This is a genomic window from Shewanella sp. Choline-02u-19, assembly GCF_002836205.1.
In the GTDB taxonomy this organism is placed as follows: domain Bacteria; phylum Pseudomonadota; class Gammaproteobacteria; order Enterobacterales; family Shewanellaceae; genus Shewanella.
This window is the reverse complement of the sequence record NZ_PJBE01000012.1, coordinates 1,038,088-1,080,734: the sequence shown is the minus strand read 5'-3', so window position 1 is coordinate 1,080,734 and position 42,647 is coordinate 1,038,088. Positions and strand designations below refer to the sequence as shown.

Here is a 42,647-nt window from a genome sequence, read left to right as displayed (position 1 = left end):
ATCAAATCTCCGAAGAGTTTTAACTCTCTAACACTGCTGCAAGTCCCGTACTACCTAAGTAGTTGGCCTGCTGTGCCGTGTCAGTGGATGCGCATTATAGGGGAATACTGATGGAGCACAAGAGGCTTTCTGAATAAAAAGTAATTAAACGCGCTGCCTGCGCATAAACCACTCACAATGAATATATATCATGCAAGACAGGCCGCTGATTGCCATTTGTTCTAATACTCAGCCTTATTATTCTGATTGTTTTACGTCTTCATAGCGTATTTTAATGGGCAAATAGAGTAAGAGCGTTTTGTTTCACCTATATAGAGGTAAAACTTTCTCAGTTGCTATTAATCTCGTTATCACGCTAGCATGAGTGATGTTAGTTGCATCTTCGAAACTAATCATAGATAAAGCTATGGAAGGTAATAAATGATATTAGAACCAACAAATGACCTTACTAGAAGCGGACATAGTCAAGGTGTATTAGCTCAATCGCTTTGGATAAAGCTTTGTGGCGTTTTACTGTTCGCGAGTCTATTTAGCACTCATTCATATGCTAGCGAAATTTATACATGGGTTGATGAACAAGGCGTAACTCACTTTAGTCAGGAACCTCCCGCGCAAAAAGAAGCTAAAAAAATCTATAGCGAAGACATTCAGCCGGCTAAAATAGGCAGTGTAGCGCCAACAGTCTCGGCCCCATTAGTAAAAGTCCCTACGGAGTTAGAGAAGTCGGCACTCGCAATAAAGAAATCAGATAAAGCACAAGCTAAAACAATTTGCGAAAGTGCTAAGCACAGCCTGAATGTATTAAGCAGTCATTCAAAACTTAATAAAAAGAGTGCAGATACAGGCAAAACCGTAGCAATGACAGAAGAGCAGCGACAAGCTGCTATTACCGAACAAAAAGAGCGTGTCTCTTTATTTTGCGAGAACTAACGAACATTGAACGAGCAAATATAGAAACAGACTCCGTTTGAGTCTGTTTCAAGCCCACGAGCTACTTGCTAGCCGTAAGGTTATACATTGAACGCGTCACACCATCTTCACATGCTTTAAGACCCGCTTTCCAACCATCATCAAATTTATCAAGCCCATCAAGGGCTGTATCCTTCGCTACTGAGTCATAAAGCTCTGCTTGTTGTTTCTTCATTACATAAGCATTTTTACAACCACGATAATATCCATAATGATACAAGCTTTCATATTCTTGATTACCCTCACCAATATAGGGCGCCGATGTTTGCTCTTTGTCACGGTTTGAGTCTGCACAACCTACGATTGTCATTGACGCTAAAACGATAATTGTTAACTGACGTTTCATACTATTGCCTCCCTGTAATTAAGTTAAATGCCCCCAATAGCCGTGGTACTTGAACACTGCTACTGACCGCTATCTATATTATTTTAATAACATTAAGTATTGTTGAATAATTGGATAATACAAACATATGGTCAATATGATGCAGAAGTCGTTCTATTCGGTAGGCTTGACACTACAAGGGAAGTAAAGCTGTACTAGCAATAGAATATAAATTGCTAGTGATACATCAAAAAGTGACATCAACTTTCGTTGATGCCACTATAAAACGAACAGAGTTACCGACTAAACGACGGTGTTACTGCGTAAAGTTGAGTTGTCCCGCGACAACCGAGACTTGTATCGGCGTTCCAGGTTGAAGTTGTCCGCTTAAGATCTTTTGAGCTAGTGGATTTTCAACCTCTTGCTGTAGAGCTCGTTTTAGCGGTCTCGCCCCATAAATAGGATCGTATCCCGCATCCGCAATAACGGCTAATGCTTCAGCACTGATCTCAAGCTCGTAGTCTTTTTCAGCCAACCTAAGCTGTAGCGCCTCTATTTGAATCGCAGCAATATGGGCAATATTAGCTTTATCCAGCGGATGGAAAACCACGGATTCGTCAATACGGTTTAAAAACTCCGGTCTAAAGTGCTGCGTCACGACCTGCATCACATTGGACTTCATCTCTTCGTAGCTTTGTGCACCAAAGCCTGCTTGAATAACATCAGAACCGAGATTTGACGTCATGATCACTACCGTATTACGAAAATCGACAGTTCGACCTTGGCCATCAGTTAAACGACCATCATCTAATACCTGTAATAAGATATTAAACACATCAGGATGTGCCTTTTCGACCTCATCAAGCAAAATAACAGAATAAGGTTTACGTCTTACCGCTTCAGTTAAATAGCCGCCCTCTTCATAACCTACATATCCAGGAGGCGCTCCGACCAAACGTGATACAGAATGCTTCTCCATAAACTCAGACATATCAATTCGTACTAGTGCAGATTCAGTATCAAATAGAAACTTGGCCAGTGACTTACAAAGCTCTGTTTTCCCCACTCCCGTCGGACCTAAAAATAGAAAAGAACCGATAGGACGACTCGGATCGGAAAGGCCTGCTCTACTGCGACGAATCGCATTAGATACAGAATCAACCGCTTCGTTCTGACCGATGACGCGTTCATGTAACGCATCTTCCATCTGCAATAACTTTTCCCGCTCGCCTTCAAGCATCTTTGACACTGGGATCCCGGTCGCTTTAGATAACACTTCAGCGATCTCAACGTCTGTCACTTTATTACGCAGTAAGGTCATATCTTGCATTTCAGCTTGGGCTGCCAAGTCGAGCTGTTTTTCAAGCGCGGGGATACGGCCATACTGTAACTCTGACATCCGCGTTAAATCACCGGCACGTCTCGCGACCTCTAAATCCATTCTAGCCTGCTCTAAATCAGCCTTGATATGCTGGGTCCCAGCAAGCGCGGCTTTTTCGGTGTGCCAAATCTCATTTAGCTCAGCCGCTTTTGCCTCAACCTCTTTTAGCTCAGTGCGAAGTACCTCTAAACGTCGTAAACTCGCTTCATCTTCCTCTTTCCTTACCGCTTGCTCTTCAAGTTTTAACTGAATAGCACGACGTTCGAGTCGATCGAGAGATTCGGGCTTCGAATCTATCTGGATTCTGATGCTCGATGCAGCTTCATCAATCAGGTCGATCGCTTTGTCAGGTAGCTTTCTGTCTGAAATATAGCGATTAGACATGGTCGCAGCCGCAACAATTGCAGGGTCAGTAATTTCAACATGATGATGCAGCTCATAACGCTCTTTGAGACCACGTAAAATAGCAATGGTATCTTCAACGTTAGGCTCATCCACCAGCACTTTTTGAAAACGACGCTCTAACGCAGCATCCTTTTCAATATATTTTCTGTACTCATCTAATGTTGTCGCACCGACACAATGTAGATCGCCACGTGCCAATGCTGGTTTAAGCATATTTCCCGCATCCATTGCGCCATCGCCTTTACCAGCACCGACCATAGTGTGCAGTTCATCAATAAAGAGGATAACTTGGCCCTCTTCTTGAGAAAGCTCATTAAGAACCGCTTTTAGACGTTCTTCAAATTCACCACGATATTTCGCACCAGCAATCAATGCGCCCATATCCAAAGATAGTACCCGCTTATTTTTAATGCCTTCAGGTACTTCATTGTTAATGATCCGCTGTGCTAACCCTTCAACAATGGCCGTCTTACCGACCCCGGGATCACCGATCAATACAGGATTATTTTTACTACGACGTTGCAATACTTGGATCGTACGACGAATTTCGTCATCACGACCAATTACGGGGTCTAACTTGCCCTGCTCTGCTCGCTCAGTGAGATCAACGGTGAACTTTTTCAGCGCTTGACGTTGATCCTCAGCATTAGGATCATCAACCTTTTGGCCATTACGCATCTGTTCTATGGTCGACTCCATTAACGCTTTTGTTGCACCAGACTTCTTTAACGCCTGTGCTAGGGCATCACTCCCTTCGAGTGCAGCTAATACAAATAGCTCACTTGAGATAAATTTGTCTTTGCGCTTTTGCGCTAATTTATCGCACAAATTCAGCACACGGATCAGCGCTTGAGATAACTGAACATCTCCGCCCGTGCCTTCTACTTTTGGTCGTTGTTCTAACTCTTGGCTCAGTAACGAGCGCAAAGTACTCACCTTAATGCCCGCTTGGGTCAATAATGGGTGAATGGAACCGCCGTCTTGATTCAGCAATGCCATCATCAAGTGGGCTGGCTCTATAAATTGGTGGTCTCGGCCCAATGCCAATGATTGAGCATCCGAGATAGCAATTTGGAATTTATTTGTCATACGGTCGAGTCGCATCATTCCTCCGATAACTCAGTTAGGTTTGTAGCTGGGACATGCATGGCGCACCGAGTTGGAAACTCCTAATTGGAGTACTTAATCCATTCACGCTTTGATACAAACAAGAATAGGTTTGCTCTACAAGACAGTAAAGCATCTGATAACTAAAATATGGGGGCTAACCGAGCAAATTCAAGTTATTTTTTAAGCATCGAGCCAAATAAATGATGCCATTCTGCCAGTGATACCGTCGCGGCGATAAGAAAAAAATGATTCATGATCCGTTACCGTACAACGCGTGTCAGCAAAAAGGGTTTTCACACCCGCTTTGGCTAATCTGAGTTTTGCCAATCCCTGAAGATCAGCGAGGTATTTATGGCTAAGATGTTCACTTGCAGGGACAAAACAGTGCCGAGCCTCTGGATGCTTTACTTCGAATTGTTGTTTTACTTCAGAGCCAACTTCAAAAGCTCTAGGCCCAATTGCAGGTCCTAAGTAAGCAACGATCTCTTGTGGAGAATGCGAAAATTTGTTTATTGCCGCTTCAATAATACCGTCACACAACCCGCGCCAACCAGCATGAACCGCTGCGACCTCGGTTCCGTTTTTATCACACAGTAAAATAGGAAGACAATCAGCAGTCATCACCACACACACTTGGTTGCTGTTATTACAGTAGCTCCCATCTGCCTGATGGACTTTGCTGTTATCGGCATCAACAAGGTTAATACTGTGAGTTTGCTCAAGCCAAGCAGGGGCTACAGGAAGGTTTAGGCGTTGCAAAATGATTTGCCGGTTACCGTTGACGCAAGTGATATTATCACCGACATGGGCACCGAGGTTGAGGCTATCAAAAGGGGGTAAGCTTATGCCACCTTGTCGAGTCGAAAAAGCTAAGTTTACCCCCGGAGGAATAAACCAAGCTTGTTTCTCATCGAAAACATCTGTCATTAAATAACAGGTGGATTATCAATCGTATCTTGACGAAGAGCTTTAGTCAGCTTCACCATATCAGCAGGAACAGGCGCTCGCCAGCTCATCACTTCACAAGTGAAAGGATGTGCTAGTTCAAGTCGAATCGCATGCAATGCTTGTCGTCTGAAAGCCATATAGGTTTCAAAAAAGTCTGGCGCAGCCCCTTTTGGAGGACGCGGTCGACCTGCATAAACAGGATCACCGACCAATACATGGCCGATATAAGCCATATGCACACGAATTTGGTGTGTACGACCAGATTCTAGGCGAAGGCGTAAACGCGTATGCAGTCTGAACTTTTCAGCCACGCGATAATGTGTCATCGCCGGCTTGCCATTGTGCACTACAGCCATATGTGTACGTTTGCTTGGGTGACGATCGATAGGTTCATCGACTGTACCGCCCGCAATAATCCCACCGAGAACAATCGCTTCGTATTCACGAGTGATCTCACGAGCTTGCAGTGCCGTAACCAAATGAGTTTGTGCTTCAACTGTTTTAGCCACAACCATTAAACCGGAAGTGTCTTTATCCAAACGATGCACAATACCTGCTCGCGGTACCAACTCGATACCAGGGCAATGATGCAGTAATGCATTCATTAGCGTACCGTCTTGATTACCAGCACCAGGATGTACTACTAGACCTGCTTGCTTATTGATAACCAAAATATGATCATCTTCATAAATAATATCAAGATCTATCGCTTCGGCTTTTGCGGATGTTTCCTCTTCCAGTGTTGCATCTACGACGACGTCCTGACCTTCCAGAACTTTCACTCTGGGTTTATCAGCAACTGTGCCATCGATGTATACTGCACCGGACAGAATCCACTCTTTAATGCGTGTTCGCGAGTAATCAGGGAACAAATCAGCCAGAGTCTGGTCCAATCTTTGGCCTGATTGTGTTGATGTTATCTCGCTTTTTAGTTTAATCTCTTGAGTCATATGAACCGTACCCACGTTTCGGGGTCCAAAAATGTTTACTATCTGTTACAATCGGATTGTTTCTATTTTATCGTGAAATGGAAAAATTCATAACTATAACTTTAAAAGAATCGAATTCAAGTATGCATAAATTTGCCAAAAGTGTTGCTGTAGTGCTAATTTCGCTTGCTGCTACGGCCTGTAGTAGTAAACAGGGCGAAGATCCTGCAATGATCAAAAGTTCACCTGAAGTGCTTTATTCTCAAGCAAGAACCTCTATGGAGCTGGGAAACTACAGCAAAGCAGTTCGTTCTTTAGAAGCTTTAGATTCCCGTTTCCCGTTTGGACCTCATAAAACACAAGTCCAACTCGATTTAATATTTGCTTACTACAAGCTTGATGACCCAGCTTCAGGCATTGCTAACATCGACCGTTTTATTAGATTAAATCCAACACATAAAGATATTGATTACGTTTATTATATGCGCGGTCTTGTCAATATGCAGTCTGATCGCTACCTTTTCCACGACATGTTAAATATCGATAGATCTGATCGTGATCCTAAAGCAGCACAAGATGCATTTAAGGATTTTGACAGACTGGTTAAGTCTTATCCAAACAGCAAGTATGCAGCAGATGCGCAAAAACGCATGCAACACTTAAAAAATAGACTAGCACTTTACTCGATCAAGGTAGCTGAATACTACATAAAAATGAATGCATGGAGTGCAGCCGCTATTCGTGCCCAGCTAGTAATGGAAGGTTATCCTGGTACACCGTCCACCGAAAGAGCTTTAGAGATCATGTCTAAAGCATATGGTGAGTTAGGACAAGATAAGCTTAAAGAGCATGCACTTATGGTCATGAAAGCTAACTTTCCAAGCAATAAGTTACTCGCGAAACAGTAATTAATAACCGTGTTTTATGACTGGTTATAAAAAATAAAGGCCTCAAATGAGGCCTTTATTTTTTTTAATAGATTTACGAATGTTGGTAAACAAATCCACCATATAAGTATTTAGTTGCCTCTGCGCCTAATATCATCACTTTGTCACCCGTTTCTAATACGCCAGAATTGATCAGTCTAGAGAGGCTGACCCATATTGCCGCTGAGCCTAAATTACCCAGCCATTTAGCATCGTTAATAACACGACTAGGTTCAATGCTCAGCGCTTCAGCTAAGAGAGTATCAATATGACCGTTCGCTTGGTGAGGTAAAATAAAACGAAAGTCATCAAGATGGTGTCCATGAGACTGCAGAGCCGCTAATCCAAGTTCAAATAATTGGCTGCCCTGCTTCCTAACAGCCGCAGTATTATGGTGAAACCTCGCCATTTGCTTATTAGCAACATCATTAGAACCACCATCAAGATAAAAGCCAGCGTCTTTACCAATGCCGATATGACCTAAATAGATATCAGAAATAATCCCAGAGGCACCGTTTGCTTGCTCAATAGGGGCCAACACTACCGCTGCAGCACCATCTCCCATTTGCACATAATTGACTAACTGTTCAGTATCGATAAATCGATTATCCATATCAAAGAAGACCGACCCCGTCTCACAGCCCACTATTGCCACTGGTTGCTGATTAACAGCACAAAAGGCAGACGCTATCTGCAGACCATTGGCAAAACCGGTGCAGGCTTGGCGTAATTCTAAATAAGGACCATGGTATGCCTGTTTGTCTGCTATCCACGCAGCATTTGGAGGCACCTGAGTATGGGGTGTGCATGTATGGGAAAGCAGATAGTCTAGCTGCTCCATTTCAACGTTTGCCGCGGCAAGTGCCCCCTTTAACGCTTGTACACTCAGCTCGATACTCGTCGGTGACGGCGCACTGGTCGCGGTATCAAGATTGCGGGTTAAATGTCGCCCCTGTATGCCAATTCTGCGAGCAATTGCTTTGGCTTTTCTCGCAGTTAGTAAGCCACATTGATACTTGAGCTTTTCAAGCAGCAGTTCGTTACTAATGTTGGTATGAGGCAAAGCGTGAGCGATCCCTTTTAAACACAGCGAATGCTTTGCAAATTTTACCGCCATTTAGCCTCCAGTTTTTGATTAAGTCTATCCAAACAGACCCCCATTGACTCAAATGCATCGCCTTGAGTCTGCAGTAACGTCATCAAATCACCCACGACGTACTCATGCTGATGGGAAAATTGATTCAACGTTGCTCCAAGTGCTATCGCGTGTTTACGGCTAACGTAGACATGCTTTGCTTCATCTTTCTTAATGAGGCCACACAATTGAGAAAAGCGATGTTCCTCGCCTAAATGGCAATGTTCAAACGCTTGCATAATATGGGTGACACAGGTATCTAATATGGCAATTCGGACAAAATGTTCACTGTAAGTACTCACCCGTCCCAGATGCGCATAAAAGCGTTTTGCTTTTCTTTGCACTTGAGTGAACTCGGGCAATTCACTCAATGAATGCGCTACCTGTTGCAGTGCAATATCATGACGATGCTCGTCCGCTTCGACATCTTGTAAGCAGACCACTAAAGAATGCTGGTGCTCTGCGGCTAAACGCTGGATCTCACTGTTAAAAACTAACTGTGCCGACTGTTCACCGCACAGTAATAAGGGTAATAGGCGACTCATTGCATCTGTTTGAGTATCGCTAAATTGCACTGGCTTGTGTTGAGTATCTCCGAGCCAACACATGATCCGCTGACTATTTGCAGTCAAAGCTGTATTAGCCCCTGTAACAGGCTTAAGCGGAAAACAGCGAGTAAGTACCTTAGTCTGCATGCTTTCTCCTTAATATCCAGCGCTGGTAAAGCACAGGTAACATCAAAACATCAAAGCCCCAAGCAAATAGCACCACCAAACAAGAGAGCAAACTCAGTTGTGAGATAGGCGCAAAATCAGACATTAACCCGATAGAAAACCCCAAGGCGATGGCAAGCGTGGTAAAGGTGATCACGGGTAAGACTTTGCTTAATGCATCCCACATCACAGTAGTGTCACTGTCACCGCAATCTTTACTGGGCAATCTAAGCATCAAATGCAAAGTATCGTCGACAATAACGCCCAGCATCATCCCCAATACAACCGCGGTACCGAGGCTGATAAAACCACCATTGAGTTGCCATAGAGCAAACACCCACAGTAAGGGTAAAAAATTAAGTAATAGTCCCATCAAGCCAAAGACTAACGAGCGTTTCAATATACTGAGCAGCGCCGCTAGCGCAAGTAACGCCACACCGAATGAAATCAGCATATTATTAGCATTGTCGATACTGAGATGGGCAAACAATAAATTACTGCCAAGAGACGGGCTGACATCAATATTTTGAGCATTGCTTGCTAACCAAGTATTCACTTTAGTTTCAAATACCACCAACTCCATCGCTGTCATTGGCACTAAATACAAGGTCACTAAACTGGCATTCTTGCGCTTATTTAGTTCGCTTTGTAAGCGTAATTGCACGACTGACTTTTCAGTTAATAAACGCTTAAACTGGTTCTGCCCCATACCGGTACTTTTGATCCAATCACCCAGATGCTGAACCTTATTAACCTCAGGTTGTGCTTTTAGATAACGAGCAAATTTATAAATAAAAGCCAATTCAACTTTATCAAGCTGAGCACCTGCTTTACTACTAACAACATAGTGTTGTAAGTTGATCCCCGCAAAGTACTGTCGCATTTTTTGACTAGATACTGTGAAGGAGTTATTCGATTCGAAGTAACCTAAGGGGTCATCATTGAGGGTTAGCTTGGATACGCTTATCAGTGAGAGAACACTAAGCAATACAATCCCAAGTATTACAGCATTGGGTCTTTTTACATTATATTTGGCGAGTGATAGTACTGAACCAAAGTTCATTTCAGTCTGTTTAGTGGGCTTAGAAAAACCAGCAAAGTAGATTAATGTGGTTAGGCTTAATAGGTAATTACACAGAACCGCAAATGCTACCAATAAACCAAAGCTCTGTATGGGTGGCGATGGGCTAAACATTAATAAGCAGAAACCCAATATGGTAGTCAAGGTAGAGTAAAATAGTGGCGCTTGATTGACGCTAACGCTGTGCTCAAGTGCTTGAGTATTTGACTTACCTAAGTTGATTGCACGCCGCCAAGCAAAATAGAGATGAGATGCATACGCCAAAGCCAGTGTCACAATAATCACAGGGACAAAGGCGCTTATCGCAGCCAATGTTAGCTTTAACCAAGCCGCGATGCCTAAGGTCAAAATAAGGGTTATAACGCTATTAAGACATAACGCAGTAATCCACACTTTTTGCCTGATAAAAAGCGCTGCCATCAAAAAGATAATACCCAATAACGAGGGTGCAAACCAAAGTAAGTCATGACGTAGCACTTTGGCATATTGCCAATTTAAGGCATGCGTGCCGTTGAGATAACAATTTACATTCATTGGCAGCCAGAAAGCACTTGTTGCAGCATCGATTTCATCAAGTGTGCTCATCAACCACACACTGCGCGTAGCAAAGGATTTAGACTGTGCCTCATTTAGTTTTAGTTGTAATAGTATGGCTTGGCCATTTTCCGATAAAACAGACGCTAGGCGTGGATGTTTTTTATAATTAAGTATCTTATCCGCGCTAGCATCACCTTGAAGAAACTGATTGTAGCCCTGAACACTTAATACATTTGGATTGCCTTTTAACTGTTCTATAAAGGTGAGAAGAGGTTCAGTAAGCTCCGCTTCTCGCCAATCTTGCTTACTTTCAAGTAGTAGCCATAATTGGTCGTGGCGTTCGAAACTATCGTTCATCTGGTTAAACGCTACAAACCGAGGATCGGTTGGTGAGAAGTAATCACTAAAGTTAACATCGAGGTTGAGTCTATGCAGACCTAACAAAGAGAGCAGGATCAACAAAATGATACTGACAAACAGTCCTAATGGATGGCGCTGAATAGTCCAAACAGTTCGAATGTGAAGCCCCAAACAATTTCTCCTCGTCGATCTTTTTCTCTGTATAAAGACAAGACCGTGGAAAGGCCTAATAAATTCACATAACTTTAACATTACTTCATCGTAACGCTACCAAAGTGATCCATTGCAATGAATCGCTTAGTTCTGCAGCTAAACGCTGGATAATTCAACGTGCGAACAAAAGAAAGCACCATTTAGCAAAAAATAGTTGACTCAAATCAGTAAAAGCCTTTTAATAGCGCCGTTGCCCGAATAGCTCAGTCGGTAGAGCAGAGGATTGAAAATCCTCGTGTCCCTGGTTCGATTCCGGGTTCGGGCACCAATATTTAGTTTAGGTGTAGCAACATTTAGACCAGAGTCTAAGGCAAGTAAGACCTTAAGTACTCAACATGAAACCTCGCCTAGCGAGGTTTTTTTGCATCTGCCATTTGAAAACCGCGAACACAACCAACCCAGCCTCAAAACCGGTATGCCGGACTCAGATAGCGCTAGACTCACCACGAGCTGCAGATACAAAAAAACCAGTCACCTTGATGACTGGCTTTATTTTACTTAACTCTGGCTGAGCTTCTACTGCACGCTCTATTACAGTGCGTTGTAACTCACGCTGAAGAAGACTTCTCTTCCAGGGCTGAAGTAGTTTGCCACTGAGACAATCTCTTCATCAAACACATTATTGGCTTTTAAACGCAGTTGCCAATTATCAGTCACCTTATACCCTAGCCCCAGATCTAACTGATGATATGCGTCCAAGTATTGGTCGTAGCCTGCGTATCGCTTGCCTTGATAATGATAGTTAGCCAACAGATCAAAATCTTGCCATTGATAACTCAACGAATAGTTAAACTCATTCTCGCTACGGCCAGTAAGTGCCTTTTCAGTCGCTTTATCTTCAGTATCTAAATAGGTATACGCTAACTGATGCTCTAGGCCAAACAAGCCAAACTTAGTAAAAAATTCAGCGCCAGTGATTTCGGCATTGTTAACATTAGCAGGTTTCCAGATCTCCCAACCGTTATCGCCAATGATCCCCGTAGGAGCCCAAGCAATTAGGTTATCGATGTCGTTCTTGAAGAAGCTGACATAAGCTTGAACATCATTACGTCGATAGTTCAAGGTCATATCGTAACTTTCAGATGTTTCTGACAACAGTTCAGGATTACCTGAACCAGGCCAGTACAGGTCATTAAACGTTGGCACCTTAAACGCTGTGCCGGTTGTTGCCGACAAACGCCATTGTTCATTAAACTGGTAAGCCAGACTTAGGTTATAAGTCGTTTCGCTATCGACATTTTCTACGTCATCATAACGAACTGCGACTTCAGCAAGTAGCTTCTGCCATTGCTTCTCAACCAACAGATAAGCACCAACGATGTCGCGGTCATTTTGCGCGTAATCGCCAAGCACAGCTTCATTTGACCAATCAACGCCACCGCTTAAATTCAAGCCATTTCCAACGAGGTATTGATTGCTCCAATTCACTTGCTTACGCTTAGTTTCATATTTGGCAATTCCGGCAGCCACGTTATCACCACGGAAGTTCTCGTTATAATCTCGAGACTGGCTAAACGTCAACTTACTGGTATATTTTCCGCCAGTATATTGCGTACCTAAATTCCAAAGGTAATTGGCATAATCAGACTCATCCACACCACCACTGCCATAAATATCATCAAATTGATTGTTGCCTCTGTCGTATTGACCGCTCCAGAGTGCCTGCCACTGCTGGCTAAGTAATTGTGAACCTTTAAGTGATATAGAGGTACGGTCGTAACCATCAGCATCATTTTCAGATTCTGCACCGTCATAAACATCATAGCCATTTGATTGCTCACGACTTACAACTAGTGTGCTACTGCCCTCCCCGTGCTCCATTCCAAAACCAGCTGAGCCACGAAGATAATCATTAGTACCGTACTCAGCACCAACAAAGCCTTCGCCGCTTTTAAGTTGGCGAGTAAATATTTGAATCACGCCACCAATGGCATCACTGCCCCAAACAGAGGCTCTAGGTCCTTTTAAGACTTCTATACGCTCAATATTTTCTGGCGATATGCTGTTGAAGCTAACCGAGCCAAGTGTCGCTGAGCCCACTTTTACGCCATCAACAATAACTAAGACATGACTTGAGTTACTGCCACGAATGCTAACTGAAGTGGTTTGACCCGCTCCACCATTACGCGTGACGCTTACGCCCGGCAGAATTTCTAAAACGTCTGCAATAGATTTGGGATTCAGACGCTCTATCTCTTCACGTTCAATGGTATTAATGACGGTAAGTTGCTGATCAGTCGTTCTGTCAAAACGTGCACCGGTGACAGTGATCGTTTCGTCAACGACAAGTTGTTGGCTGGATTCTGCTGCCAGTACAGGCAATGCAGTTAAGCTGAATACGCCGCTGATAAGCAACGCAATTTTAGATGGTTTGATACCCATTTGCCCTTGACTCCTAAAGGAAAACGGGGCAATGCGTCACGGAATGACAAATAGTTAAGCGCTAAAACTCCATCGCTACATTTGCACACTGCCGCACTTCGAGATCTGCCCGCCGAAATCATCGAAATCACTTTACAGGCCGGTCTCCGGACTTAGGTTCTATATCGATTTAAGTATCGATATGCGAATACAAGCTTTAATACGCCTGTCTCTCACCATTCACCGTTGCGGGGGCAGTGTCAGAATTTAACTGACTTCCCGATTATCCTTACTCAACATTTAAGCTGAAAGTTAAGGCACCAATAAAGTTGACTAGTTAGTTATTTTTAATTGTTGTTACACTGCAATAACCTTAGGTTACCGCTTTGTGCGCGCATTATAGACGTCTATACGGTTAAATGTCTAACTTATCAAAAAGCGATTTGTTCTAGCTTAGATTACAAATGTTCAACCGAGAAAATCTGCAGATAACGAAAAGGGGCCGGCTTAACCAAAAATGCTCGCTAATACTTTAGTTTGAGCCATTTATGTTTAACTCTAACAGTGACAAATGGCTCAAACGTAAGACGGGACGTATTATTTATAATTAAGACCTGATAATTGAAAAGCTAACCCCAGTACAAAAGTACGACTAAGCGCCTAATGCGTTAATTTAATTTGAAGGGCGTTATCGCAGACATGAACTCACGATAGTTAGCTCTTTCAACCGGTGCAGATGTTGAAGTGAACTCCTCCCCTCTCATAGACTTATGAATAAGGTACAGGTCATTTTCGCCTTTTACTGCAGTGTAATGGCCAATTTCACCTAAGTGTTCTAGCGCTTTATAAACGTTAGCTTGTAACCCATTAAGGTGCGTGTTGGGCATTCGAGTACAGCCCATAATGGCACTTGCCGTCTGATGGCCATCAATGAATTCGTCATCTACACGTTCATATAACACGTCGCCATAGCAGTTATCTCGATAAGCCTCCGCCATCGTATCGAGAAAATCGCTAGGCTCTATATTGGCAGACAAATCTTTAAAACCTTGAATACACACCATAGAAGACCAGTTTCGTAGCTGTTCGTTTTTAGGTAAGAATTCAGCTGTAAACATGCCATCCTCTGACTGAGAAAAAGCTAATTTCCAATCATGTGGTAGGTAAAAACTCAGTTTTTGACTAAAAATAGGCAGGCGTTTGGCTATTTTGTCGATCGCCACATCTACATCGTCGGATGCATAAAGACTTTGCGAAAAACTGAAATAGAAAAGTACTGAATAGGAAACCCAGCACCGAAGCTGACTTGCTTTCATACCTTTACAATCCTTGTTTAGGGTATTAATTGCGCAACATTCTATCGTTTATCAACGTAAAGTGGTACATAAAAGAGGATTTTCAACAAAAATAATCGTTCGGTAGCGTCACTGCCAGTAACTCTGCCGTTATGAGCAATGCCGGTTAAGCAGGCTACGACCAAATTACCCCCATTATCAGCCTAAATAGCAACGTCAGCCTCACCGCTAACACCGCCCAATAGCAATAAGTATGATTTAACCATGCCAAAAGCCAGCCATAAAAAAACCTAGTGCGAACACTAGGTTTATATCAGCGATAAAAAATTAACGCACCCGTTATCGGCGGTTGATAACACTCTGATTCAATACGCTGAGCATTTTTTCGGTATCATCCCAACCAATGCAAGCATCTGTGACGCTCTGACCATAACAAAGCGGTTCGCCTTCTACTGGATCTTGACGACCTTCAACCAAGTTACTTTCAACCATCACACCAAATATTGACGCTTCACCCGCACTGACTTGGCCAGCAACATCATCAGCAACCGACATCTGCAATGCAAACTGCTTACAGCTATTAGCATGGCTAAAGTCGATCATTATATTGTTAGGTAGGCCGGCTTTATCTAACTGCTTATTTATTTCAACCACATGTGCAGCACTATAATTTGGCTCTTTACCACCGCGCAAAATGATATGGCAATCAGGGTTACCCTTAGTTTCAACAATCGCTGAATGACCGAATTTAGTCACCGATAAAAAATGGTGTGGAGCATTGGCTGCGCCAATCGCATCAATAGCGACTTTAATCGTGCCATCGGTGCCATTTTTAAATCCAACAGGGCTTGAAAGACCAGAAGCTAGCTCTCTATGTACCTGTGATTCCGTGGTACGTGCGCCAATGGCGCCCCAACACATTAAATCGGCAACATACTGTGGCGTGATCATATCAAGAAACTCACCCGCTGCAGGTAAGCCCATATCATTCAAGTCGAGCAATAGCTTGCGTGCTGTGCGCAGGCCATCATTTAACTTAAAGCTGTTATCCATGTTTGGATCGTTGATGAGACCTTTCCAGCCAACGGTAGTACGAGGCTTTTCAAAATAGACTCGCATAACGATCTCTAATTGATCTTTATATTGCTTACGTAACTCCACAAGACGTTTACCGTATTCAACCGCAGCAATAGGATCATGAATAGAGCATGGGCCAATAACCACTAATAAGCGATCATCTTTTTTAGCCAGAATATTGTGGATGCTTTCACGCGCATTAAATACGGTCGCTGATGCGTTCTCTGTTGCTGGAAATCGCTCCAAAATAGCAATTGGAGGTAACAACTCTTTAATCTTATTAATTCGAACATCATCATTTTTGTAATACATGGTAATACTGCGCTCCGTCTAGCGTGTGATATATGAAAACATAACTCTCAATTGCGATACTGAGTTCAATTTATCCCAGTATCTACTCACATTGCAATCAAGTTAGTAAAAATAACAATAAATAAATTTAACTACTTGTTTTAGATTGGTTTACTAAAAATAATCCGCACTAACTTCAGGCGCACAATCAGCATTTAACACTTAGTAAACATTATATAACTTATTCCTATTCGCAATAATGCATTCAAGGGCAGCGCCACAACGCTAGACGCAGAGCAACTCCATGGTCTGTAGGATGATGACATCGCTTAAAGCGCTAAGATTGACAAAAGTAAGCAAAAATCCGATATGGTTGCGGCTGATAGCAGTTTGCATAGATAAATTTATAGCAATACCATTATGTGCATGCATACAGCTGGCTCAGTTTAGTCGTGACCTTGAATAGCATGCAGCTTTGATTGGTAGCGGCGCTTATTATTACTGTCATTGGTCAAGGCCAACGCTTTTTTCATGTTAGCTTCTGCTCTACGCTCGTCCCCCGTAGCCCAATAGGTTCTTGACAGTCCGAAGTAGAATTCATGGCGATAATCCGCTTTATCAATCGCACGTTGATACCAGTTCAATGCCGCTTGATACTCTTTATCAAAATACGCTTGTTGCGCCATACCATAGTAATAATACGGGTTACGAATACGAGCAAGTTCCAAGACTTTGTGCACTCCCGCCCATTCATCAAGCCTATCTTGCTCGGCTAAAATAATCGCGTAGTTATACAACGCATTCATATCGTCAGGGTTGATGTTCAACGCCAACCTATACAATGCTTCAGCTTCCGTATTTAATCCTCTATATCGATACAAAACAGCCAAGGTGTTGATAGCAGGTAAAAACTGATTATCCTGCTGTAAGCTTAATTTAAGCAATCCGTAGGCTTTGTCATACTCCCCTTGCACCAGCGCTTCGGCAGCCACATTATTATAAAACATTGAAGCGATCATAGATTGGCTCACTCGACGTTTATCGTAGCCTTGCATGGCACGTTCGGGTAAAAAATCTATCTGAATAGCACCTGCAGAAACATTCAATACATTGCCTCTTTCTTGCGGCAACAGTTTCAAATTAATGTGTCCATTCACTAGATAGAATCCCCCTTGCTTATCCCAAACGGGCGGGATATCAATCTCCTGATATTCGACTCTAATATCCAGTTCCTGCGCTATCGCCGCGGTTAATAACACCAAAGATAAACAGTTGCCCTCTCGATCGCCAAATGTATCGCTTGCTGAACGAGTCAGATTATCAGCATAACGAAAGCCGCCATCTTGGGCATTAATATAATTAGCTAACCATTGGTGGCGCATGACATTGCTCGATTTTGACAATCTCGCCCTATTGAGGTCATTGCGTACACTGGTTATATCACTAACAGATAAGGCAAATAGGCTTTCTACAGCAGGAAGATCGTTCACTCGCGTAAAATGCTCATCATGATAATAGCTTTCAAGCGCATATTGATGGCTTGACTCATTGGTCGAACTGCAACCTTGCAGTAAAATGAGCAGGGAGAACAATAGTGCTAAAGAAATGAATTTCATAACGCTCTCAACGCAAAAAATCATACCTTTAAGCATAGTTGGAAAAACGAGTCCGTTCGGCAAAAAACGTTACAAAGCGTAAATCAAAAGTACGACTCATTCAGTAAAGCAATCAACTGCCCTAGCAAGCTTAGGGGGTAACCGCCTGCGGTGGTTCTATTTCAATGTAGAGCTGTTTATTTTGATATTCATAAGGCCTGTAGAACTGGCCACGACAAGTGAAATGGCGATAAGGAATAGCAATAGGCAAGCAGCCCATAGGCAGTGCTTGTAAGATTTTTATTTGCTGTTGAAACCTGAGCGCTTCTTGCCACTCATGGTCAGCCAACACTTGATCGCGCACTGCAAACGCATCAAATGGCTCGCTAGATTTACGCACTACAACCTGTCCAGCTACCGCGGGTAAACTGGTGGTAAATAGTAGCAATAGACTAATGCTGAACACTTTATTCATCCGATAACGACCCAATAATAGTAGAAGCCAGTATTAGCTCATCGTATACCGTTAACCAGCCCAATTCCATTAAGTCTCAGACATTAATCCCAAACCATTATTAGCAGAACATTAGCCGCAGATCATGAAATAGCTTAGAGGTGTTAATGCTTCTCTCAAATAAAAAAGCAGGGCATAAGCCCTGCTTGTTAGCAATATCATCACTGCATTAGTTAGCACTTTTCACTGAGACAAATTCAGGATACGCATCAATGCCGCAATCTGATGCATCCATGCCGTTATATTCTTCCTCTTCTGTCACGCGGATCCCCATCGTCACTTTGAGTCCAAACCAAACAACTGAAGAGGCCGCAAATACCCAACCAAATATCACTGCAGCACCATAAAGTTGAGTGCCAAAAGACGCATCGGCATTAGACACTGGCACCAATATTAACCCGAGGAGTCCGGCCACACCATGGACAGAGATTGCCCCAACGGGATCATCAATTTTGATTCGGTCAAATGCAACAATCGAGAATATAACCACGCCGCCAGCCACAAGACCAATCACACCAGCCATCGCTAAAGAAGGTGATAAAGGGTCAGCGGTAATCGCCACAAGCCCTGCTAATGCCCCATTTAAGATCATAGTTAAATCGGCTTTACCCCAAACCAATCGACATACAATCAAAGCAGAAAGCGCACCAAACGCCGCAGCAGAGTTGGTATTAACAAATATTTTGGCCACCGCGCTAGCATTTTCAACATCCGAGACTAAAAGCTGTGAACCACCGTTAAAACCAAACCAACCCATCCACAAGATGAACATACCCAATGTCGCCATCGGTAAGTTAGAACCCGGGATCGGGTTTACTTGTCCGTTAGCGCCATATTTTCCCTTTCTTGCACCTAACAATAGCACCCCAGAAACTGCCGCTGCAGCACCGGCCATATGTACAATACCGCTGCCCGCAAAGTCAACAAAGCCTGCTTCAGATAAGAATCCACCACCCCAGGTCCAGTAACCCTCAACAGGGTATATCACCGCAGTCATAAACACTGAAAATGCCAAAAATGCCCATAACTTCATCCGTTCAGCAACGGCACCAGACACAATCGACATTGCCGTTGCAACGAACACCACTTGGAAAAAGAAGTCGGACTCAAGCGCATGATCTGCTCCATCAGCTTGTGATCCAATCAATGACCCCAGCGAGGGTAACCAACCACCTTCAGCATTATCAACGTACATAATGTTGTAACCAACGATTAGATACATGACACAGGCTATTGAATACAAGCAGACGTTTTTAGTTAAAATTTCAGTGGTATTTTTTGAACGAACGAGGCCAGCTTCTAACATCGCAAATCCGGCGGCCATCCACATCACTAGCGCACCTGAGATAAGAAAATAAAACGTATCAAGGGCAAAGCGAAGCTCAGTGACCGTTAATCCTAGTTTGGTTAATTCATCCATTTGTCCAATCCCCCTTTAAAGTGCTTCGTTGTCGAGTTCACCAGTTCGTATTCTGGTTGCTTGTTCTAGGTTGGTAACAAATATCTTGCCATCACCAATTTTACCTGTACGCGCAGCACTCGTTATCGCCTCAACTAGCATCTCCACGTTTTCAGCTTTAGTCGCAATTTCAAGCTTCACCTTAGGTAAGAAATCAACCTGATACTCAGCACCTCGATAAAGTTCGGTATGGCCTTTTTGACGACCAAAGCCTTTTACTTCAGTCACCGTCATCCCCTCAATGCCTACATTGGCGATAGCTTCTCTTACATCATCTAACTTAAATGGCTTAATAATGGCACTGACCAATTTCATGGCGATCTCCTTGAAGACTATTTTTAATTCTAACAAAGACTCTTCAAGCATTAGGCCAACAAATCAAATACCATAAAAACAATGAGATAGAAAAAACCAGGCATTGAAAAATGAATATAAACGCACCAAAAAAGTGCAGTTATTCAATAACTGCACGCTCATAAGGCAAAGATGTCGCGGCTTAGACTTATCGCCTATTGGTTAAAAGCGACTTTTGAGGTGTACTAGTAACCTTTGCAACAAGTACTAGGAACATTAAAATGTTGAAGCCAGAAGATTGCGTATTAGTCATTGTTGACGTGCAAGGGCAACTCGCACGAGTCATGCATCAAAGTGAAGAGTTACACCATAAATTAGCGCTATTAATTAAAGGCATTCAGTTATTCGACATTCCGATCCTATGGCTCGAGCAACTACCCGATAAATTGGGTGCCACTAGTGATGTATTAGCCACAGAGCTAATCAAAACTACGGAGCCAATTGCAAAACAACATTTTAGCGGCTGGCAATGTCCAAAGTTCAGGGCGAAATTGTCAGCAATGGGGCAAAAAAATATCCTTGTCGCAGGCATAGAAACCCATGTTTGCGTGTACCAAACCTGCATGGACCTATTAGATAATGCTTACCCGACTTACCTCGTTGTAGATGCAATGTCTTCGCGAGATCCTGTTAATAAAAAACTCGGAATAGAGATGATGCAAGCCCATGGTGCATTACAAACCAATGTAGAGTCATTGCTGTTTGAACTGCAACATGAAGCGATAGGGGAAAGGTTTAAGGCCTTACTGGCACTGATTAAGTAGACCGACATTAAGGTCAAACGAGTTAATTTAGAGCAAAAAAAAGCCCTCATCAACGAGGGCTTTTCTATATAGAGCTAGGTAGAAACAATAGACTTACTTGTAAGTTGCTTCGCGCTTTTCAGCTTCAGCTTCCCACTGTGGTACTAAAGTTTTCTTGAATTCAGCTTTATCAGCATTCATCTTCTTCATATCCATACCTAGAGCAGCTTGTGCTTTAGCTTTGGTTGAAGTGTCAGGGTAAGCAATTGGTTGCTTAACACCTTTAACAGCAAGTAGTTGAGCTAGCTTGATACGAGCATCAGCCGCTTTGTCTACCGCAGTACCTAGTACACGAAGTGCTTCATCAGCTGCGTGAGCAGCAACACCGTGTGATGCAGTTGCATAGTCCCAGCGCCACTGTGAATGACGGATATCCATAAGGATAGGCTTCATTTCAGTTTCAGTTGCACCCGCATCCCAAGCAGCTTTTGCTTCGAAGTGAGCTTTCACTAGCTGAGCTTCAGCACGTGCTTTAAGATCAGCAACTTTATGCTTACGATCTTCAGTTAAGTTAACCATGAACTCTTTGCTTTGCTCGTGACAACTACCACAAGTTTCTTCAAAGCGATCGAATGGGTTACCTACTTTATGGTCAGTAAACTTACGACCTTTTTCGCTTTTCACTTTAGGCATGTGACAGTCAGTACAACTTACGTTGTTCTTACCGTGAACACCTAGCTGCCAAGTTTCATAACCTGGGTGCTGTGCTTTAAGCATTGGAGTCTTAGAAACAGCGTGAGTCCAGTCAGAGAACTCGATGTTGTCATAGTAGACTTCCATCTGTTCAACTGTTGTACCGTTATCCCAAGGGAATTTAACAAAGCCTTTCTTATCTTTGGTCTTCTCGAAGTAGTACTCAACGTGACACTGACCACAAACCATTGATTGCTTGTCTTTCTTAGACGCTTTATCAAATGGTGTACCCAATGTTTCCATTGCGCGTTCAGCAAATGGACGAGACATACGTAACTTAGAAGAACCTTTTACGTGACAATCAGCACAGCCAAGAGCGTTAACAATTTCTGGACCGCCTTTAGACCATTTACCCGCAAAATACCCGTCTTCACCTTGCTCTTCGATCATGCGAGGTACATCTGGGCTCTTACAAGACCAACATGCCATTGGCATTGGACCGTCTTCAGCAGACTTAGGGGCACCGGTACGTAAGGTGTTTCTTAAGTCAGTGATTACATACATGTGACCACGTGGAGCGTTATAATCTTTAGCAAAACCATAACCAGCCCAAAGCACAACTAAACTTGGAACCTGCTCAAGCATATCAACAACTTCTTTACTTTCTGAAGTTTCATGCCAAGTTTCATATTGATTCTTGAACTTATCTTTGTACACTTCGTTACGTGGTTCAGTTTTGTCACTTGCGAATGCGCTACCAGCAATTAAACTTGCAGCAACCATTGCACTCAGTGCAAAAGCCTTTTTAGTTAATGTTCTCACCATCTCATCTCCATTTTACTTTATAATATTTATAGTATAGTCCCACCTATTCCAAGGTGAATTTAGCCTCTTGCACCTAACAAAAACATACCCCATTAGGGGTATCCTCCTTAAAACTTGCGTTAGATCAACTTGTAAACGTGTTGTTGCTCACACTTTGTGTTTTTAGTAACATATTGCAGTATGCAATAATTAATAAATGCTATTAATAAAATAGTTCATAACCCCAATAAATGAGAACTCTTGAATGAAAAAAGGCAGACTTACATCAGCGATATGGGGATTCATGTTAACGCTGATATTACTGTCCAGCGGACTGGCTATTTTTGCCATCGTTAACTTGTCCTATAGCTTAGGAGATGCCAGAGCGATTAATGCCTCCGGATCGCTGAGAATGCAAAGTTATCGACTTATGTTTTATGCCAATTCAGGCAGTGAATCGGCGGCAGAAAAAATTGAAGAATTTGAAAACACCCTCAATTCTCAAGCGCTTAAGGCAACGCTCGCTTGGTATACTCCACAAGACATGAAGGATAAGTACCTCACCGTCATCGATAAGTGGCAAATAATGCGTTATTACATTGAATCTGAGAACTCACGCCTGTATGCCGCTGCACTAAAAGACTTTGTCGATACCATTGATCTTTTCGTATTAGAAACTGAGCAACATGCCGCCTTTAAACTTAAGCTGCTGGCGATTAGTCAGATAGTCGGTTTGGGCATAATGCTGTTGATTGCCTTCGTCACGGTAAGGATTGCCAAACGTAAGGTTGTTAAACCATTGCAACAATTGATGCAGGCTGCTGATACAATTTCACAAGGCGACTTTAATGTAGTAATGCCTAAAACAGAGTATATCGAATTGAGTGCATTAAGCAGCGCTCTCGATAGTACAATAAAAAAACTGGCCAGCGTCTATCAAGGGTTAGAATCTCAGGTACAAGAAAAGACGCTTGCATTAACGCGTGCCAATAATGAGCTGAAATTACTCTATGACAATGTCGTCATGCTGCACTCGAGTAAATTAGACATCAATACGCTGACCGATGCCATTAACCAGCTGCAAACCCATGAACCTAACATCAGCCTAAGATTGGTTGTAGTGGAAGATGAGCAAGTCCAATACATCATCGATGCTCAAGGTGAGTGGCCGCATGACGTTAAGAATTCACAGAAATTTGCATTACAGTTTGAGCAAAATAACCTAGGTTATTTAGAAGTCATTTCTGAGCGACCTTATACAACAGCGCTATATAGTAACTTTGCCATCATGCTGGCACGCTCAATGGTGATCCACAATGCAGGTGAGCAACGACAGCAACTCGCACTCATGGAAGAGCGAGGGGTTATCGCGCGCGAATTGCATGACTCCTTGGGCCAATTACTGTCATTTTTAAAAATCCAAGTTAATTTGCTCTCCAAAGAGTTAGACAAAACATCGAAAAGTCCGCGAGCAGCAGAGCAGTTACAAGAAATAAATGAAGGCGTCAATACCGCCTATGCGCAGCTCAGAGAGTTGCTATCCACCTTTAGGCTGACAATTAAAGATCCCAACTTAGGACACGCTATAGAAGCAATGGTTGAGCAATTACGCAGTCAAAGTGATGCTAACATAACACTCGATTATAAACTGCCAGTACAGCTACTCGGTGCCCAGCAACATATTCATATTTTACAGCTCACTCGCGAAGCCACACTCAACGCGATTAAGCATGCTAGCGCCCAGCATATTCATATCAGCTGCCAAAAAATATCTGATACCAAAGTGATTATTAGTATTAGTGATGATGGGCTCGGAATAGAAAAACTCAAAGAAAGAGATCAACATTTTGGTTTAGGGATCATGCATGAGCGCGCAAGTCGCCTATCAGGTGTGGTAGAATTTAGCCAAAATGAGGAAGGTGGTGCCACAGTGACGTTAACCTTCCCACCTCAACAAGAACCAGTGTGATTTTTTGCTATATAAAACAGCTATTAAAGCAAAAATGACATCTTTAACTTTTGAATTGCGAGTTAACCTCAGTAGGAGGCCATTAAATGGGTAAGCCTTATTCAGTGCTAGTTATCGACGATCACCCGCTATTGCGTCGCGGGATCTGTCAGCTTATTACCTCAGACTCCGATTTCACTCTCTTTGGTGAAGCGGGAAGTGGGCTAGACGCACTTTCTGCCGTCGCTGAAAATGAGCCCGATATAGTGTTACTTGATCTCAATATGAAAGGGATGACAGGCCTCGATACACTCAATGCTTTGCGACAAGAGGGCGTCACCTCCCGTATTGTTATTTTGACCGTTTCGGATGCTAAACAAGATGTGATTAGACTGGTTAGAGCGGGTGCCGATGGTTATCTACTTAAAGATACCGAGCCAGATCTGCTGCTTGAGATGCTAAAGAATGCCATGTTAGGACATCGTATTATTAGCGAGAATGTTAAAGACTACTTATCTGAGCTAAATACCTCAGTTAATGAGCAGGACTGGATTGAAAACCTAACACCAAGGGAGCTAGAGATATTAAAGCACCTTGCTGAAGGACAAAGTAACCGCGTGGTCGCAGAGCAGTTACATATAAGCGAAGGCACCGTTAAAGTACATGTAAAAAATCTACTTCGCAAAGCCAATGCTAAGTCACGTACAGAGATGGCTGTTAGATACCTAAACCAATAACTGATATCGCTTATACTGGATAGTTAAACAGCAAAAAGGCAGCCTAGGCTGCCTTTTTTAATATGCTCTATAGCCAACTAGTATTCATCCAAAAACTTACGCCAGTTGACCAATACCGCATAGAAATCCTCTAAACCACAAAATGCTTCAGACTCTCCATTATAGAATGACATTGATTCATCCATCTCAGCATCCTCCTCCTCGCCCTCTTCGATATTATTGGCAAACACTCTGACCTGTTCACAATCAAACTCTATCGACAGTGCCTTACCAATTAAGCGCCAATCACTTAGCTGGCCAGTTTGTAGCTTTTCAAGCTGCTGACAGATCTCGACATGCTTCTCAGGATTGTCACCAAGCTCTTCCGACAACCAAAAACCCATCGCTTCATGATCCATACTGAACCGCGCAAATGCTGTACCGGTCATTGTATTGCGTAAAAAATCGTATTCCATAATCAGGCTCAAAATTCAGTAAGACTTCAACTAACCTCATTTTAACTTAATAAACGTCTACTTGCCCTATTCTGTTCATATACTGCAGCTTGGATGGATAACAGACTAACGATTCAAATATTCACCATTCAACCCTGAGTGGATTAAACATAAAAAAGTCGAGTCATCAGGGCCATAAAACCGCTAGACCCATGTTCAAAACAAACAGCAGCCATGACTCATCTAGTTAAAAATATTGAGCGATTATTCTGCATATTTGAAACCACTACCAAAGCACGTGATATCGTGACTCAATGGTTTAACGTATACTTACGCTAGCTTTGTCACTTCATATCGCGACAGGAACCACCATGTCAGCTATCAATCTTAAACAAAAAACCGCTCATGCAGACTTTCTGCCAGAGAACCAATTGATACTAAACGCGGTCAGCGAAGGTATTTATGGATTTGATCTCGACGGCAATGCCGTGTTCATCAATCCAGCCGCTGAGAAGATGACGGGTTGGCAAACCCAGGAGTTGTTAGGCAAGAATATTCATGACTGCCATCACCATAGCCATAACGATGGTAGCCATTATCCTAAAGAGGACTGCCCCATCTACAACACGCTCAGAGATGGCACAGCAAGAGAGATAACCCATGAAGTGTTTTGGCGTAAAGATGGCTCTAGCTTTCCAGTCCATTACACCTCAACCCCGGTGTATAAAGATGGGGTGCTTATGGGAGTTGTCGCGATATTTCGTGATATCAGTATTCAAAAGCAAACGGAACAGTCACTCCGCCAAGCGCTAGAGCAAGTTCAAGCCCTGTCAGAGAAGCTATCATTCGAAAATCAATATTTGCAATTAGAGCTTGCAGACCGTACTGGAGATGTTGGTATATCAGGTGAAAGCCAACAAATTAACCAGTTGATTCAGCAGATTAAGCTTGTTGCTAATACAGAAAGCACGGTGTTAATTAGTGGCGAGAATGGCACAGGTAAAGAACTCGTCGCCCGCAACCTGCACCGCTTAAGTAACCGTGCAGGTAAGCCATTAGTGAGTGTCAATTGCGCTGCATTTTCAACATCCTTACTTGAAAGTGAGTTGTTTGGCCATGAAAAAGGCGCATACACAGGTGCGACAAGTCGTCGAAAAGGCCGTTTCGAACTCGCAAATAATGGCACTCTATTTCTCGATGAAGTGGCTGAACTGAGTCTAGAAGCCCAGTCAAAACTGCTCAGGGTCATTCAAGAACAAGAGTTTGAACGCGTTGGCAGTAGCCAAACAATTAAAGTTGATATCAGACTGATTACCGCGACCCATCACGATCTGCTAAAGCGGGTCGAACAAGGTCTGTTTAGAATGGATCTCTATTATCGGCTTAATGTTTTTCCCATTGTAGTACCGCCATTGCGCAGCCGTTTGTCGGATATTCCTGAACTCGTTAGTCACCTTCTTCAGGAGCTAAATCGTAAATTAGGTAAAAAAATAAGCAAGGTTAGCCAACGAGGTATGCAAAATTTAGCCAAACATAGCTGGCCTGGTAATGTGCGTGAACTGCAGAATGTGCTTGAAAGAGAGATGATCTTATCAACGGGGCCAGTGCTCGAGTTTGGCCAACTAGCATCAGAGCCTCAAGCTAAAACATCTACTGCGGCAACCAACGCTAAACAGACATTAGCCGAAATAGAAAAAGCACATATTTTAAAAATATTAAAGCAGAGTCAATGGCGGATCTCAGGGCCAATCGGTGCTGCAGCAATACTGGGAATGCCCCCCAGCACCTTGCGCTCTCGTATGCTTAAACTCGCTATTGCTCGGCCAATATAGTAAGCGTTCATCAACGGCAAGACACGACATACAATGGATTAGCGATATATCGCGATCAAAGAGTGTAATCAAAAGGATAATACTAAGCAAAAACAATAACTTAAAACATGGCCTAGAGCTTGCTATATAGGCACTGAGTGAACAATGTCAGTGCCTATAGAGAAGCCAATGTTAAATAAAAACAATAGCAAAGTAATAGAAAACACCCATAGCCAACGACCGAATAATCGCATTCCCATTAAGCAGGTCGACAGCCCGCCTAGCGGTAAGATCCATATTCGAGAGCAAAAAGGATATTTTCAACGCATTCGAACCGGGATGAATAGCTTATTGGTTGCGCTATTTTTTCTACTACCGTTTGTCTCTTATCAAGGTCGACAAGCCATTCTGTTTAATATTAGCGACCAACAATTCATTTTCTTTGGCACCACGCTTTGGCCTCAAGATTTCACTATTCTTGCTTGGGTGCTTATCGCAGCTGCATTTTTACTGTTTTTTGCCACTGTATTTTGGGGCCGAGTTTGGTGTGGATACCTGTGCCCACAAACCGCTTGGACATTCATGTTCGTATGGGTTGAAGAGCAAATTGAAGGCAGCCGCAACAAGCGTATTACCTTAGACAAAGCCCCCATGAGTTTAAACAAAATAGCCAAACGAACCAGCAAACATCTGGCGTGGGGCGCAATTGCCCTTCTCACGGGTTGTGGCTTTATCGCTTATTTTATTCCAGCCAGAGCGTTATATCTGGATATTCTCACTTTTGATGCCAGCTTTTGGATCAGCACCTGGGTCTGGTTCTTTGCCATCTGTACTTACCTTAATGCAGGTTGGATGCGTGAGCAGATGTGTTTACATTGCTGCCCTTATTCCCGCTTTCAGTCAGCGATGTTTGACGCCAATACCAAGACCGTTACCTATGATGCAACTCGTGGCGAAAGTCGTGGTCATCGTAAACGCAAACAAGAAACCAGTTTAGGTGATTGCGTTGACTGCAACCTCTGTGTGGATGTTTGCCCCACGGGTATCGATATCCGTAACGGTTTGCAATATGAGTGTATTAACTGCGGCGCGTGCGTCGATGCTTGTAACCAGACCATGGCGCAGTTCGGCTACAAACCTGACTTAATTAGTTACAGCAGTGAGAATGCATTAGTCGACAAAGCCGTGCCTTTTTATGAATCTTACAAATTTCTTGGCTACGGTATTGCAGCCTTGATCATGCTCACCGTGATTGGGATTGATATCAGTAATCGTTCTGCCATTGAGCTAAACATCATTCGTGATAGACAAACGCTGTACCGTGAAACATTAACCGATGAAGTTGAAAATAGCTTTACGCTAAAAATCCGTAATAAAACCCAGCAGGCTCGTCACTATCAAATCTATGTGTCAGGTAACAGTAGCTATAAACTCGCAGGAAATACCCGTTTGTTAATTAATGCGGGTGAGCTGCTAGATTACCCGGTAACCGTCTTGGCAGATCTAAATGAACTTGAAAGCAGCCGCAGCGCAATAACCTTTACCGTGTCAGAGCAGCACAGTCACAACCAAGTAACGCAACAATCTAATTTCTTTAGCCCGCTATAACCATCATCAAGCAAGCTTGAGTTAACAGGTAAAGTAACCGCTGCTTTACCTGTTAATCTAGGGGGTTAATCTCGCCGGTAAAAAAGTAGAGTAAAAAATCTAATTGTTACAAGCTGATAGCCATTGCTCTGTTCTGCAGGCATGAAACAATTTATTTCATTGTTGACCATTGACCTTAGGGTGACAATCGCACTAATCTAAACGCCTGTTTGATTCACTAATCAACCCCAAAAACAATCAAAAACTGGCTAACGAAGGTATCTCCATGGCATATGATTCAGACTCAACACTCGATCTCTCCCGATACGCCTCACTCAATGATCTGATTGACCTTGCAAGTGCCCGATACGGTGATAAAGCCGCTTATTCTTGTTTAGGGAAAGAAACCACATTCAACGAGATTAATCATTCTTCACGCCAGTTTGCCGCTTACCTGCAACAAGAAACGAATTTAGTACAGGGCGATAGAGTTGCGATTCAACTGCCCAATATCACTCAGTTTGTGATTGCCGCTTATGGCGCCATTAAAGCAGGTATGGTGTTAGTCAATACCAACCCTTTGTATACCCCACGGGAGCTCATCCACCAATTCAATGACTCAGGCGCAAAAGCCCTAGTGGTGCTATCGGATCTGTTGCCAACATTGACTGAAGTGATTGCTAACACCAGTATTGAAACCGTTATATCCACGCATGCAATGGACTTGATTGCACCGCAACCGCAACCAGAAGTCCCCTTTGCAACCATCGCCTTTTGTGATGTGCTAAAAGCGGGTGAGCTACTGACATATGTGCCTGTGATTAGCGTGCCAGAACAGATTGCAGCACTGCAATATACCGGCGGGACCACCGGATTATCAAAAGGGGCAATGTTAACCCACGGTAATTTACTCGCCAACGCCATGCAGATAAAATCGCGTATTGGCAGTCGCCTAGTTGAAGGTGAAGAGATTTTTGTCGCGCCGCTACCTGTGTACCATATCTACGCCTTCATGGTGAATTTAGTGCTTTATTACGAGCGTGGCGGTTGTTCTATATTGATCCCAAATCCACGCGACATTTCAGGATTGATCTCAGCGCTGGCACAATATTCATTCACTGGATTTGCAGGGCTCAACACATTATTTGTCGGGCTATGTCACCAACCAGAATTTAAGGCATTGGATTTTAGCCACTTAAAAGTGACCATCTCCGGAGGTACTGCATTAACTCAAGCAGCGGCTTCGGTTTGGCAGCAAACCACTGGCTGCACCATCTCTGAAGGTTACGGATTATCGGAAACATCACCGGTGGTGTCGCTCAATGCACCTGGACTCGAACAGCTCGGCACGATTGGCAAACCCGTCCTTGGCACCTTGGTAAAGATTCTCGACATGGATGATAACGAAGTCGCCACAGGAGAAACCGGCGAGCTTGCCGTCTTTGGTCCACAGGTGATGTTAGGTTATTGGAATAACCCAGAGGAAACGGCAAAAGTCATGACCAGCGAAGGTTACTTTAAAACAGGCGACATCGCGATTGCCACTGAAGACGGCTTCCATAAAATTGTTGATCGCAAGAAAGACATGATTATCGTCTCTGGTTTTAACGTCTATCCAAACGAAGTCGAAGATATACTGTCGAATCACGAAGCAATATTCGAATGTGCCGTGATTGGTATTGAAGACGATCGTAGCGGTGAAGCCGTTAAAGCGGTTATCGTATTAAACGATATTCATGCCGATCATGAACAAGCTAAAGCGGCAATCGACAGCTACTGCCGCGAGCAGCTAACCGCCTATAAGATCCCCAAAGTGGTTATCTTTGTCGATGCATTGCCTAAATCTACAGTGGGTAAGATATTACGCAGAGAATTGCGTAAGTGATTCTGGGTTTGGTTCAGGTGGTTTAAATTACAGTAGTGAGTGATACGAGGGAGCCGAAGGCTCCCTTTTTGTTATTATTGCTACTTGCAACTCTATAGTACCTAACCTCAGTAACAGTCGACACACCCTCTGATAATTTTAGGTTCACTGACAACGCTGCCAATATATTTAGCTATCAATTTTCTCGCAACACACATAGCAGTTGTCAGTTGGTAAACGATACTTAAAAAAACCAAGCATTATTTGGTGCTTTCCACAGTTTGGGCAGGCATAAACAATCGCCTTTAATATCAAGTAAGCCCCTAGCGCCATGCCTACGATAAAAAATGAATTCATATAGTATGTGAGTTCGATAGGAATCGTTTTGTACATTACTGTGACAATTAATTGAACAATCATCAGTAACTTAAATTTTTTAGCTCTGGTCATTCCTTTGTCTTACTATGTAGAATTTACGCCAGTTAGACTAAACTTATTGCTTCTAGCGGCAACTCCTTGCTTCTCTATTCGGGTCATGCGGCTGACTATTGTTATATGCATATGCCACATGATGCTTACCATTATCATCTAAGATATCGCACTTTGCCTTATATGGTTTGCCCAGTCCGGAGCGCCAATAATGATGCTTCTTTTCATATTCAGGTTCAAATAGCACGGTGAGTTCCACAGAAACTAGCCAAGCTTTGGGGATAGAGCCAGTAGTTAGGTGTGAGTCCAATCTATCTCGATAGGACTCAATCAGTGAATCAAACTCGTCTGTTTGAGGACTGATATTCCCAGATAGAAGATCAATCATAATCTCTTTTTTAGAATCATTCTCAACAAACTTGTGTAATTTCCCGAGCCCCCAATAACCACCGATATCATTATTTCGGCTGCTAAATGAACCTATTAATCCACTAGCTATACTTCCTAGTTCATTTCTCCGAGCCATATTATCTAGAAGACCTTAACACCCATTTAAGAGGTTGATGACAGTTTGATCAAATGATGTAGCACTACTGCGAAACAGCGTAAAATGTTCGCAGTTCCACTAGAAATTAGCCTTGGTGAATCTTAATTCGGAGGCTCGTTTGCATTTTAAGTAAAACCCACGTTATGGGGCTTCGAATAAAGACCCAGCAGATAAATGCTACTAGTAGGCCAGAAAAGTAAGCACTTAGTGCTATCTGCTCATGGTAGTTAGCACCATCGACCTCAAGCTTTTTCAATAGGTTATTACCTTTAAGGTACTCCCCTTTTATTGATTTACCACGTATTTCATCACTGTACAATTCGCAAAAATTGTATTTTTTAGTCATTAAATAGTAAGTGCCATTTGTTGAAAACTGAACTGAATAGGTACTAAATTTTCCATTGAGTTCACATGATATAACGCTATTACTTAAATCTATTTCTTCGAAATTCTCATCTGACCAAACATGAAAAATCCAAGCCGATATACTTAAAAGTATTACCGCTAAAATGAAAATATCGATTTTATGAGTAAGCCAAAATTTGTTCATTTACCCACTTTGCATAATAGATTATTCATTCGTCGCTCGATAACGCACTCAGAAACTGTGTTAATTTCGTTCAACTTATCACTGCTAAGAAATTGTTGTAAATATTTTATATCTAATAACACAGCCAAGAATAAGTATAATTTGAGCTAAAGAAAGATGCCTAGAAAACTAGGATTAACCATAGACTGACTTGACCACTACAATCTTCGTCAATCAAAGGTCAATACTTTGCCTCTGTGGTTCCAATTGCCTGCGGCAGGTGCTGGACAGGATGTCCGAATGTCGTGATCACATGGATGTGAATAAACGACCTTATGTGCACACGCAACTGAGGCCCGCTGCAACTATTCACCAAAGAAAGGGTCCATGTAAGCTCAACGAAGACATCTGACCTCCAAGGACGGAGGAAATGCCAAATTCTGTATGGAACAGAATTGGCACTGTTTTCGAAGGCCTCAGCCGCATCTACACTGGGTTTTAAAAGCGCAAACTCTCAGCATTTGAGTTTTCAATTTAAAACATAAAAGCCAACCGACTGCAGAAATAACAGAAAACACCAACTCCCCATCGGAGTTGCCGAAGTACGTAGATAAAAATGCCGTAGAACCATCATGGTCTTTCCCGTGCATCCATACACTTCAAGACATTCAGGCATCCTGCCTATCAGATGATGGTTCAGGCTTAGGGGGACATGAATGTCCCATCTGAGCCGTTAGGCGATTTTTATTGGAGTACGAGGCCTGTACTCAACGCATGTAACTTCGTCGGGGCGGCAGGGGTGATCCAAGAGGGGATTGCTGTTGATCCCCTCTTGGCCGAGTGTGAGCTGGAAGCTCACGACCTTTATCAAGCGAAGTTTGATCATCTCAGCCTCAGGTATGGGCGAAGCGCCACGACCTTGGTGGCCGCAGGCCATCGTGTCATTAAAAGTAGTTTGACCACCTGATTACAAAAAAGTAAAACAGAACACACCAATGACACTATAGCTTTCGTCGCTAAAGCAGCCTAAACCTGTTTAACCCAAATAATCTGCTCAATACTAAACCCAAGCCGTTTAGCCTGCTCAGTAAACTGCTGTTTGAGCGTATCACTCACCTCTGGGGTACGTGATAGAAACCAAAGGTAATCACGGTTATAACTGGTAATAAAGGCATATTGGTAACCCTCTTTATCAAGCTCATACACCACGTACGAACCATAAAATGGCCCAAAGAAAGATACTTTTAAATAACCAATATCAGTAGCATCAACAAAGTAAGCTTTGCCCTCGGCGTCTTTCCAGCTTTGCTTTGCTTCAGAAAAGCCGCGATTAGTGACTTTAACGCCACCATCATCTTTCATCTCGTATTCTGCAGTCACCCGAGATAATCCGCGCTCAAAGCTATGATCGAGCCTGGCGATTTCATACCAAGTACCTAAGTATTTTGGTAACTCAAAATCATTTACTGGTTCAATACCTTTGGGCAAACTGGTACATGCTGACAATAGCAAAACGCATAACACCAGTAGTGATTTGCTTACAAAGTGTTTAATTGACCGCTGGCATGAGCACTTACGTAAAGACATTGAAAGTCGCATAAATAATTCCCTTTCGATTTTGGTGACTAAGGTTTGCGATTAAGGCTTAGCGATAAACGCGTTAAAAACCAGTACGTTTACCACCAAAATAAAGTTCACCAGCAATCTTTTTTAAATCGTTGCAGCATCATCTGTAAGTAGCTGTAGACTGGCAAACTCACGATAAAGCTCACTGCTTTGCATTAACTCTTTGTGCGTGCCACTTGCCACTACTAGCCCCTTCTCGAGCACTAAGATACGATCAGCATTGATAACCGTTGCCAATCGATGGGCAATAATCAAAGTGGTTTTATTCACCATTAGCCTATCTAGCGCTTGTTTTACCTTTTGCTCACTGATGGCGTCGAGTGCACTAGTGGCTTCGTCCAGCAGTAAAATCGGTCGATCGGCAAGAATAGCGCGAGCAATAGCGATGCGTTGCTTTTGCCCACCAGACAAACGAACACCACGTTCACCTAGATAGGTTTGATAGCCGTCGGTAAACTCAGCTATAAACTCATCGGCTCTGGCGGCAATACAGGCTTGTTTCACTTCAGCTTCGGTGGCATCCAAACGTCCATAACGCACGTTTTCCAGTACACTGCTGGCAAAAATAACTGACTCTTGTGGCACCAAGGCATATTGCTGGCGCAAGGACTGAGGGCTTAATTTGGCGATATCAACGCCGTCTAGTTCAATGCTACCGCTTTTTAACTCATAGAAACGTTGCAGTAGTTCGAACAAGGTACTTTTACCGGCGCCGCTCGCCCCGACCAATGCTACACGTTCGGCTGGCTTGATGTAAATATCCAAGCCTTGGATGACATCACTCTCTCCGTCATGCTCAATGCCGCCCTCGCGAATATTGCTGTAAGCAAATCGTACCTGCTTTAACTGCAGTTCGCCGCGCACCACTGCAGGTAAAGACAGCGGTTCGGCTACAGTCGGAATATCAATCGGAGTTTCCACTAACTCAATAAGGCGTTCAGTTGCACCTGCAGCGCGTTGAATTTCGCCGATCACTTCGCTAATGGTTGCCACAGAACCTGCCACCATTACCGCATAAAACATAAAGGCTGATAGCTCACCGCTGGTGATACTGCCATTCATCACATCGTGGGCACCTACCCAGGTGACTAACGCTATCGCCAAGATGCTCAAAAACATCACTAACGAAATTAAAATAGAGCGATACTTTATTCGCCCTTTAGCGGCGTCCATAATCGCTTCAACCCGCTCATTGAATAGCGCTCGATCTCTGTCTTCATGGGAATAGGCCTGCACGGTGTGGATCTCATGTAGTGTTTCATCAACATAAGCGCCTAAGTCACCCACTTTGTCTTGGCTTTTACGCGACAAGTCGCGCACCTTACGGCCGAAAAAGAAGATAGGGCCCAACACCATTGGGACTGCGAGTAACACTAATCCTGTCATTTTAAGACTGGTTATTGCCATCATGACAATGCCACCAATCACAGTCACGCTGGCTCTCAGTGCCATCGACAAACTTTGGCCGACCACCGATTGCAACAACGTAGAATCGGCCGTAAAACGTGAAATAACCTCACCGGTGCGCAGTTTTGCATAAAATCCAGGCGAGAGCTTGAGTAGATGGTCATACACTTTCAAACGAATATCGGCGCTAACGCGTTCACCTAACCAAGTCATTAAGTAGAAACGGCAAAAAATGGCGCTACTGCTGAGGGCGGTGATCCCCACCACCAGCAGAATAATTTCATTAAGGCGTGAGCCATTGTCTTGCAAAAAGCCTTCATCGACCATTAAGCGCACGCCTTGACCCAGTGACAGCCAAGCGAGTGAACCAATAAAGAGGAAGATGATCGCGGCTATCACCTTAACGCGATAGGGTTTTAAAAAAGCACCAATCCATGGCAAAACAGCGCGCTGGCTAACATGTGGCTTATTCGTCGCAGTGTTTTCAAGCAGCGCTTGACTTGGCGCAGTGGTCTCGGCGGTCTTTGATGAGACAGAAGATGCTGATTGGCTCAATGAAGTGTCCTAAATTTGAATGTAAACAACATTAGAATAACAAAACCCGCATGAGAGCGGGCAATGTTTATAGAAAAGCTTTGTATGAGAGTATGTTCCTCTAAACTTGCGCTTAAGGCTTATCTCTGCACGGCATTTGCCGCATTCGTCATTAGCTTATCGTGTCAGCAAGTTCCGCTTTAGGCGTGCCATGGTGGCCGTCACGTTTCCAATTGACATCTAAAAGCTCTGAACCAGAAAGACTAAAGGCTTGGCCAAATCCTTTTACATATAATCCATGATGAGGGTTAAGTTTAAACAAGTTAAAGTCGGTCAGGGCCGCTAAATTATCAATCATCTCGCCAAAGCGGGCAGACAATGCCGCTACGCCTTTGGTAAAGGTCTCGCTATCTCGTGCAACAAGCTCAGCTGTGGCATCAAAGGTCAGTCGCTTACGGGCAAATACTGACTTTGCCTCTGCTTCATCTTCAAGCAACATAACAGACAGCTTATTAGATGCTTTAAGGTTAGTGCCATGGCGTGCAAGCTCACTGACCAGAATATAAAAACCATCGTCAGCCAAGGCAAAAGGCGCATAGCTGGCATTGGGCACGCCATTGGCATCTTGGGTCGCTAACTGCAGGGTTGAACGGGCAGCTTTAAACGCTTCTATTTCAGGTAATAGTTTCTCACGTAATCTTTGCTCTTTTACAGTAGTCATTGCTCGGCTCTCTTATTTTTTAAGGGGCTAGATGCCACATATCAGGTGCTAGGTCATATTGACGACCGGCGAGGTTCTAGGCGGTAGCGATTTGTAACTCTGCTTTAAGCGCATTAAAGCGGGCCACTTGCTCAGGCAATAACACTCGCTTCTTATCTCTGCCTAAATACACTTTAAACACCACTTCGCCTTTGGCACCAAAGAAGTTAATGGAATGGCTCTCGCTACCTCTAAACGGTTTGCTTATCAATGCTATTGCACTAATGTCATCCAGCTTTAAATGCCCGTGTAGTCCCTCGCCTTTAGTGATGAGATTGTAATAACCATGGGCATACTTCCCTTTCGGGAAAGCACCTTTAAACTCAAAGATACTGCCAGATACTGACACAATCGTGGTCATGTTGCCCCACTCTGGCAGCGACGTTAATAAGCTGTCTTTTTCAGTGATAGGCAGTAGCGCAAGCTGATCGACCGGCAATGCTGACACCACTTCAAACTCACTAATGTTGAGTTCTACGGCAATTTGGCTGGGCATTGCCGCGGGGTTATCGATTAAATGCTGGCGGATGGTTTCAATGGTCATTGACATGGAATATCTCCAAAATATTAAAATGGCAAAGAGGCTAATCATTGCTGTTAGCCTCAGGGTTAATTGTTTAGCTTTGTTTAGAAGCTATAACGCGCCGACAATTTATAGTTCCGTCCCTGTTCATACAGGGTTTGCCACGCTTGTTGATATTGCTCATCACCGATATTTTCTACTGCAAAGTCGACTCTTAACCCTTCAAAAGTGCCCATGGCAGGTTCCCATGCCACGTACAGATCCCACAGTTTGTAAGAATCGTATGACTCAGTGTAATCACTAGGCAACTGATCTTGCTCTGCTACGTAGGTAAAACGAGTACCAAACTTCATGTCACCTTCCATGATGGCTTGCGACAAGTCGAACCCTAGCTTTTTAGCTGGAACGTTAGTGAGGTAATCTCCTTCCGTCTTATCTTTACCTTCGGTTTGACCATAGTTTAAGGTGACACGTGTCTGCTCATAACGGTAACGAGTAGTAAATTCAAAACCTGTGAGTTTAGCTTCATCAACATTGTCCCATGAGGTTGTTTGCTCAAAGCCAGGAATGCCCATCAATGGGTTAGAAACAGATTGCTCGATAAAATCATCAACATCGTTTCTAAACACGCTTAATGTCATTGCGAGTTCATCATCTCCGGCAAGTTCAGTGAAACGAAGATCAGCTTTAATCTCCTTGTTCTGGGCTTTTTCAGCTTGCAAATCTGGATTGATTTCAAAAGTATTACATAGCCCACCAGGCAAGAATCCCGGGATAGGAGGGATACAGTAATGCGTACCGGTTGAGTACATCTCTTCAATACTTGGGGCACGGAACGCTTGGTCAAATCGCGCGCTTAGGGTTAACCATTCGGTGGTGGTCCAAACCAATCCTATTGACGGCGAAAATGCATTGTCATCAGATTGCGCATTAAGGTTGTTACTTTCATTTGTAAACGCGTCGTAACGCACTGCGGCGTCAACAGACCAGTTTTCACTTAAGCTGATATCGGCGCGGGTAAAGGCGCCCCAGACCGTGGTTTCGCCGTCAATATCATTCGGGCGTTGGCCAGTTTGACCGCTGTCATCACGTACTGTTTTAATTGAATCTTTGTAACCATCAACACCATAAGTCAGCACGGTATTGGCAAATTTAGAGCTATTATTGATACTAAATCCAAGCGTGTCGTATTCGGTGCTATCAACTTGGTTTTTAGTAACCCTGTCTTCATCGTAATCGGTACCATTCCAATAGAAGGTAGCATTAAGATCGAGATAGTGATTATCCGTTGGGTTTAAGCTGTAATCCAAGGTCACATTTTGATCATTGGTTTTGCGCTTAACCAAAGGCACTGAACTGCCGACATCCGTCGTCGGATTACTCGGCACCAGTTCATCAATTTTAGAAAAACGGGTAGAAAGTTGCAGACGTTGATCATTGGTCGGTTGCCAACCAAATTTAGCCAAGCCGCTAGTTCCCTCTGAAGCACTGTTTTCAAGCGTCTGATCATTACCCACTTTAATGTTGTTGCTGTCGTAATAACTGCCGTTTAGCAACCAATCAACACTTCCAGCATCAGCAGTATCTGCTAAGCCATAGATTGCACCACTGGTTTTAGCACGATCACCGTTGGTTTCGAAACCTTGCTTGATATAGCCACCAAAGGTGTCTTCCTCTTCCAGAAAATCCTGTGCAGATTTAGTATTTTGCGCCACAACACCGCCAATGGCACCGCTGCCCCAAAGGCTACTTGCAGGGCCACGCACCACTTCAACGGAACTGAGTAGTTCAGGGTCCATAAAGTAAGTGCCCCGATGACCAGAACTGGTATTTTGGCGTGCACCATCAATCGTTTGCAATACTCGCTGCCCGCCTAAACCACGAATTTCAACCCCTTGAGATGATGCGCGAGGGCCATTTGACACATTAACATTGGCTACATTCTTAAGCGCCTGCGCAACCGATGCAGGTTGTTGTTCCTGCAACTGCTCTTCAGAGATCACTGCGACAGAGCGGCTGGTTTCAGACACTTTTTCACTCACGCGAGTGGCCGAGACCAATACTTCATCAAATTCGGTAACTTGCTGTACTTGCTCTGCATATACGCTGGAGCTAAGAGCCATTGCCATAGCGACGACGAGCGGCTTCTTGTTCATGTTTCAATCCTCAAAGTAAGTTTATGGGGTAGCGACAACAACTCAGTTAGTCCATTAATTGCGTAGATTCGAACACCCTTTCTATTATTTTCGGCACTTTACCTGAGAAAAAAACATAGATCAAATGAAAATCATTATCATTTGCGATCTTCTTAAGATTCGTATATCGTATTGGTAACTTGTTAAAACTATGAAGCGTAACCTTTTGTAAATTATGTATATTGTAAGCTTTGTAAAGTTTACTGCAGCATAAAAAAACACTCAGGGTTATGGCAGTAGTGATGATTGAAAAAGAAAAACGGCCATGACTCCTAAACGATATTTTGCTTTTGGTTGCTTAACCCTATTGATCCAAGGTGGTGTACTCGCCTCGCAAAATAGTGAAGCAACAATCCAGCTAAGCTCAGGCTCTGCTATGGGTTCCAATCAGGCGGTTAATCTGTCTATTGCAATGCAAGCCAGCCAAGCGCCAGCAAGTGAAACGGCTAAACCTAAGGCTAAGGCGGTTAAAAAGCTTGAGCCAAAGCCCGTCGTAAAGACGGCTGCAAAACCGATAGCAAAAATCACGGCTAAGCGTAAACCCGTTGCCAAGCAACCGCCGACGGAGCCCCCAAAAAAGCTAGCTAGCAAAGGTGAAAAGGTTGTTGAGAAACAGCCGAAGAAGCAGAGCAGCCAGCAACGGGCTCACGATCAAGTTCAAGCAGAAGCCAAGCAAGGGGTAAGCAAGCAATCCGTTGCGCTAAACCAGCCGACTTTTGCCGCCCCGCCCACTCAGCCCCATTACCCTAAGAAAGCCCGTCAACGCGGTTTTCAAGGCACTGCGACTATCGAAGTGATGTTCAATCAGGTCGGCGAGCAAATGTCACTCACCTTGGTGGATAGTTCAGGTTACCGATTACTCGATAAAGCTGCGCTTAACGCGGTAGAAAAGTGGCAGTTTTCTGCGCCCTCACCGCAAACCGCTTACGCCTATACCGTGCGAGTGCCGGTTAAATTTGAGCTGAACTAAATCTGAATTCAAGCCGAGCGTGTAAACCCATCGCGCTAGGCACAGCTTATTCCAACTGCCCTTCTAGGAGTGAGAGGCCGCTTAACTTCAATCGCAGTGTGATTAAAGTTAACCCGTGCGTTTTAGGGACATGCCACCAACACCGTTAATACCAGGCGATAAATGCTTATCGCAGAGGAAAAATAAATGTCTCAACCGCTAACGCCATCACTGTCTCAAGGGTTGTCTCAGCCTTTATACCAACAACTTTCAGAACAACTTGGCTACCTAACTTGGCCGCTGTTTATCTGCGCTTTTGTAGCCTTAATGATCATTTTCGAACGGCTCGCGCTTGTGCTATATGAGTTGCCTAAACGGGATAGTTGGTTGACTCAACTACGCCAACAAGCACGCAGTGCGACCCCAGAGCAGCGCCAACAATTAATGGCACAGATAAGCCAAGGCCGCAGCATGCTGGCTAAAGGCACCGCGCTACTGCTAAGCCATAGCGATCAAAACCGCCTAATGCGCGAAGAGATCGTCAGTCTCTGGTTGGTAAAGCAAAAAAGTAAACTCTTGTCTGGCCTAAAAATATTACAGGTTATCGGAATTATCACCCCGCTACTTGGGCTGTTAGGGACGGTGCTCGGGCTGATTGAGATGTTCAACCAGCTTGGGTTATCGGACGGTCCAGTCACTCCATCGCAGCTTGCATCAGGTCTTGGCTTAGCGATGAACACCACAGCTGCTGGTCTTATTATTGCGGTTCCGGCGATCACTATGGCGCACCTATTGACCCTTTGGGCCGAGAGACGCTGCAATAAAATCACTCACGTATTGAACCTACTTAATTTGTGGCTTGAGGGCTTTGATCAAGCCTTAAGTATCGGCAGCGATACCGCCGCGCAACTATGCAGCAAAGCGGCCACCTGTAAAGAAGCCAGCTGCCAATCAGCGACAACGCTGGCGGAGCCAAGCTGATGATTGGTTGTGACACGAATGACAGCGTTGCACTTTCTGGCCTAGATCTAACGCCGCTGATTGACATCATTTTTATCGTACTGGTATTTCTTTTACTCACCGCCAATACGCAATTATTGAGCCTGCCAGTGGATGTTCCCACCGAAGCAGATTCCAATTTAAATGCCCTTTCGCAAGATAAACATGTCGCGATAAATATCATGACAGATCAGCCACACTGGGCGATTGATGGTGTGAGTTATCTGAAGTTTGATGATTTTGAGGTGGCATTTATTAGCGCCTTGAAAGCCAGCCCGAAAGCTAAAGTCATTGTTGCAGCCGACAAAGCCGCGCCAGTGCAACCGCTGATGAATGTGTTAGCGCTAATGCAACGGCAACAGATCAGCAATACCCAGATTTTGATGGAACCCTAACAACCTTAAACGAGCAATATCGACTTGCTTACGGCATTCCTTTTTATTATTTTGGAGCTTTTTAATGTTCAACTGTAAAACTCATTTAAAAACTAAATTATCAACCCGCTTTAAAACGACTTCTAAGATGGGCGCCACAGCCATCTTCAGTATCTTGGCGCTAATCAGTTCTTCGGCCTACGCCCATGATGGCGAGCACGTTAATGGGCATGAACAATCATCAGCACCGCGAGTTATCAGCGCTGGCGCGGGGATGACCGAGCTGGTTTTTGCCCTCGATGCGGGTGACGAACTTGTGGCAGTCGATTCCACCAGCCAACTGCCTAAAGACAAAGAAGACATTGCCAAGCTTGGCTACCATCGCATGCTTTCTGCTGAAGGTATCTTAGCGCTTAGCCCAAGCCTAGTGCTGGGTTCTGACGCTATGGGGCCTAAAGCGACCTTAGATGTTTTAAGTTCAGCCAAGATTAATGTCGTGCAGCTGCCTCATGCCAATACTCAAACTCAACTGTTTAGCAATATCGATGCTATGGGCCAGCTACTAAAGCGTGAAACACAAGCTAAGCAACTTAAAACCGAACTACAGCAATCATTTACCGACCTTGAGCGTAAGCAACAACAGATTGCTAACAAAGGCGATGCCCCTAAAGTGTTGTTTCTACTGTTACAGGCCGACAGACCTGCGCGTGTTGGTGGCGATGACACCGCAGCCGATATCATTATCAAATTGGCTGGTGGCAACAACATCGCTGGTTTCTCTGGCTATAAGAGTGTCTCTCAAGAGGGCATTCTTGCACTACAACCAGACGTCATTTTGATCTCAAACCGCTCTGATAAAGAGACTGAAAACCCAGTACGTTCGCTACTGAAGAAAATGCCACTGCTAGCACATACTCCCGCAGGCAAGAATGAGCAGATCCAAAATCTTAACCCGCAAGCGCTGATAGGCGGCCTTGGAATGAGTGCTATCGAAGCGGCAGATAAACTTGCTAGCGATTTTATTAGCGTAAAGCGTTACTAAACCTTGTTCACTACGCCATTATTTAACGGGATTCGTAAATGGATAATCGTCATTGGCTTTGGCCCTGTTTGTTGACCGCTTTGGTCATCACCAGCCTGATGTCTGTCAGCATAGGTCCACTGCACATTAGCCCT

General features: G+C 43.7%; 36 protein-coding genes, 1 tRNA gene and 1 riboswitch (1 of these 38 running past the window's edge). Of the genes, 14 read left to right on the top strand and 23 right to left on the bottom strand.

Annotated elements, in window-relative coordinates; all coding sequences use genetic code 11:
* The first annotated feature begins 420 nt into the window (after window positions 1-420).
* Window positions 421-930 (top strand): DUF4124 domain-containing protein, encoded by a 510-nt coding sequence (locus tag CXF83_RS06795; protein ID WP_101091461.1) that lies wholly within the window; start codon window positions 421-423, stop codon window positions 928-930.
* A gap of 61 nt (window positions 931-991) precedes the next feature.
* On the opposite strand, the gene CXF83_RS06790 is transcribed toward CXF83_RS06795, so the two are convergent.
* The 4 genes from CXF83_RS06790 to rluD all read right to left on the bottom strand — a co-directional run bounded on the left by CXF83_RS06790 (window position 992) and on the right by rluD (window position 6,088).
* The gene (locus CXF83_RS06790) at window positions 992-1,315 is read right to left on the bottom strand and encodes a hypothetical protein (RefSeq protein ID WP_101091460.1); all 324 of its coding nucleotides are present in this window, start codon (window positions 1,313-1,315) and stop codon (window positions 992-994) included.
* A gap of 295 nt (window positions 1,316-1,610) precedes the next feature.
* Window positions 1,611-4,184, bottom strand: a complete 2,574-nt coding sequence (gene clpB / locus CXF83_RS06785) for an ATP-dependent chaperone ClpB (RefSeq protein WP_101091459.1) — start codon at window positions 4,182-4,184, stop codon at window positions 1,611-1,613.
* A gap of 186 nt (window positions 4,185-4,370) precedes the next feature.
* Window positions 4,371-5,117 carry a peptidoglycan editing factor PgeF gene (gene pgeF, locus CXF83_RS06780; RefSeq protein ID WP_101091458.1) on the bottom strand — a complete coding sequence of 249 codons (747 nt, stop codon included), beginning with the start codon at window positions 5,115-5,117 and terminating at the stop codon, window positions 4,371-4,373.
* Complete coding sequence (gene rluD, locus CXF83_RS06775) at window positions 5,117-6,088, bottom strand: 23S rRNA pseudouridine(1911/1915/1917) synthase RluD (protein WP_101091479.1); 972 nt, start codon at window positions 6,086-6,088, stop codon at window positions 5,117-5,119. The genes pgeF and rluD overlap by 1 nt, the downstream gene beginning before the upstream one ends.
* Before the next feature lie 122 nt (window positions 6,089-6,210).
* Here rluD and CXF83_RS06770 point away from each other — a divergent pair, with 122 nt between their 5' ends.
* Complete coding sequence (locus CXF83_RS06770) at window positions 6,211-6,975, top strand: outer membrane protein assembly factor BamD (RefSeq protein ID WP_101091457.1); 765 nt, start codon at window positions 6,211-6,213, stop codon at window positions 6,973-6,975.
* A 73-nt stretch (window positions 6,976-7,048) separates the two neighbouring features.
* On the opposite strand, the gene CXF83_RS06765 is transcribed toward CXF83_RS06770, so the two are convergent.
* The 3 genes from CXF83_RS06765 to CXF83_RS06755 are packed head-to-tail and all read right to left on the bottom strand — an operon-like array spanning window position 7,049 to window position 10,990.
* Entirely contained in the window at window positions 7,049-8,110 is a 1,062-nt protein-coding gene (locus CXF83_RS06765) for a 3-oxoacyl-ACP synthase III family protein (protein ID WP_101091456.1), read from the bottom strand.
* Entirely contained in the window at window positions 8,101-8,823 is a 723-nt protein-coding gene (locus CXF83_RS06760) for a hypothetical protein (RefSeq protein WP_101091455.1), read from the bottom strand. The genes CXF83_RS06765 and CXF83_RS06760 overlap by 10 nt, the downstream gene beginning before the upstream one ends.
* Window positions 8,813-10,990 carry an efflux RND transporter permease subunit gene (locus tag CXF83_RS06755; protein WP_232775050.1) on the bottom strand — a complete coding sequence of 726 codons (2,178 nt, stop codon included), beginning with the start codon at window positions 10,988-10,990 and terminating at the stop codon, window positions 8,813-8,815. Before CXF83_RS06755 ends, CXF83_RS06760 begins: the two co-directional genes overlap by 11 nt.
* Before the next feature lie 234 nt (window positions 10,991-11,224).
* On the opposite strand from CXF83_RS06755, the gene CXF83_RS06750 reads away from it, so the two are divergent.
* Window positions 11,225-11,300, top strand: a tRNA-Phe gene (locus CXF83_RS06750).
* 263 nt (window positions 11,301-11,563) lie between these two features.
* On the opposite strand, the gene CXF83_RS06745 is transcribed toward CXF83_RS06750, so the two are convergent.
* The 7 genes from CXF83_RS06745 to CXF83_RS06715 all read right to left on the bottom strand — a co-directional run bounded on the left by CXF83_RS06745 (window position 11,564) and on the right by CXF83_RS06715 (window position 19,939).
* Complete coding sequence (locus CXF83_RS06745; RefSeq protein WP_101091454.1) at window positions 11,564-13,414, bottom strand: TonB-dependent receptor domain-containing protein; 1,851 nt, start codon at window positions 13,412-13,414, stop codon at window positions 11,564-11,566.
* A 120-nt stretch (window positions 13,415-13,534) separates the two neighbouring features.
* Window positions 13,535-13,733, bottom strand: a riboswitch (cobalamin riboswitch).
* 328 nt (window positions 13,734-14,061) lie between these two features.
* Window positions 14,062-14,709, bottom strand: a complete 648-nt coding sequence (locus CXF83_RS06740) for a hypothetical protein (protein ID WP_101091453.1) — start codon at window positions 14,707-14,709, stop codon at window positions 14,062-14,064.
* A 318-nt stretch (window positions 14,710-15,027) separates the two neighbouring features.
* On the bottom strand, window positions 15,028-16,077 hold the full coding sequence (gene aroG, locus CXF83_RS06735) for a 3-deoxy-7-phosphoheptulonate synthase AroG (RefSeq protein WP_101091452.1): 1,050 nt from the start codon (window positions 16,075-16,077) through the stop codon (window positions 15,028-15,030).
* A 425-nt stretch (window positions 16,078-16,502) separates the two neighbouring features.
* Entirely contained in the window at window positions 16,503-17,672 is a 1,170-nt protein-coding gene (locus tag CXF83_RS06730) for a tetratricopeptide repeat protein (RefSeq protein WP_232775049.1), read from the bottom strand.
* A gap of 130 nt (window positions 17,673-17,802) precedes the next feature.
* Complete coding sequence (locus tag CXF83_RS06725) at window positions 17,803-18,126, bottom strand: hypothetical protein (RefSeq protein WP_101091450.1); 324 nt, start codon at window positions 18,124-18,126, stop codon at window positions 17,803-17,805.
* A 208-nt stretch (window positions 18,127-18,334) separates the two neighbouring features.
* On the bottom strand, window positions 18,335-19,585 hold the full coding sequence (locus CXF83_RS06720) for an ammonium transporter (protein ID WP_101091449.1): 1,251 nt from the start codon (window positions 19,583-19,585) through the stop codon (window positions 18,335-18,337).
* Window positions 19,586-19,600: 15 nt separating this feature from the next.
* Window positions 19,601-19,939 (bottom strand): P-II family nitrogen regulator, encoded by a 339-nt coding sequence (locus CXF83_RS06715; protein WP_101091448.1) that lies wholly within the window; start codon window positions 19,937-19,939, stop codon window positions 19,601-19,603.
* A gap of 260 nt (window positions 19,940-20,199) precedes the next feature.
* On the opposite strand from CXF83_RS06715, the gene CXF83_RS06710 reads away from it, so the two are divergent.
* Window positions 20,200-20,742: an isochorismatase family protein gene (locus CXF83_RS06710; protein ID WP_101091447.1), complete on the top strand. Its 543-nt coding sequence runs from the start codon at window positions 20,200-20,202 to the stop codon at window positions 20,740-20,742.
* Window positions 20,743-20,835: 93 nt separating this feature from the next.
* On the opposite strand, the gene nrfA is transcribed toward CXF83_RS06710, so the two are convergent.
* Window positions 20,836-22,239 carry an ammonia-forming nitrite reductase cytochrome c552 subunit gene (gene nrfA / locus CXF83_RS06705; protein WP_101091446.1) on the bottom strand — a complete coding sequence of 468 codons (1,404 nt, stop codon included), beginning with the start codon at window positions 22,237-22,239 and terminating at the stop codon, window positions 20,836-20,838.
* A 244-nt stretch (window positions 22,240-22,483) separates the two neighbouring features.
* On the opposite strand from nrfA, the gene narQ reads away from it, so the two are divergent.
* Window positions 22,484-24,187: a nitrate/nitrite two-component system sensor histidine kinase NarQ gene (narQ, locus tag CXF83_RS06700; RefSeq protein WP_101091445.1), complete on the top strand. Its 1,704-nt coding sequence runs from the start codon at window positions 22,484-22,486 to the stop codon at window positions 24,185-24,187.
* Between the two features lie 86 nt (window positions 24,188-24,273).
* Window positions 24,274-24,903 carry a response regulator gene (locus CXF83_RS06695; protein WP_101091444.1) on the top strand — a complete coding sequence of 210 codons (630 nt, stop codon included), beginning with the start codon at window positions 24,274-24,276 and terminating at the stop codon, window positions 24,901-24,903.
* Between the two features lie 77 nt (window positions 24,904-24,980).
* Here CXF83_RS06695 and CXF83_RS06690 read toward each other — a convergent pair whose 3' ends face one another.
* Window positions 24,981-25,358, bottom strand: a complete 378-nt coding sequence (locus CXF83_RS06690; RefSeq protein ID WP_101091443.1) for a YacL family protein — start codon at window positions 25,356-25,358, stop codon at window positions 24,981-24,983.
* Between the two features lie 350 nt (window positions 25,359-25,708).
* Here CXF83_RS06690 and CXF83_RS06685 point away from each other — a divergent pair, with 350 nt between their 5' ends.
* The 3 genes from CXF83_RS06685 to CXF83_RS06675 all read left to right on the top strand — a co-directional run bounded on the left by CXF83_RS06685 (window position 25,709) and on the right by CXF83_RS06675 (window position 30,620).
* Complete coding sequence (locus CXF83_RS06685; protein WP_101091442.1) at window positions 25,709-27,169, top strand: sigma-54 interaction domain-containing protein; 1,461 nt, start codon at window positions 25,709-25,711, stop codon at window positions 27,167-27,169.
* 168 nt (window positions 27,170-27,337) lie between these two features.
* On the top strand, window positions 27,338-28,756 hold the full coding sequence (gene ccoG, locus CXF83_RS06680; protein ID WP_101091441.1) for a cytochrome c oxidase accessory protein CcoG: 1,419 nt from the start codon (window positions 27,338-27,340) through the stop codon (window positions 28,754-28,756).
* Window positions 28,757-29,021: 265 nt separating this feature from the next.
* Window positions 29,022-30,620: an AMP-binding protein gene (locus CXF83_RS06675; RefSeq protein ID WP_101091440.1), complete on the top strand. Its 1,599-nt coding sequence runs from the start codon at window positions 29,022-29,024 to the stop codon at window positions 30,618-30,620.
* Window positions 30,621-31,101: 481 nt separating this feature from the next.
* Here the strand turns inward: CXF83_RS06675 and CXF83_RS06665 are convergent, their stop codons facing one another.
* From CXF83_RS06665 to CXF83_RS06630, 7 genes are all read right to left on the bottom strand, one after another.
* Window positions 31,102-31,554 carry a hypothetical protein gene (locus tag CXF83_RS06665; RefSeq protein WP_101091438.1) on the bottom strand — a complete coding sequence of 151 codons (453 nt, stop codon included), beginning with the start codon at window positions 31,552-31,554 and terminating at the stop codon, window positions 31,102-31,104.
* A gap of 106 nt (window positions 31,555-31,660) precedes the next feature.
* Complete coding sequence (locus CXF83_RS06660) at window positions 31,661-32,125, bottom strand: hypothetical protein (RefSeq protein WP_101091437.1); 465 nt, start codon at window positions 32,123-32,125, stop codon at window positions 31,661-31,663.
* A 1,005-nt stretch (window positions 32,126-33,130) separates the two neighbouring features.
* Entirely contained in the window at window positions 33,131-33,691 is a 561-nt protein-coding gene (locus CXF83_RS06650) for a lipocalin family protein (protein WP_101091477.1), read from the bottom strand.
* 123 nt (window positions 33,692-33,814) lie between these two features.
* Window positions 33,815-35,629, bottom strand: a complete 1,815-nt coding sequence (locus CXF83_RS06645) for an ABC transporter transmembrane domain-containing protein (RefSeq protein WP_232775063.1) — start codon at window positions 35,627-35,629, stop codon at window positions 33,815-33,817.
* A 214-nt stretch (window positions 35,630-35,843) separates the two neighbouring features.
* A complete protein-coding gene (gene hutZ / locus CXF83_RS06640; RefSeq protein WP_101091434.1) occupies window positions 35,844-36,392 on the bottom strand; it encodes a heme utilization protein HutZ in 549 nt (182 codons plus the stop codon).
* A gap of 76 nt (window positions 36,393-36,468) precedes the next feature.
* Complete coding sequence (hutX, locus tag CXF83_RS06635) at window positions 36,469-36,981, bottom strand: heme utilization cystosolic carrier protein HutX (RefSeq protein WP_101091433.1); 513 nt, start codon at window positions 36,979-36,981, stop codon at window positions 36,469-36,471.
* 77 nt (window positions 36,982-37,058) lie between these two features.
* The gene (locus CXF83_RS06630; RefSeq protein ID WP_443018878.1) at window positions 37,059-39,083 is read right to left on the bottom strand and encodes a TonB-dependent hemoglobin/transferrin/lactoferrin family receptor; all 2,025 of its coding nucleotides are present in this window, start codon (window positions 39,081-39,083) and stop codon (window positions 37,059-37,061) included.
* Window positions 39,084-39,414: 331 nt separating this feature from the next.
* Here CXF83_RS06630 and CXF83_RS06625 point away from each other — a divergent pair, with 331 nt between their 5' ends.
* The 5 genes from CXF83_RS06625 to CXF83_RS06605 form a co-directional block, all read left to right on the top strand.
* Window positions 39,415-40,119 carry an energy transducer TonB gene (locus tag CXF83_RS06625; RefSeq protein WP_101091431.1) on the top strand — a complete coding sequence of 235 codons (705 nt, stop codon included), beginning with the start codon at window positions 39,415-39,417 and terminating at the stop codon, window positions 40,117-40,119.
* A 186-nt stretch (window positions 40,120-40,305) separates the two neighbouring features.
* Window positions 40,306-41,079 carry a MotA/TolQ/ExbB proton channel family protein gene (locus tag CXF83_RS06620; RefSeq protein WP_443018874.1) on the top strand — a complete coding sequence of 258 codons (774 nt, stop codon included), beginning with the start codon at window positions 40,306-40,308 and terminating at the stop codon, window positions 41,077-41,079.
* A complete protein-coding gene (locus CXF83_RS06615) occupies window positions 41,079-41,492 on the top strand; it encodes an ExbD/TolR family protein (RefSeq protein ID WP_101091430.1) in 414 nt (137 codons plus the stop codon). The genes CXF83_RS06620 and CXF83_RS06615 overlap by 1 nt, the downstream gene beginning before the upstream one ends.
* Before the next feature lie 64 nt (window positions 41,493-41,556).
* Entirely contained in the window at window positions 41,557-42,513 is a 957-nt protein-coding gene (locus CXF83_RS06610; protein WP_101091429.1) for a heme/hemin ABC transporter substrate-binding protein, read from the top strand.
* 38 nt (window positions 42,514-42,551) lie between these two features.
* A protein-coding gene (locus CXF83_RS06605; protein ID WP_101091428.1) for a FecCD family ABC transporter permease crosses the window boundary here: on the top strand, window positions 42,552-42,647 show its 5' portion. It continues 921 nt past the right edge of the window; 96 of the gene's 1,017 nt are visible here — the first part of the coding sequence; it begins with the start codon at window positions 42,552-42,554; the stop codon falls past the right edge of the window.

Coding starts and splice junctions, on each gene's coding strand:
- CXF83_RS06795 (WP_101091461.1), top strand. CDS start 421: ATGATATTAGAACCAACAAATGACCTTACTAGAAGCGGACATAGTCAA.
- CXF83_RS06790 (WP_101091460.1), bottom strand. CDS start 1,315: ATGAAACGTCAGTTAACAATTATCGTTTTAGCGTCAATGACAATCGTA.
- clpB (WP_101091459.1), bottom strand. CDS start 4,184: ATGCGACTCGACCGTATGACAAATAAATTCCAAATTGCTATCTCGGAT.
- pgeF (WP_101091458.1), bottom strand. CDS start 5,117: ATGACAGATGTTTTCGATGAGAAACAAGCTTGGTTTATTCCTCCGGGG.
- rluD (WP_101091479.1), bottom strand. CDS start 6,088: ATGACTCAAGAGATTAAACTAAAAAGCGAGATAACATCAACACAATCA.
- CXF83_RS06770 (WP_101091457.1), top strand. CDS start 6,211: ATGCATAAATTTGCCAAAAGTGTTGCTGTAGTGCTAATTTCGCTTGCT.
- CXF83_RS06765 (WP_101091456.1), bottom strand. CDS start 8,110: ATGGCGGTAAAATTTGCAAAGCATTCGCTGTGTTTAAAAGGGATCGCT.
- CXF83_RS06760 (WP_101091455.1), bottom strand. CDS start 8,823: ATGCAGACTAAGGTACTTACTCGCTGTTTTCCGCTTAAGCCTGTTACA.
- CXF83_RS06745 (WP_101091454.1), bottom strand. CDS start 13,414: ATGGGTATCAAACCATCTAAAATTGCGTTGCTTATCAGCGGCGTATTC.
- CXF83_RS06740 (WP_101091453.1), bottom strand. CDS start 14,709: ATGAAAGCAAGTCAGCTTCGGTGCTGGGTTTCCTATTCAGTACTTTTC.
- aroG (WP_101091452.1), bottom strand. CDS start 16,077: ATGTATTACAAAAATGATGATGTTCGAATTAATAAGATTAAAGAGTTG.
- CXF83_RS06730 (WP_232775049.1), bottom strand. CDS start 17,672: ATGAAATTCATTTCTTTAGCACTATTGTTCTCCCTGCTCATTTTACTG.
- CXF83_RS06725 (WP_101091450.1), bottom strand. CDS start 18,126: ATGAATAAAGTGTTCAGCATTAGTCTATTGCTACTATTTACCACCAGT.
- CXF83_RS06720 (WP_101091449.1), bottom strand. CDS start 19,585: ATGGATGAATTAACCAAACTAGGATTAACGGTCACTGAGCTTCGCTTT.
- CXF83_RS06715 (WP_101091448.1), bottom strand. CDS start 19,939: ATGAAATTGGTCAGTGCCATTATTAAGCCATTTAAGTTAGATGATGTA.
- CXF83_RS06710 (WP_101091447.1), top strand. CDS start 20,200: ATGTTGAAGCCAGAAGATTGCGTATTAGTCATTGTTGACGTGCAAGGG.
- nrfA (WP_101091446.1), bottom strand. CDS start 22,239: ATGGTGAGAACATTAACTAAAAAGGCTTTTGCACTGAGTGCAATGGTT.
- narQ (WP_101091445.1), top strand. CDS start 22,484: ATGAAAAAAGGCAGACTTACATCAGCGATATGGGGATTCATGTTAACG.
- CXF83_RS06695 (WP_101091444.1), top strand. CDS start 24,274: ATGGGTAAGCCTTATTCAGTGCTAGTTATCGACGATCACCCGCTATTG.
- CXF83_RS06690 (WP_101091443.1), bottom strand. CDS start 25,358: ATGGAATACGATTTTTTACGCAATACAATGACCGGTACAGCATTTGCG.
- CXF83_RS06685 (WP_101091442.1), top strand. CDS start 25,709: ATGTCAGCTATCAATCTTAAACAAAAAACCGCTCATGCAGACTTTCTG.
- ccoG (WP_101091441.1), top strand. CDS start 27,338: ATGTTAAATAAAAACAATAGCAAAGTAATAGAAAACACCCATAGCCAA.
- CXF83_RS06675 (WP_101091440.1), top strand. CDS start 29,022: ATGGCATATGATTCAGACTCAACACTCGATCTCTCCCGATACGCCTCA.
- CXF83_RS06665 (WP_101091438.1), bottom strand. CDS start 31,554: ATGGCTCGGAGAAATGAACTAGGAAGTATAGCTAGTGGATTAATAGGT.
- CXF83_RS06660 (WP_101091437.1), bottom strand. CDS start 32,125: ATGAACAAATTTTGGCTTACTCATAAAATCGATATTTTCATTTTAGCG.
- CXF83_RS06650 (WP_101091477.1), bottom strand. CDS start 33,691: ATGTCTTTACGTAAGTGCTCATGCCAGCGGTCAATTAAACACTTTGTA.
- hutZ (WP_101091434.1), bottom strand. CDS start 36,392: ATGACTACTGTAAAAGAGCAAAGATTACGTGAGAAACTATTACCTGAA.
- hutX (WP_101091433.1), bottom strand. CDS start 36,981: ATGTCAATGACCATTGAAACCATCCGCCAGCATTTAATCGATAACCCC.
- CXF83_RS06630 (WP_443018878.1), bottom strand. CDS start 39,083: ATGGCAATGGCTCTTAGCTCCAGCGTATATGCAGAGCAAGTACAGCAA.
- CXF83_RS06625 (WP_101091431.1), top strand. CDS start 39,415: ATGACTCCTAAACGATATTTTGCTTTTGGTTGCTTAACCCTATTGATC.
- CXF83_RS06620 (WP_443018874.1), top strand. CDS start 40,306: ATGTCTCAACCGCTAACGCCATCACTGTCTCAAGGGTTGTCTCAGCCT.
- CXF83_RS06615 (WP_101091430.1), top strand. CDS start 41,079: ATGATTGGTTGTGACACGAATGACAGCGTTGCACTTTCTGGCCTAGAT.
- CXF83_RS06610 (WP_101091429.1), top strand. CDS start 41,557: ATGTTCAACTGTAAAACTCATTTAAAAACTAAATTATCAACCCGCTTT.